Here is a 51,873-nt window from a genome sequence, read left to right on the forward strand (position 1 = left end):
ACTCAGCACTCTTTCCCCCCATCCCCCCATCCCCCCACCCTCCTAAGTGTCGTACCAAATCTGACGATAAATCAACTCCAACTCGCCTCCTACTTCGGAAAAATAGTCCATTTGGCGGGCTTGGAGGGTAACTAGGGTGCGGTAGATTAATAGGGCCATAATGGCGACGACCATTCCGGCGGCGGTGGTTAAGAGGGCTTCGCCGATCCCGGCGGCGGCTCTAGTGGCTTCGGCGCTGGTTCCGCCTTCGCCGATGTTAAGGTTGGCAAAGGTATTAATTAACCCGGTGACAGTTCCCAATAGACCGAGTAGGGGGGCGACTGCGATCGCAGTTTCTAAGAACTTATCGCCTTTTCGCATTTGCACGAATTCGCGATCGCCTGCGGTTTCCATTGCTAGCCGGAAGGTTTCGGGGGTGGGCTTTTTCAACAGCAGCGGGGCCAACAGAAAGCGACCGATGGGTAAATCTGCGACTTGTTGGGCGATCGCGCCAGCTTCGGGTAAGCTATGGCGGGCTGCTTCTAGCACATCATGGACGATGCGGTCTTCCTTGCTTAACAGTTGAAACCAAAACCACGCCCTTTCTAGGGCGCAGGCGATGGTCGCCACCGATAAGCCTAAAATCGGCCACATCACTGGCCCGCCACTGATAAACAAATCGTACATACGAGTCATCGATGGAGTCCCTTGAGTTTTTAGCGGAATAGTTTGAGGGTCAAGACATCAGAGGGAAGATAACCGTAAAATCGGCCACTAGGACGCTGTAAAAACCCAGCCTCTTGAAATCATCCAGCGTCAAAGTTAAATTGACATTAAAATCGGTACGCGAGTTTCTGCCTTACACGCAACAAAGGCGAACTCAGCGTTCGCCTCTACTCAAGTCTTGGAAGCTGCCGTTAGTAGTCGGTTTCTTCTTCGTATTCTGGTTTTCTCGCCTTCTGAGGGAAGTTTACTGGGGGGGCTTTATAGTCGGGTTCCTCATCTGCCCAAGCATCCCGTTCGAGGTCTTCGTACTCCTCCTCGTACTCCTCCTCATAGTCTTGGTAGGGTTCCGGTTGAGCGTATGCTTTCCCTCGGTATTGTTCGCGGGGGGCGGGTTCGCTCCAGTTATCTTCCTCATATTCGTCCCGATATTCGGGTTCGGCGCGGAGTTGGCGCATCGGTTCGGGTTGGGAGGGTTGCCAACTGTCTTCTTCCCAGGGGGTTTCTTCTACCACAGGGGGGGCGCTGCGGGTCACTTGAGGCGTTCTCAGGGGCGTCCCGGAAGGGAGTTGGTTTTCTGCCTTGACTGGGGGTGTATAGTATTCGTCTTCCATCTCCCGTTCCCACGGGGGCTTACCAATGCCCAGACTTTCTAAGACGCCGCGCGTCAGTTGGGTCATTTGTTCTTCTGCCCCTTCAAACACGATCAGGCGATCCGGGCCGCTGCTGACAATTTGTTCGATGGGGAGTTCGTAGGTGCTGAGAACTTGGTCGGGAATTTGTGGCAACCCGATTGAGGCGATAATTAAGGATGTCACCTTGTAGGAATGCGTATCCATGCGGAAGCTCTCACCCGACCGAGCATATCCCCGGTTTCGGTGATCACTTCGCTATTAATCAGGCTGCTGTAAGCTTCAACGTTAACGTCTTCGATGACGGTATCATCATCCACCAAAATTACATCGCCAATTTGACGGATACTGCTGAGATACATATATCGAGGAATTCCTGATAACAGCCCGGTAATCAGGTTTTCTCGCAAACTGAAGGCGACGACCTCTCGCCGATCGATATCGACCCACAGTTGACTCACAACACCGAGCCGCTTACCCGTGTCGCGGGTAATTACTTGGGTGCCCAAAAGGTCAGATCGTTGGCTGATTTGTTCAGATGTCATTAGGGGGCGAGTCCTGCTCTCGAATCGATGTTAACTATTAATACTAAATTATTAGACTTTTTTCCCGTCTTCCTAAAACGAGTCTAAAATCCTCATATTGTTTTCGATCATAAAACCTCCAGGCTAAACTGAAGTGGGCAAGCAAGGGGCAATATCCCACCCAGTAGAGTGCGGGTTTCTAACAAGCTAGGCACTTTGGGAGGGCAGTTTAATTCCCAAGACTTGGGTGTAAGCTCCCCGCGCCTGGGTGACGCCGATCGTGCGCTGAGAAGATTCAATCATCGGTCGTCTGAGACTGACGACGATAAATTGAGCTTGTTGGGCTTGTTGTTTGATCATTTTAGCTAATCGCTCTACGTTTGCTCCATCTAAGAACATATCTACCTATCGAAGGCGTAGAAGGGGGAGGGGCGATAGCGTTGCAGGGAGAAGATGAAGCTGAGGGCGGTGAGGGATTTTTCGCCCCCCGACATGGAGGCGAGGCGCTGTACGGGTTTACCTTTGGGGTGGGCGACGAGGTTTAAGCCGCCGCTAAAGGGATCTTCGGGATCGTCGAGTTGCAGGTAGCCGTCGCCGTCGGAGAGTTCGGCGAAGATGGTTTGGAAGTTGTGGTTAACGGCGTCGAAGGCTTCGCGGAAGGCTTTTTGACGGAGGGTGGTGAAGTTTTCGACGCGCAGTAGGAGTTCGGTGCGTTCGTTTTCGAGGATGCTGAGTTTTTCGCTGAGTTCTTGCAGGCGTTCGGAGGTGCGATCGTATTCTTCGATGGCGAGCATATTCACGGGTTCGAGGGCTTGCAGGCGTTTTTGCAAGCTGCGAATGTCTTTGTTGAGTTGTTCGAGATCGAGGGTTTCGGGAATTTCGGGGAGGGGTTCGGGAATTTCGACTTGGGCGGCTTGTACGTCGGTTTGCAGAGTTTCGAGTTCTTGGCGGCGGGTTTGTTGGGTTTCGCTGAGTTTTTGCCGTTCAAAGTCGAGTTGTTGCAGGTTGAGGTGGAGTTGGCGCAGGTGTTGTTCGGCGCGATCGCGAATTTGTTTTTCTTCTCCGAGTTTGGCTTCGAGTTGCACCAGTTGGGCTTGGGTTTCGGTAATTTCGGTGCTGAGGGTGGAGTGCTGAGTGCTGAGGGTGAAGTGCTGAGTGCTGAGGGCTGAGTGTTGAGTGCTGGTTTCTTCGAGGCGTTGTTGGAGTTGGGCGAGTTTTTCAATGGCGCGATCGCGTTTGTTCGCCAAGTCTTGTAAGTTTTGCTGGGCGGTTCTTAGGGCTTGTTCGCGTAGTTTTAGTTGTTCTTCTTGGCTGCGAATGCTGGCTTGTATTTGCTGCCATTCGCTGGAGGTTTGCGACTGTTCTAACTCTGCTAGGCTTTGGCGATATTGTGCTAACTGGCGTTCGAGTTGCGGGATCTCTTGGTTGAGGAGATGCAGGCGATCGAGGGTGACAATAGATTCTTGTTGCTGTTTGGTGAGGAGCGATCGCGCTTGTTCCTGACGCTCTAAGGTACTTTTAATCTCTTTTTGCAATTGCTCGCATAACAGTTGCTTTTCCCGATGGCTGCCGCGTCGTTCCATCAACTCGCTAGAGCGCTGTTTAACCGTCTCTGAGAGGCGATTAATTTCAACCTCGCAACGCGCCAAAATGCTCTCAATCTCGTCTAGGCGACCTTTGAGGGCAGTTTGCTGGGCGGTTTCGCTGCTGTCTCCTGTGCCGAAGTGCAGGCTAGCGCGTTGGTTGGTGCTTCCCCCTGTCATTGCGCCTGTGGCTTCGAGGAGTTCGCCTTCTAGGGTGACGATCCGACCTTTGCCGATATACAATCGGGCGGTATCCATGCTATTGAAAACGGCGGTACTGCCAAACACGTAGGCGAAGATATCCCGATAGCGCGGATCGTAGTCAATTAAATTTACTGCATAGTCAATAAACCCACTCGCCCAACGTAGGGTATCGAGTTCGAGATGTCCGGGTCTAATCTTATTTAAGGGTAAAAAGGTGGCGCGTCCGGCGCGTTTTTGTTTGAGGAGTTCAATTCCGGCGGCGGCGACTCCATCATCTTCGACGACGAGAAAGCCCAGTCTACCACCCGCAGCGGTTTCTAGGGCGAGTTGATAGCGGGGTTCGACTCTTCCCAGTTGGGCGACTAAGCCGCAAACGCCCGGTAAGGTTGATTGTAGGATAATTTTACTGGCAAAGGTGCCTTGGGCTTCCTGTTGGGCTTGGTTTTGGGCTTCGAGTTTGTCGAGTTGGCGTTGTTTTTCCCGTTGTTCTGTCAAAAGGCGGGTTTTGGTTTCCTGCTGGACTTGCAATTGCGATTCCAGGGAAGATAGAGTTTGTGCGATCGCGCTTATTTCTTCGGCTAAACTGCGAACTTCGCTTTCGAGTTCCACCGCTTGGGTCTGTTTTGCGGTAATCTCTGGATCGAGGGTGTGAATCGTTTCGTGCTGTTCTTGAATCAGGCGAGTGAGTTGGTTTTGACGTTCTTGGAGTTGCGCCTGTTCGGTACGTTGCGGTTCTAGGGTTTGCAGCAGGGTTTCAATGTTATGATTCAGTTCGGTTTGCTGTTGTACCCAGGCTTGAGATGCATCGGCGATCGCGCTAGCCGCTTCTCGTTTTTCTTCTAATTCTGCTTGGGCTTGAGTATAGCTGATTTCTAGGGTTGCACTATTTTGGGCTTCGTCGGCGTGTTGCTGCTGAAGTTCGGCTAAGGTTTGTTGGGTGGTTTGAATATTGCGTTCGGTTTGGGTTCTGGCGTTGCTAAGATCCTGTTGGCTGGTAACGATATCGCGCTGGCGTTGTTCGAGTTGGCGCAACTCGGCTTGCTGCGTCGCCAGGTGAGACTGTACCGCTAGGAGTTCTTCTTCCCCCAAGGCTTTGACGCGACGGTTGAGGGTTTCGAGTTCTGCGGTTTTTTCGGTAATTTGGGTTGAAAGTTGGGTATGCTGTTCGTTAAGGTCGGCAAGAGTGCGATCGCCGGCTTCAATGCGATCGCGCAGGTTCCAAAGTTGCTGTTGTAAACTCCGCCATTTTAAAACAACTTCCCACTGTTCCTTATCTTGCAGTTCGGCTCGCAGCTTCTTATATTTTTCCGCTTTTGTGCGGTCTTGGGCAAGGCGATCGCGCTGAGTTACCAGTTCTTTTTCAATAATGCGCGAACTTTCCTCTTTCTCCTTCACCGCATCCAGCTTTTCTTTAGCTAATTCTATTTTGCGGTCAAATTGCGCCACGCCTGCAAGTTCATCAATAATTTCCCGTCGCTGGCGCGGGTTCATAGAAATAATGCTGGTAACATCCCCCTGCAATACCACGTTATAGCCTTCGGGATAAATTCGCAGGCGGTTGAGGGCTTCGTGCAATTCCGTCAGCGTCGCCGGAACGCCGTTAATGTAGTAAGTTGAGGTATAAGTCCCCGAAGGCGTTACCCGCAGTCGGCGCGTTACGCTCCATTCTTGAGCATTGGCGAGGGAAAATGGATCGTCAGTCTCTTCGTCTTCTTCCTCGACATCGGGAATGCGATTCCGCCCTAGCGGATCGCTTTGCGAATCGCTTAAATCTAGAGTAACCGTTACGCTGGCCTCTTGGGTTGCTTTGCGATTCTCCGCTTTATTATGATTGACTAGATCGGGAAGTCGTTCTGCTCGCATTCCCTTAGAACTCGATAGCCCCAAACAAAATAGCAGGGCATCTAATATATTAGACTTCCCCGAACCGTTGGGCCCAGAAACGACTGTAAACCCTGGAAGTAGCGGGATAGAAGTCGTTCCCCCAAAAGACTTAAAGTTTGTGAGTTCCAGGCGCTTCACATGCACCATAGGCGCTTCGCTTGCTAAAAAGGATAAGTTAGAGGTGTTGGGTGCAACTGTTGTTGCAATCCTCAACAGATTAACACGATCTGTTATGGCTGTAGCCAGAAAAGATTATCCTGACGGGGTTTTCCTTGAACCCTTGGCTATATTGATTTTAAAGGTTGTTGCTAGGATTCGGGCTTATGGTCAGTTATCTCGATCGAAATCAAGCGTCTTCCTTCACTTTACCGCCTCTGGAAAATGGCGATCGCCTAACCCGCGCCGAGTTTGAAAAGCGCTACCACGCCATGACTCATACTAAAAAGGCGGAACTTATCGAAGGAGTGGTTTATATGCCTTCACCTTTACGTCATCAACGTCACGGAAGACCCCATAGTGCAATTATTACCTGGTTAGGGGTATATCGAGCCGCTACTCCTGGTGTAGATTTATCAGATAATGCTACAGTTCGCTTAGATTTTGATAATGAACCTCAACCCGATGCGCTGCTGAGAATTGATAGAGGCGGACAATCAATGATTAGCGAAGATGATTATATTGAAGGTGCGCCAGAATTGATTGCTGAAATTGCTGCGAGTACCGTTTCTTACGATTTGCATGAGAAACTTCGGGTCTATCGTCGCAATCAAGTTCAAGAATACCTGGTTTGGCGAACTTATGACCAACAGTTAGATTGGTTTCGCTTAAGTAATGAAGAGTATGTCCGCCTAGAACCCAATGCAGAGGGTGTAATTGGTTCTCAGGTGTTTCCGGGTTTATGGTTGGCTGTCTCTGCTTTGTTAGAAGATAACTTGGCGGAAGTTCTAGCTACTTTACAACGCGGCTTACAAACAACAGAACATCAAGCTTTTTTGGAACAGTTAAAAAGCCGACGCTTAGGTTAAGGTAATTCAATATTATAGGAATAAAACAACGATGATTGCTCAGACTGAAAATAAAATCTATACTCTTGAAGAATATCTAGAATTAGAGATTGCATCTGAACTTCGCAATGAGTATCGCAATGGAGAAATTATTCCGATGACTGGTGGAACGCCTAACCATAATGATATTTCGGGTAACTTGTATATTTTACTAAAAACTGCTCTAAAAGGGAAAAACTACCGGACGTTCCATGTGGATCAACGGCTTTGGATTCCTGCGACTAGCATCTATACTTATCCTGATGTTATGGTATCTGCCAAGCCGTTAGAATTTCAACCTGGGCGCAAAGATACGATTGTGAACCCTTGTTTTATTGCTGAAGTTTTATCGAAGTCTACTCAAAATTACGACCGCAGTGAAAAATTTGCTGCGTATCGGACTATTTCCACGTTTCAAGAATATCTTTTAATCGACCAATATCGGATTCATGTTGAACATTATGTAAAAACGGGAGCCAATCAATGGATTTTTTCAGAATACGACGACTCTAATATTACTTTATCTTTGAATGCGTTTGAATCTCAAGTAACTATTGCTGATATTTATGAAAATATTGATTTCACAAACTCATAATTAGAGAAAATTAGGCAAATAATCTTCGCTTAAAGCTTCTTCAGGAGTAAAGGGAGAATTGACCGAAAAAGTATCCAAAGATAAATCCGTTTCATCCGCAGCCAGTTCTCTTGCATCTTGATAGCTTTCCGCAAATATATCCAGATAGTAAGGTTTTAAACTTGGACTATCTTTAAGTAAGTCTATAATACGCTTTCTATGTTCGCGAATCGTGAAGCGCCAGCTATTTGTTTGTTTCTCTGCTTGATATTGCCATTTCAGTAAATGCATTAAAAGAATTCTTAAATTACTTTTCAAGGCTTGTTTTTCTTTCCTTGCCATTCCTTCAATTTCTTCGATTAAGCTATCTATATCAATTGCGGTAAAATCTCCCTGGTGTAAAAGCTGTGCTGTCACTGATAACCACAGGTAAAAATCTGTTTCATACAGGATTTTATGAGAATTAACAGATAATTGAGGATGCATAGTTAGGGAGGCAAATTTATAACTTTTTGAGTTCTGGCTAGCGGCGATTCGCGCTATGGGGAGGTTACACTACATTTAGGCGATCGCATTATGCCAACTCATTCTATCCAACGGGTATCTGTTATGACTCCCCAAACGGTAACTCAACTCCCTATCCCCCCTCATTTTCAACCCCAGAAGGTTCGTGAGGTTTGGCGGGTTCCATATCAAGAAAGGGCGAAAGAGGCGAAAATTTGGGCGCAACAACACCATATTTCACCCGCCAGCGAAGATACCACGCGAATCTGCTTATTGTTAATTGATGTTCAGAATACCTTTTGCATCCCAGAATTTGAGTTATTTGTAGGGGGACGTTCCGGGATTGGGGCTGTTGAAGACAATGCCCGATTATGCAAATTTATATACCACAATTTAGGCAAAATTACAAGTATTTGCCCAACAATGGACACCCATACAGCGATGCAAATCTTTCATCCGGTGTTCTGGGTGAATGAGGCTGGCGAACATCCCCAACCGCTAACGGTGATTACAGAAGCGGACGTGCAACAAGGGATATGGAAAGTGAATAGCGCGATCGCCTTTAGCATAGCAGGCGAGAAGAGATCCGAGCTAGAACAGCACGCCCACCATTATGTCCGCCGACTCAGCAACGGTGGGAAGTATCCCCTAATTATCTGGCCGTATCACTCCATGTTAGGCGGCATCGGTCACGCCCTGGTGCCTGCGGTGGAAGAAGCGCTATTTTTCCATAATATTGCACGCCATAGCCAAACCCGCTTTGAAGTTAAAGGTTCAAACCCGCTAACGGAAAACTATTCTGTTCTCAGTCCTGAAGTATTGGATAATGCTCAAGGAGATGCGATCGCCCACAAGAATACCAGCCTGATTGCAAAACTCCTAGAATACGATGCCGTAATTATTGCCGGACAAGCCAAAAGCCACTGCGTCGCCTGGACAATTGAAGACTTACTGACCGAAATTCAGGCTAAAGATCCGCAACTGGCTAACAAAGTCTACCTCTTAGAAGATTGTACCTCCCCGGTCGTTGTCCCCGATGTTGTAGACTTTACCGAACAGGCCGATACAGCCTTTCAACGCTTTGCAGACGCTGGAATGCAAATCGTACAATCCACCCAGCCCTTAGAGACTTGGCCCGGTCTGTTTGCCCGTTAAAATAAAATCAATACTCTTGAGATAGCCGCGATTATCCCTTGCTACGCCTTGGCTATCTCACCCCAGTTAACGAGATACAAGCCAGTTTAACGTCTACTTTCCCCTAATTGACTGACAATCAAGATAGGCGTGTAGGTTGGGTTGAGGTACGAAACCCAACAAAACCCTGGCTTCCAGCAGTTTCGTCAGTCATCTTGAAAGACTTCCAACGTCAGCCTTCCTCAACCCAGAATAGCCGCCGCATACCCCAGTCAAAATAGTCCAAAACTTCTCTACCATTCAGCATAGAGCGCTTTTGGCTGGCTTATGTATGATTAGATACTAATTTTTCTCAGTCTCAGAGTGTTACGTTTGAATGATAACTCAGTTATCTTAGTATTACAGAGATTATCGGAGGTTGCGTATCCCTTCGCAATCAAGACAGGTCGTTCCTCCGCAGTCGCCGCCTAAAAACCTCTATACGAGTACAAATCTATGTTAGAGCCTGGAACCATTATTCACCAACACTATAAGATTATTCAACGTCTTGGGGAGTCAAAGGGAAAAGGGGTGGAAACTTACCTTGCTAAAAATCTTAAACTATCTCCGCCCGATCGATGTGTAATTAAGCGATTGATTTTGCTCCACGGATATGAGCAACGAAAAACGGTACGACGCTTATTTTTAAAAGAAGTTGAGGTGCTTAAAAATTTAGGACAGCATCCCCAAATTCCTAAACTTATTGATTTTTTTGAAGAAAATCAGGATTCATTTTTAGTTCTTGAATATATTAAAGGACATGAATTAGTCCAAGAGCTATCACCCCAAAAAATCTGGCCAGAAGTTCAAGTCATGAAACTGCTTGATGAGGTTCTTCAGGTCTTGAGTTTTGTTCACGATAGTCAAATTATACATCGCGATATTAAACCTGAAAACTTAATTAGACAAAACCCTGAAAATTTGCTTTGTTTAATTGATTTTGGCTCTGTTAAAGAAGTGACAACGAGTATTACTAATGAACAAGGAGAGATTATTTCAACAGTACGTATCGGTACCTGGGGTTATATGCCAAAAGAGCAAGCCAGCGGTACCCCCTACTTTAGTAGCGATTTATATGCGGTGGGGATGATTGCAGTTCAAGCTTTAACGGGTTTGCATCCCCTAGATTTACATCCTCATCCCCAAAGTCTAGAAATAATGTGGCGAGAACGTGCTAAAGTTAGCGAAAAATTTGCTAATTTTATTGATAAAATGATTCGTTTCGATTTTCGTCATCGCTATCGATCTGCGCGGGAAGCATTGCAAGATTTATCGGCTTTGAACTAATTACAATCATAGTATCATAATGAAACGAAAAATACTTCAAGGGCGCTATCTATATCATATTTTTGAAGAAATCGGTTCGGGCGGAGCAAGTATTGTTTACAAAGCAAGTTATGAGGATAGAGATTCAAATACACAAATTTGTGCTGTCAAAAAGCTAAAAAATAATCCGGCTTGTAATCATAGCGAACCCTTGCCTCCCGAAGAAATAGAAAAACGCTTCAGGCTAGAGGTTAAAGCACTTAAAAAGCTAACTAAAAATCCACAAATACCTAATATAATCGACTATTTCAAAAAGCGCAATAATTTTTATATTGTTTTAGAATTTATTGAGGGAATTATTCTGAATGAAGACTTAATGCCAGAACAACCTTGGGATGAAATCAAGGCAATTCTTTTTCTAGAAGATACTTTAAAGACATTAAGCTGTATTCATCAATTTAACTTTATTCATCGAGACATTAATCCTAAGAATATTATTAAACGAAAAAAAGATAACAAAATGGTAGTTATTGATTTTGGGTATGTTTATGCAGTCGATAAACCTGACCAATGTTCGCTTCCAATACCCAGAGATACAGTAAGAATTCAAGCTTTTGGCTATACTCCTAGTGAAGTTGCTTTTGGTCAACCTCAAGTCAGTAGCGATATCTATTCTATTGGAACAATTGCTATTCAGGCTTTGACGGGCATGAAGATAGAACAGTTAATACAAGAACGAAAACAAAATAAAGATAAAAACGAATTAGTTTTACGTCGCTTATTGCCTAATCTTAATCTAGAAATTCTCCATATTTTAGATAAAATGGTTCGTTATGATTGTCGCTATCGCTATCAATCAGTAACAGAAGTTTTAGAAGAGATTTATGATACTGAAATTTATAGAAATTATGAAAATTCTCGGTATTTAGGTAAATACTTAATTCTTCAGCCTTTAAGCAGTACCGACAGTGCCGCTTATTGTACTACGTTACTTTGTACTCTTAAATCTAATCCAGATGGAGAAAGGTTTGTTGTTAAAGAAGTGACACCTGTTCTAGATAGCCTAGAACAAAGGCAACTGGCAAAAAATTTATTGAATCCTATTATTAATAAATTGCACGAGCTTAAAGATCGGGATATGTATCCTAAGTTTGTTGAATGCTTTGAATTTAATAAGAAGTTTTATTTTGTTCAAAAATTTGTATCAGGAACAACAGTTGGCGAGGAGCTTATACCGGGTACGCCTTGGAAAACAGAAAAAGTGTATAACTTGGTTAGAGAAACTTTGAAGATTCTGGAAAAACTTCATCAAGAAAATATAAAACATTTAGGAATCAACCCTTATAATTTAATTCGCAGAGTTAATGATAACAAACTGGTTTTAGTTGATTTTCCAGAAATTAATGCGATTAAACAAAAGTTGTCTGCCTCTCAAAACCCGTTAATTAGTGCTTCTGGTTCTATGGACTACATAGCACCCGAACAACGAATGGGCAATCCGTCTTTGAGTAGCGATGTTTATGCTGTGGGATTAATCGGCTTACAAGCTTTAACCGGCTTGAAGGCACGAGTTATCATTGGCTTAGAGAACGATGATAAAAAAGTGAATTCCGATCTGAGACATGAACTCGATCGAATGATTTGTTCCAGTTCAGACAACGAATATTGTTCTGCTAGCAAAGCTTTGGAACAAATTAATAATTTAGAGAAAACTTGGACGAAAGAGGCGTTTAGATATCTCTGTAAAAATGAGTTTGCAAAAGCCGTGGAAGCTTACGATAAAATTTTGGCTGAAATGCCTGATTTTTATCGGATTTGGTATAAGCGAGGTCATGCTTTTGAAAAATGGGGCGATCGCACTCGCGACGCAGCCGAAAAACAGGCGTATTACGAAGAGGCGATCGCATCTTTTCAAAAGACATTAGAAATTCAACCCAGTTACTTCAAAGCATTGCAAGGTTTAGCAAGGGTTTATTTTAAAATGAATGATTATCAGCAAGCGTTTCAATACTACGAAGCATCTGCAAAAATGAATCCAGATCCTTATAAAGATTGGTCTCGACAAGCTGAAGTTCTATTAAGTGCCAAGCGATATCCAGAAGCAGTTGAACTTTATGAAAAAACCTTGTCATTTTTAACCCATTCTTCGCCCCTTCTCAGGGAGTCCTCCATTTTGGGTTATGTTTATAGGTCTTGGTATGGGAAAGCAGAAGGCCTCTATGCATTAGGGCGCTATGAAGAGGCTAAGGAGTCTTACCATCAGGCGTGTTTGTTAAGACCGGGTTATCCAAAATACGAATGTGGCTATGCTAACGCGTTGTTTAAGCTGGGTGAATATTCTGAAGCAGAAAAGGCTTATTGTAATGCCTTAAAACGCGATCCTCGATATCCAGAAGCCTTTTATGGCTTAGGTCGAGTTATGGAAGAGTTTGGTGAATACCGAAAAGCGATTGATTATTCTAAAAAAGCTTGTGCCATTAAAGATCGAGAAAATGTCCCCTATTTAGAGGCTTGGCATCGACAAGGGGTAGTTTTAGAAAAAATGCGCTGTTCTACCCAAGCATTTGCAATTTATCGACAAATTCTAAAACTTCATCCCGACTACCAACCCGCCCTAGAAAGTTGTCAAAAAATGAGACAAAGACAACGCTTTAATGCTTTACCCAGGTGGGTGAGAGCAATTGTTAATCTGTTCCGAGGAGTCTTGAGACGCCAACCTCAGTAACAACTTTCTTTAACCCCAAATTTTGCAATATGGGGGAAGAAACCTCAAGCTATGGTAAAACCCAAATCTCACGACTTGGGTTTCTTTTTTATGTTTGTCCTCAGCCAGGGGTTGTGTTGGGTTTCGTACCTCAACCCAACCTACCAGAGGGGTTAATTTTATAGCATGGCGGGAAGTTTGCGGCGTTTTTTCCGAGTCGTCCAAGTTAAACCAGCTAAAACACCGAAACCGACTAGGGTAGAGGGTTCTGGGGTTTCTTTGGAGGCTACAAGGTCGCCAGTTAGCGCGATCGCATCATTGTTACACTCTAAAAATAAGGTGCTGTAAAAGTTACCTGCTGGTAGTAGCGATTTCTCAAACCAGAACCCAAAGGTTTCGCTTCCCGTAGCGGGTAAGTAGCCTAAGTCAAAACCCGCAGCCGCAAGTTCCGTAGAATTGACTAGGGTAATATCGCCAATTCTGTTCCCCGTTGCAATCACATTAGGAACGAGGGTATGGGGTTGCTCATGGCTTCCGGGGGTTGTATAAGGTGCATAATAAGGATCGTTCCAGGCTAAATCACCCATTGCAGCCTGTTGACCCGTGAGTGGTAAAACGCCGCCTAGGTTATGATTGCCGAGATTAGACCAGCCTCCATTGAGATGCACTACACTGGTTGCTTGGACATTTTCATAAACGCCAATGGAAGGTGCATGAGAATCATTTGTACCTGCAAAACGAATCCCAAATAAACTTGCACTATCATTCGCGGCTTTGAAATTTCCTAAACCAGAGAAGTCAAAAAATAAATCTCCCCAGCCAATATTGCCATTACTGATGGAATACCGGCCCACCGTGTTACCTACATTATTACCGCCGATAGGGAGATTTGCATTAATACCCACCCAAATACGGTTATTATTCACATCATCTTTGATGGCCATGCCGTAGATTTCGTAGATGGTACCCCCTGCATTGACACCGCCATTCCCGTTACTCGCCAGACTATCGTAGCTTGGATCGATGGCGTAGTTCCAACCGTTATGGAGGGTTCCAGCTAAAGCGGCTTGAGAAAAGACGAGGCTAAATAGGAGGGTAGCGGAGGTTAAGGTCGCTTGTAGAAGAGGGGATTGCGGAATTCTCATCATTTGTCGTGAAGTTTAGGTTTGTAGGGGAAAGTCGTGAGGTTCTATGCCTTACAACGCTTAGGGAAGAGTGCCACCGTCGGGATGGCGATCGCAATTCCTCAACAATCTTGCCGAGGTTAAAAAGATTGCTCAGTAGTTTATCGTGTCTTTTGGGACAAAAGCTCTGATTAACTCCGTACTTTACACAATCTTTAAAGGAACCCTCGGAAAAGAGAAGGAATCAGTAGACTAAAGAAACATCCGTACCAAGGACAATCGGTTGCCCATGTTGTCGCGCGAATTTTTATTGCAGATTGCCCGAACTCAAGAACTCTCTCGCAAGCAAGAAGAAGTATTGCTCGCAAGGTTCGCCGAGGAATTGGATTACGAACAGATGGGCGAGCAACTCGAAACCTCTGCGGGAGCTTGCCTCAAACGCATGGGCGAAATCTATAAAAAATTTGGGATTACCGGAGAGCGGCGCGGAAAGGAAAATCGCCTCAGAATTTGCCTGCTCAATTACTGGGATGAGCGTCGGCGCAGCGAGCCAGAGCCGCCAGCAGAACTAGAGTTAGAACCCCTCGACTTTGTTCAACCAGAAATCGCCATTTTTCATCCCTACCAAAACCTACCCGCCCCCAGCCATACCGTTTTTGTGGGTCGAGAGGCCGAAATTAGCCGCTTGCTCGAACTGCTCTCCCCCAACCATAGCGCCCACCTGATTAGTATTGATGGTTTGGGGGGCGTGGGTAAAAGCACCCTCGCCCTAGAAGCGGCTTATCGCTGTCTGCAAGCCAGCCGCATCCCCGAAGCCTTGCCAAACGTACCGCGTTTTGAAGCAATTATCTTTACCTCTGCCAAACAAACACACCTCACCCCTGGGGGATTATTACACCGCTTAAGACGAGAACACACCCTCCAGGCGATTTGCCAGGAAATTGCCCGCACTCTAGAGTTCCGTGAAATTACCCATAGCGAACCGGGCGAACAACTCGAACGCACCCGCGATTGTCTGGCTCGCTTGTCTACTTTACTAATTGTGGACAATCTAGAAACCTTGGAAGACCGCCAGGACGTTTTATCGTTTTTATATGACTTGCCTGCCAATGTCAAAGTTATCGTCACCACGCGAGAGCAAGCGATGTTCGTCCCGATTCGCTTAACCGCCTTCGCCTCATCCGACGCCGAACAGTTTATCCAGTACCAAAGCCAGGAACGCGGGGTAGAACTGGATTCTTCAGAAATTCGAGCTTTGGCTCAGAAAACCTCTGGAATTCCCGCCGCAATGGTTTATGCCATTGGGCAGTTAGCGTCGGGTTATTTGCTCCCCGATGTTTTGCAACGCATTGACAACGCTCAGGGCGATATTGCTCAGTTTTGTTTTGCGGGTTCGGTGGAGTCTTTGCGCGATCGACCGGCACATCGCTTACTCATGGCGCTGGCGATGTTTGGCGCGCCTGCCTTACGAGAGGCGATCGCCACCGTTGCCTTTCCCCTCCCCGATGCGATCGCCACGGCTGATGGTTTAGCTCAACTGCAACAATTATCTCTAGTCCAACCCGTTCGGGGTCGATATCAGTTGCTAGCGCTGACTCGCGAGTACGTGTTAGGAGAATTAGCCGCCTATGCTCCGGGTGATTTTCCCGCTCAAGCTCGCCAGCGGTGGCTAAAGTTTTACCAAGACTTTGCCAAGCGCTATGCTGAAAAAGACTGGCAAGAATGGCATCCCCCCTCAGAACTCCTCGATCGCGAGTGGGAAAACCTGAAAGCCGCGATCGATTGGTGTATCGCTCAAGACCAATACGAGCCAGTCTGGGAATTTTGGCAGAAAGTGAAGGGATACGCGCTCGTTCAAGGCTATTGGGATGACCGATTAATTTGGACAAGCTGGCTGATGCAGCACACTGAGCAACGGGGAGATTGGTCTAATTTAAGCGAGCTTTTGCTAGAACGGGCAAAAACCCTAACTTTAATGGGACGGACGGCGCAACTAGGGGAAGCCACCACGTTGTTAGAGAAGGCTTGGCGGTTGCGGGACTATCAAAATTCAATCTTTCAATGTCGCTTAATGAGCGCGATCGCAGTTTTGCAGATTCGCTTAAACCGTTTTGACATTGCCCAAGACTGGCTCAACCGCCAGCGGCAGGTTTTGCAGGAGACAACGCTCGATCCGGTTCAGATGCAGCGCTTGTGGATTCACCTGCATTACTATGAGGCGGAAGTTTGCTATCAACTCGGTGAATATCAACCTGCTAAACGGCTGTATCAACAGGCGCTCAAATCTGCTCAACAAATCGGCTGGCGGCGCTGCGAAATTTATATCCAGCATTGGCTGGCGGAGGTGGCGATCGCGCTTCTCGAACTCCCCAAGGCCACAGCATTGCTCGAAGAGGGTTTGCCCATTGCTGAAGCTCAGGGCGATCGCCGATGCATGGCTTACTACTACCGCGCTTTGGCGATGTTGGCACATCTGCGAGAGCAGGAAGAGCGATCGCACCATTGGGCGAATTTAGCGCTTTCAACCTTCGATCGCTTGGGGATGTTACCCGAAGCCGAAGAAATGCAAGCCAGACTACACAAATACACAAAAAAAGAGGCGTAAATTACACGCCTCTGGGGTGGATCGAGAGAGGGCAGGTTATCCCATCTCAAATCGGGGTAGAATCTCCTGCGGGTCGAAGTCAACGCGCGGGCGGGCTTGCGGGTTAGCGTCAATTAAAATACAAGCACCTGCCTGAGTTAGATCGCTCTCATTGGCTCCGAGTAACAAGCAACTGGCTGGCGCGGGCGGGGAATCTTCAGATTGAGCCGGGGAAATAGCTAGCACAGAAGAGACTTGGTGAAACAGCGCTTGCGTTTCTCCAAATGCCAGGTGGAGTTGTTGGCGATCGCCTTCATCGCGGGTGCCAAAATAGGGAAAGTGATGCAGAAAGCGACCAAACAGCATTTCACAATCTTGAGCATATTTGTGAGTATCCAAGATATGGTGGTGCCAAACGGTATCGATTTCTTGACTAGGGACGAGAGGATGGTTGGGGTAGAGGTAGACTAAGCACAGGAACATCAGATATTGTGCGATCGCCTTCAGGGTTTTTTTGCGACTCCATCCTTGCCCGGACTGGCGATCCATAAGCTGAAAGGCAATTGGGCCAAGGTCTAGCGATTTCAGCTTGTGGATAAAGGTTTTCACATCTTGCCAATTCAGTTGTCCGGTCATCTGTAACTCCTTGTGATTTTTGTGTATTTCCTGTATTTGAAATCTACATTGACTACACAAAATTCGTCAAGCACTTCACGTATTCTTCACAAAAGAGTCAGCAGCACCTCCCGATCTGGTGGACTGTGTAGTTTATTGGCAGTAAAATCAAAGTAATTCCCCTAGATATACACAAATCCATGAATTCTAGTGAATTCACAGAGCGATTTCAAGGTCTGACCCCAAAGCCCAGAAATGTTTTAGAACTCTTGCTGAACGGCAAAAGCGATGACGAAATCGCGCAGTTAATCGGTGCATCGGCCTCTACAGTCCGCAAACACATTCAGAATTTATGCGATCGCTTTGAGATTCCCCGCGAAGCCGAAGGACTCAAACGCAACCGTCGCGAAGACTTGATCGCCTTAGCCCGTCAATATAAACCGCAATTGCGGCAAGCTTCCCCACCCTCGGTGCAAACTGCGATCGCCACCTCTTCTCAAGACTGGGGGGATGCACCCGACGACTCGGTTTTTTATGGGAGAACCCCAGAACTCGCGACGCTAGAACAATGGATTATCCGCGATCGCTGTCGCCTAGTGGCCATTTCCGGTATCGGGGGAATCGGTAAAACCCTATTCTGCGTCAAACTCAGCAAGCAAATTCAAAATCATTTTGCAGTTGCGATCTGGCACAGCTTCCGCCAAGGCTTAGTTCTCGATGATTTTTTAGACCGTTTCTTAAATCTATTTCCCCAGAAATCGCGCCTCCCCTCCGATAAAAATGAAAAAATCAAACAGTGCCTTCAACACTTACAAGACCACCGCTGCTTGCTCATTTTTGACCAACTAGACGCAATCTTTGGTGAAAAAGAATTTGCCGGGTCTTATCTAGAGGGATATCAAGACTATGCAGAACTTATCAAGAAAGTTGCCGAAGTCAACCACCAAAGCTGCTTATTAATTAATAGTGTTGAAATCCCTTCCCAGATAGCCTTACTCGAAAATCAAGATGGATTTGTCCGCCAGTATAAATTGAAAGGTCTAGCTGTTGAAGATGCCCAAAACATCTTAATCGAGAAGAACCTCACCGGCAAAGAAAGATGGGCAGATATCATTAACTTCTTTGAAGGCAATCCCCTCGTGATTAAAATGATTGCTGCCACTATCAAAGAACTTTATAACGGTGATGTTATCCCCTTTCTTCGTCATAGCTATACCCAATTAGGGCGAGATTTAGAAATCTTCTTAAAAGATGTCCTCGATCGATTGCAACCCTTAGAATCTGACCTGATCTATCAGATGGCGATCGCCGTTGACCCCTTGAGTTTCGACACCTTACAAACCCTGATTTTTCCGCCCCCTTCCCTGTCCGAACTGCAACGCGCCATTGAATCCTTGAGTCGGCGATCGCTGATTGAAATTCGCGGCGGCAAATTCATTCTACCCCAGGCAATTGTTGCCTATGGCAATATGCAACTGGTTGAAGAGGTCTTTCAAGAAATTCAAGCCTTACTCGCCAACAAGAATATTAATAGCCTCAAGCGCTTAAGAGTGCATAATCTGATACAACCTGAGAAAGCCAGCCCCAAACCGCAATCGCTCAACCGAGTTTCTCTCAAAGAATCCATTAGAAAGCGATTGGATTTAACATTTTTTAATCAATCCTGGGTTAAGGCATTGCAGTCTCTTTTACCCCTATTCCAAGACCAACCTCAACTCACAGTTGGCTATAGCGAAAGAAATTTGCAATATCTTATTTCCGAATTCGATCGGCGAATGATAAATTAAGGGCAACCTAACCGATCGAATGCCGATCGCCGTACTTTTGCATGGGATCGCCAAAACTGCAATTTAAGGGGAAGTGAGGAGCAAGCATCATGAGTTATCGAATGGATCGGCGGGCCTATGCGGAAACCTACGGCCCCACAGTAGGCGATCGCATCCGCCTAGCAGACACCGAATTAATCATCGAAGTCGAACGCGACTTAACCACCTACGGCGATGAAGTCAAATTTGGCGGCGGGAAAGTCATCCGCGATGGTATGGGTCAATCTCCGATTACCAACGCCGATGGGGCCGTCGATACAGTGATTACCAACGCCTTAATCCTCGACTGGTGGGGCATCATCAAAGCCGATATTGGGATTAAAGACGGCAAAATATACAAAATTGGCAAAGCCGGAAATCCCTACATTCAAGATAACGTCGATATTATTATTGGTCCCGGCACCGAAGCGATCGCCGCAGAAGGAATGATCCTCACCGCCGGGGGGATCGACAGCCACATTCACTTTATCTGCCCGCAACAGATCGAAGTGGCGATCGCCTCCGGAGTCACCACCCTGATTGGCGGCGGAACGGGCCCGGCGACGGGAACCAACGCCACCACCTGCACCCCTGGCCCCTGGCACATCTACCGGATGTTGCAAGCCGCCGACGCCTTCCCCATCAACATCGGCTATTCAGGCAAAGGCAATAGCGCCCAACCCGAAGGACTAATCGAACAGATTCAAGCCGGAGTCATTGGACTCAAACTCCACGAAGACTGGGGAACCACCCCCGCCACCATCGACACCTGCTTAAGCGTCGCCGACGAATATGACGTGCAAGTCGCCATCCACACCGATACCCTGAATGAAGCCGGATTTGTGGAAGACACCATTCAAGCTTTTAAAAACCGCGCCATCCACACCTACCACACCGAAGGCGCAGGCGGCGGACACGCCCCCGATATTATCAAAGTCTGCGGTCAAGCCAACGTTCTCCCCTCATCCACCAACCCCACAAGACCTTACACCCTCAACACCCTGGAAGAACACCTCGATATGTTGATGGTATGTCACCACCTGGATCGCAGCATTCCCGAAGATGTCGCCTTTGCTGAGTCGCGCATCCGCAGAGAAACGATCGCCGCCGAAGATATTTTGCACGACTTAGGCGCATTTAGCATGATCGCCTCCGACTCCCAAGCAATGGGAAGAGTCGGGGAAGTGATTATCCGCACCTGGCAAACCGCCCACAAAATGAAAGTCCAGCGGGGGCCTTTAGAACCCGATTCCTCACAAAACGATAACTTTCGGGCCAAGCGGTACATCGCAAAATATACAATTAACCCTGCCATTACCCACGGAATTGCTGACTCTGTGGGATCGGTAGAAGAAGGCAAACTCGCGGATTTATGCCTATGGAAACCCGCCTTTTTTGGCGTCAAACCCGAAATCGTTATTAAAGGCGGCGCGATCGCCTACGCCCAAATGGGAGACGCGAATGCCAGCATCCCCACCCCGCAACCGATCCATATGCGGCCCATGTTTGCCAGCTTTGGCGGGGCGATCGCCACCACCTGTTTAACCTTTATTTCTCAAGCCGCCCTAGAAGCAGATATCCCAACTCAGTTAAAATTACAGAAACCCGGAGTTGCCGTTTCAGGAACTCGCCAACTCACAAAGCGAGACCTTAAACTGAATGAAGCCCTACCGCACATTGAAGTCGATCCGGAAACCTACGAAGTCAGGGCGGATGGTCAGCTTTTAACGTGCGAACCTGCAACGGTTCTTCCGATGGCTCAACGTTACTTTCTGTTTTAAGAGTGCAATTTGTTGTCTTCTCTCTCAAGCAGTTCCCCCTCTTTCGATTTCCAGCGAAAAAAATATTCTCTGGAAATCGATTTCTTGCAAGAAATAGAATTGATTTACTCTAAAAAATGGAGAATCAATCAAAAGAGTGAGGTAAATTTTGCAGTAACGCGCCAAAATTTTGACGAGTCTCTGAAGCATTCAGACCTCTCAATAACTGATGTTTTAATTCCTTATTTAGAGAACACTTTTTACAGATGAGCCATTCGTCTTTTGCTAACTTCAGTCAAAAAGATCGCATCCTCGTCGTTGATGACTCTCCAGACAACTGTTTCTTGATTCAATCCATTTTAGAGGAAGAAGGCTACGAAATTACCATTGCCGAAAGTGGTAAAGCCGCCCTTGCTGAAGTGGAAGCCTCTCCCCCGGATCTCGTCCTGCTGGATATCATGATGCCAGATATGGATGGTTACGAAGTCACGCAGCGCCTCCGGGATAATAAATCGCTGCCTTTTATGCCGATCCTATTGATTACCGCCCACGATCAACCCAGTGTCGTCAAAGGTTTGGATTTAGGGGCAGATGACTTTATCCGCAAACCCGTGGAGTTTGATGAGTTATTAGCGCGAGTGCGATCGCTCCTCCGCCTCAAGCATAGCGTTGACGAACGCGATCACATCGCCCGCCAGCGCGAAGACTTCGTATCTCGCCTCACCCCACGATCTCCGCACCCCCCTAGTGGCTGCCGATCGAATGTTGAACCTCTTTCAACAAGGGGCGTTTGGCGAACTCAACCCCGGCGTTGTCGAAGTGGTGACTACCATGATTAGCAGCAATCAAAACCTGCTCAAAATGGTGAACCAACTCCTAGAAGTCTATCGCTATGAAGCAGGGCGCAAAAACTTAGCCTTTTCTCCGCTCGATTTGCCCGAACTTTTGCAAGAGATTTGTCAAGAATTAAAACCTTTAGCCTTAGAAAAGGAGCTTGAACTTAAACTTCAAATTAATTCTGATGTAGAAAACATGAAGGGCAAAGTTTTAGGCGATCGCATCGAACTCCGCCGAGTTTTAACCAACTTAATCGGCAATGCCATTAAGTTTACCGATACCGGATTTGTTGCTATTAACCTCAAACGAATTGAAAGCCCTTCATCGTCAGATCGCGTAGCCATTGAAATTCAAGATACGGGTTCGGGGATTTCTCCCCAAGAACAAGCAACCTTATTTGAACGCTTCCGCACCGGCAGCCACAAAAGAGCAGGTAGCGGTTTAGGATTATACCTATCGCGCCAAATTACAGAAGCCCACAATGGCACCCTTAACTTATCTTCGCAGGTGGGAAAAGGAAGCGTCTTTACGGTGAAATTGCCGATCCATAGCTAAAGCCTCACCCTCTCGCCAATCAACAATTATGATGAAGAGATTGATAGGTTTAGCGATCGATCGTCGCGTGCAAAGCAAGCCTCGCTCGTTTTTTGTTTCAGGGTTTAGGTTGAATTTCAATCCGTTAACAGGGCTTTAAACTCATGCACTCCATTCCGCAAATTCTGCAACAGCAACGAGAGTTTTTTCAAACAGGTCAAACCCGCCCCCTTGAGTTTAGAATCGCTCAACTCAAGCGACTAAAACAAGCAATTTTAGACGCCAAAGACGACATCATTGCCGCAGTCAACGCCGATTTAGGGAAACCCGAACTTGAAGCTTACCTCTCTGAAATTGGCGTCGTCAGAGAAATTGAAGATATCCTCAAAAAGCTGAAATCTTGGGTAAAGCCGCAAAACGTTAAAGTCCCCATCGACCAATTTCCAGCCCGTGCCCAAATTTACTCAGAACCATTAGGGGTTGTTCTAATTATTAGCCCTTGGAACTATCCCTTTTACTTAGTCATCTCTCCCCTCATTGCCGCGATCGCCGCTGGCAACTGTATTATTGTTAAACCCTCAGAAATTGCCGCCCGTACCTCCCAAGTTATTGCTAACTTAATTACTAAAACCTTCGATCCCCACTACATTGCAGCCCTTGAAGGCGGCGTTGAAACCAGCCAAGAACTCCTCGCCCAACGCTTCGACCATATCTTCTTTACCGGGGGAACCGCCATCGGCAAAATTGTTATGGAAGCCGCCGCCAAACACCTCACCCCCGTTACCCTAGAATTAGGCGGAAAAAGCCCCTGCATCGTCGATACCGATATTGACCTCAACACCGCCGCCAGACGCATCACCTGGGGAAAATTCCTCAACACCGGACAAACTTGCATCGCCCCCGACTATCTACTCGTCGATCGCCAAATCAAGCCCGCTTTACTTGATAAAATTAAAGCGCAAATTATCGAATTTTACGGCGAGAACCCCGCCAAAAGCCCCGACTACGGCAGAATCATTAACCAAAAGCAATTTTCCCGCCTCGCTAGCTTACTCCACGATGGGAACATCATTATCGGCGGAGATACCCTCCCCGAAGAACGCTACATCGCCCCAACCGTCATCGATAACATCAGTTGGGATGCGCCCATCATGCAAGCAGAAATTTTTGGGCCCATCCTCCCGGTTTTAGAGTATAGCGATCTCTCAGACGCGATCGCCCAAATCAACGCCCGACCCAAACCCCTCGCCCTCTACCTCTTTTCCCGAAATACCGCCCATCAGCAACAAGTCCTAGAACAAACCTCTTCAGGTGGCGTTTGTCTCAACGATACGATTATGCACATTGGCGTTGCTGACTTACCCTTCGGCGGCGTCGGTAATAGCGGTATGGGTTCCTATCACGGAAAAGCTGGCTTCGATACCTTCTCTCACCAAAAAAGCGTCCTCAAAAAAGGCTTCCGCCTCGATCTCAACTGGCGCTACGCCCCTTATGCAGGGAAGTTGGATTTGATTAAGAAAATTATCCGCTAATGACTTTAACCGAACAAATTCTTTCACAACTGAACGGCGATGTTTTGGGGGGGCTGCGGAAGGCGGATCGGCTTTGGCAGAATCTTCGAGAACAGACATTACCCGTTCCTGGGGTTGTCACCTCAGAGATAGGCGAATTGCCTAACCTTGACTGGGATGTGGTGGTGAGTGGGGGGACGTTGGGAATTGCGATCGCCACAGCCTTACAATTGCGAGGAAGGCGGGTTTTGCTGTTAGAAAGAGGCAAACTGCGGGGGCGCGATCAAGAATGGAATATCTCTCGCGATGAATTTGCCACCCTGGTTGAACAAGGGTTATTAACCGCTGAAGAACTCCAAAGGGCGATCGCCACTGAGTATAACCCCGCCCGCATCTATTTTCCCGGTAACCCTGAAGTTTTCGTCCGAGATGTCCTTAACATCGGCGTAGACCCCGTTTATTTACTAGAAACCTTAAAAAACAGATTTCTATCAGCAGGCGGTCAACTGCTGGAAAACACGCCCTTTAATAGCGCCACAATTCATCCCAACGGCGTCCAAATCTCTGCCGGAGAACAAATCCTCACCACTCGCCTGCTGATTGATGCAATGGGGCATTTTTCCCCCATCGTTCGCCAAGCCCGAAACGGCAAAACCCCCGATGCGGTGTGTTTAGTGGTGGGAAGTTGCGCTACGGGCTACCCGGAAAACTCTAGCGGCGATCTAATTGCCAGCTTCACGCCTGCAATCCACCAGTGTCAATACTTTTGGGAAGCTTTCCCCGCCAGAGATGGGCGAACCACCTACCTATTTACCTATCTCGATGCCGATCCGCAGCGCTTCAGTTTAGAATTCCTATTTGAAGAATATCTCCGCCTTTTACCGGAATATCAACAGGTTCAACTCGACCAATTGCAGTTTCAACGCGCCCTGTTTGGCTTTTTCCCCTGCTATCAAGATAGCCCCTTAAAAACGCCCTTCAACCGGATTTTACCCGTGGGAGATAGTAGCGGCAGTCAATCTCCGTTAAGCTTTGGCGGGTTTGGGGCAACCATTCGCCACCTGCAACGGCTAACCAAGGGCATAGACAGCGCCTTAGAAGCGGATGTGTTAAGCGCCAATGCCCTTGCCCGGTTGCAACCCTATCAGCCGAATTTATCTGTCACCTGGCTATTTCAGCGGGCGATGAGTATGGGGATGCAGCAAAACCTCGATCCGCAGCAAATTAACCAATTGCTCGCGGTTGTGTTCCCGATTATGGATAAATTAGGAGATGACGTGCTGCGTCCGTTTTTACAGGATGTGGTACAGTTTAGTCCGTTGACGCAAACGTTGATCGAAACAGCCCTCAGTTCTCCAGGTTTGATTGCTAAAGTGGTTCCCCAAGTAGGGTTAGGGATGTTACTGAACTGGATGAGACATTATCTTAACCTGGGCGTTTATACGGGGTTGTATGCTGCGAGTCAAGCGATGGGAATCAGTGATTGGATCGATAATCTCCCGCCAAAACAACGCTATTATGGTCAACGTCTTGTAGAGGCTTGGCAATATGGTTCTGGAAAGGATTACCAGCATTAGCAGATTTGAGACAAACTCTGACCCAGATTTTAATTAAATATCACCTAGAGAAGATTAAAACCCTTGGCGATGCCTATAGGGTAGTAGGAAGATTGCCCCAGCAAGCATCAATCGCCATACCCCGGCTTGACTGACAATCAAGAGAGTCGCGTAGGTTGGGTTGAGATCCGAAACCCAACAGCAGCCAGCATCGGACTTTCAGCAGTGAGTGTCAGTCAATTAGCACCTTACCCTTAAACCAGCCCAGCGCCACGGATAGCGATCGCCCTTTTTACAATAAGACCTATGGATTTTCCCCTAGCTAGACAGCACTTCTACCAAGAAGTTCAACAGCCTGACGCCCAGATTAATTTAGCCAAAGCTGCCCTATCTATCGCCGCCGAAGAATATCCCAACTTAGAGTTTGAATTGTACCTCAATGCGCTGGATACAATGGCTCAGGAAGTGGAGGAACGCTTACCCCCAGAACGCTATCCTTTGCGAGTCGTGCAAACGCTGAATCGTTACTTATATGAAGACTTGCGCTTTTGCGGAAATACTGACAATTACTACGATCCGCGCAATAGTTTCCTCAATGAGGTAATCGATCGGCGGACGGGGATTCCTATTACATTAGCTGTCATTTATTTAGAAGTGGCTAAACGGATTGACTTTCCCATGATTGGGATTGGGATGCCGGGACATTTTTTAGTTCGTCCGAATTTTGCCGACGCCGGAATTTTTATCGATGTGTTTAATCGCGGTGAAATCTTATTTCCCGAAGATTGTCAAGACAAATTAAAACAACTTTACGGGCGGGCGATTGAATTAACACCCGAAGTTATTCCTCCGGTGAATTCTCGGCAAATCTTAGCGCGAATGCTAACCAATCTGAAAATGATTTACCTCACGCGCCAAGAACAACTCAAAGCTTTAGCGGCGATTGAACGGATTTTACTCCTGTTTCCCGATTCGCCCTTAGAATTGCGCGATCGCGGTTTGCTTTACTATCAACTTCAACGTCGAACCTTAGCCATGCAAGACCTAGAAAGCTACCTCGATCGCCTGCCAATGGCTGAAGATGCCCCGGTAATTCTCCAACTCATAAACCAACTCAAAAGAGGATTGTTTTAATCCTCTCCTTTCAGTTGTTTTAACCGATTAATAACGACAGCTAACTCTTCAGGAGAATGAATCAAAAAATTCGGGTGATGTTTGGCAAGAATTTCAGGTGAATTGAATCCCCAACCCACCGCAATGACTTGAATGCCAGTCTGTTGTGCGGCTTCAATATCGCGCGTTTCATCGCCCACATACACCACGGATTGAGGAGACAGATTGGTTCGCTTCAGGAAATGCTTAATCACCCGCGACTTGCCAAACAACTTCATCTCCGAATAAACAAAATCAAGAAGGTTTGTTACTTGTTGTTTTCTAGAAAAAACAAAACATTCTCTTGAGCATTTGACGTGACAATTCCCAACTGATTGCCCTGTGCTTTTAACTCCAACAAAACATCTCGAATTCCCGAAATCGGAGCCAGTAAATGAATCTCCTGATTTAACTCCGATCGCACCTTTCGTAACAAAAAAGGTAGCTTAAAGACCGAAACCCCAGATTGTCGAATCACCTCCCTAGAAGTCAGTTGTTTAAGCCGCACAACATCTTCTGGACTAGCAGGTTTATACCCAAATTCAGAGGATAAACGATTGGTAATTCTTACAATCGCATCCAGCGTATCGGCCAAAGTACCATCAAAATCAAACAGAATGACTTTAATACTCATGGATTGGGATGAGCGGAAGCAACCTCCAGGGATGCCTCAAGATTAGCACGGGCATTGCGCCGCCACATCTGAGGTTTAATGCGGCGTAAAGCCGAAGCCACAAACCGCCGATCCCATTCTTCCTCAGACAAATTGGCTAATTCTGCCAGCGTGGGGGCTAAATTATGGGGATAAGGCGTAAAATCTGCCACATCCGTCGGTTGAGCAAAACGTTGATTCCAAGGACAAACCTCTTGGCAGATATCGCACCCCGCTACCCACCCTTCTAGATGCGGCGCGATCGCCTCCGGGAGATCGGCCTCGCGATTCTCAATCGTATGATAAGCGATGCAGCGATTGGCATCCACCACAAACGGCTGCGCGATCGCCCCCGTCGGACAAGCCTCCAAACAGCGCGTGCAAGTGCCGCAATGTTGCATATGCGGGCGATCCGGCGTTAAGTATCGATCTACCAATACCTCGCCTAAAAAGACCCAAGATCCATATTGACGGGTAATCGCATTCCCATTTTTAGCAATCCAACCGAGTCCGGCAGCTTGCGCCCAAACCTTATCTTGCACCGGCCCCGTATCCGCATAATAGCGGGTTTGCACCCCTTGCGCTTCCAGCCACAGACTGAAGGCCTTCAACTTCTTGTGCATCACCTTATGATAATCGCGTCCCCAACCATAGCGAGAGATTTTGGCATACTTAGCCCCAGGCGGGCGTTGGTAGGGCGTATAGTAATTAAGCGCCACACAAACCACCGACTGCACATTCGGCATCACCTCGCGCACATCTTGGCGGCGGGGGTTCGCCATCCACGCCATATCCGCTTGGTAGCCTAACGCCAGCCAGCTTTGCAGGCGTTCTACCGCCTCCTGAACCAGTTCATTATCCACTGAGGCAATTCCTACCAAGTGAAACCCCAGTTCTAATGCTTTTTGCTTAACCCGATCGGCATTTAAATTCATGATCCTTCCCTAGGCACAGGTGTTTTAAACGGCTGCTGTTCGATCATAGAAAAACCGCCAAAGCTGTTTTGTTAAACGCAACCTTATGCAAACCACCGATCGGACGCAAACAACCCAGACTTTGCCGATCCCAGCGATCGCGCAATACTTCGCCACCATGAACGCCCAAGACTACGCGCAAACAGCCGCCCTGTTTGCCTCAGAGGGCATTCTGCATCCCCCCTTCGAGTCCGATATTATCGGCCCGGAGGCGATCGCGCAATACCTGCAAGCCGAAGCCACGGGAATGCAACTCCAACCCCGCCAGATCGAAGAACAGGGCGATCGCACTTACCACGTTACCGGGAAAGTCAAAACCTCGCTATTTACCGTCAATGTAGCTTGGTTCTTTATCCTCAACCCCGATCGCCAGATCGCCAGCGTCACCGTTAAACTGATCGCCTCTCCTCAAGAACTCCTCAAACTGCGTTCCCGTGCTTAGATCGGGTTTTGAGATTGACTGGCCAGTTGAATGCGATCGCTCAATTGTCGTAACGTCCGCGCCATATCCGGATCGCTTTCCTTAAGTTGCGCCACCTTATCGCAGCTATACATCACCGTCGTATGATCCTTGCCGCCAAACTCCTCGCCAATCTTCGGTAAACTCAGATCCGTATGCTGGCGCATCAGATACATCCCCACCTGACGGGCCTGAGAAATTTCCCGGCGGCGAGAATTGCTTTTGAGGTCTTCCACTGACACATCAAACGCATCGGCCACAGTCGCCATCACCACCTGTGCGGAAACTTCCCCACTCCCCACAGGCGGATTTAAAACGGGGGCGATATTTTCCACCGTCATCGCCATGCCCGAAATTGACATATACGCCACCGCGCGAATTAAGGCCCCTTCTAACTCGCGAATATTGGAGGTATAGTTCGTTGCAATATACTCAATCACATCTCGCGGCAAGCGCATGTGTTCGTCTTCGGCTTTCTTTTGCAAAATTGCCATCCGCGTCTCTAAGTCGGGGGGTTGAATATCAGCAATTAACCCCATTGCAAACCGAGAACTCAACCGTTCTTGCAGGCGCGGGATCTGGTTCGGCGGTCGATCTGCGGCTAAAACCACCTGTTTTCCGGCTTCGTGCAGCGTGTTAAAGGTATAGAAAAACTCTTCTTGGGTGTATTCTTTGCCTTCAATAAATTGAATGTCATCCACCAGCAGCACGTCAGCAGCGCGGTAATGTTCGCGAAACCGTTGCATCCCATCTTGGCGAATGGCAGTAATCAAATCGTTGGTGAATTTTTCAGTAGAAACATAAAAGACTTTGGAGTCGGGGCGAATTTCCAGGCGGTAGTGACCGATAGCCTGCATCAGATGCGTTTTCCCCAAACCCACCCCCCCACACAAGAACAAGGGGTTAAACTCGCGTCCGGGGGACTCTGCAACCGCTAAAGCGGCGGCATGGGCCATGCGGTTATTGGCACCGACGACAAATCGCGAGAAAATATACTTGAGATTGAGATCCGTAGGCCGGGGATGAGTTGCGCTTGATTCAATAGGGGAGGGAGAATTGGGAGACGGCCAAAGGACATCGGTTTGACCGGCGCTAGCGTTTTCGGAGGTACTCGCAACAATAATCGAAATTTCTACGGGCTGACCGAGAATTTCTTGAACAACTTCGGCGATCGCTTTGATGTAATATTTTTGCAGCCAGTTACGAGCAAACGGATTGGGCGTGCTAATCACCAGACAATTATTGTCAAGGCGTTCTGCACTTGCCGTTTTAATCCAAGTCTCAAATGTGGGTCGGCTCAGTTGTAGTTGTAAGCGTTCTAATGTTTGACTCCAAAGACTTTCTAAAGGAATTTCCACGCTCTGATTCTCCACAATAACCCGGAAAGCTCCTCATACTATACGTTTGAGGAGAGTTTAATAATGCTGAATTCAGTCAATGGGTGCAAGCCGGACTCGAAGTTACTCAGTCAGAATAGTAGATAACGACCCGCTTGCCCAAATATGAGGATTAAAGCCACCATGAGTAGGAAACATCATCAGGTCGAAGAGGGAAGTTTTGATGCTCATCAAGCTGACTGGGTTAGCAGGGAGTCGCATCCAGTCACTTCTCCAAGTACCGATCTCAAAACTCATGGAACCGATAAAGGTTGGGGCAATACAGCCGTTTACATCTTACTCTTGGTTGCGGGGGCGGGGGTGGCGTTTGCGGGCGATCGCCTTTTGAACCCATCCGAAATCACCGTGCAACCTCCTTTGGCTCCTGCGTTTCACCCTTTACAGGGGTGGATCGATTCCGATTCTAACTCGATCGCAGCGGCAGTGGAGAAGGTCGGCCCGGCGGTGGTGCGAATTGATGCCACGCGCACGGTGGCTAGCCGAGAACGGGATTTTACCTTTAATCCGTTGTTTGATGAATTTTTTCAACCCCCAGAGCGATCGCAGATCGAACAAGGAGTGGGTTCGGGATTTATTATGGAGTCGCAAGGGATTATTCTCACCAACGCCCATGTGATTGCGGGCGCAGATCGCGTTAGCGTGACGCTCAAAGATGGTCGGGAGTTCGCCGGGGAAGTCCTTGGAGAAGACCCCTTAACGGATGTGGCAGTCGTTAAGATTCCCGCCGCCAATTTACCTACAGTCACGCTAGGCGATTCCATGAGCGTCAAGCCAGGGGAATGGGCGATCGCGATCGGCAATCCCCTAGGGCTAGATAATACGGTAACGGCGGGTATCATCAGCGCCACGGGTCGGTCGAGTTCGGATGTGGGGGTCCCCGATAAGCGGGTGGGGTTTCTTCAAACCGATGCCGCAATTAACCCCGGTAATTCCGGCGGGCCGTTGCTCAATCAATCGGGCGAAGTGATTGGCATGAATACCGCGATCATTGGCGGGGCGCAAGGTTTGGGGTTTGCCATTCCCATTCATACCGCCAGCGCGATCGCCCAACAACTGATTGCAACCGGAAAAGCCGAACACCCCTATCTGGGGATTCGCATGGTGACGCTTTCCCCTGCCATGCGAGCTAAAATTAATCGCGATCGCCCCCAAGGTTTAACCGTCTCCACCGATAAAGGGGTGTTAATTGTCGGCGTCACCCCCAATGCACCCGCCGCTAAAGCCGGTTTGCAAGTCGGAGATATCATCCAAGCCATCGACGAGCAACCCATGACCAGTTTTGATGGCGTCCAACGCGCGATTGAAGCGCAAAGCGTCGGCAGTCAGTTGCGCTTTGAGATTCTGCGGCAAAATCGCACCTTAAGCCTAGTGGTCGAACTCGGTTCCCTACCCAGCCAAAATTAGGCGTCTAAAAAATAGCCGCGATCGCGCAATTCTCGCAGCAGTTGACCAGATGTGCCTGTGACTCCTTCATACGGGCTTACCACCCGCTGGCGCACGCGTTCGAGGATTTCTTCGCGAGTCGTCGATTCTTCTGCTAGGCGTTGTTGCAGCGTTTCTAAGAAATACGCATCCGCAGCGCGATCGCCCTCTCCAAACAAGATTCGCCGTCCTCCGGCACTTTCAGCCATATTACAAAGAATCCGCTCCAACTGTTCGATCGAACGGCGGCGCATATCTTGCAAGACCATATCCCCATAAGCTTGTGGGGTTTCCAAAATCGTTCGGGAAGCGACTGTCCAGTGATGACCCCCATAAAAGTGAGTGCCTTCCGAAGGGTGGCTGCGAACATCATCAAGCGCTTCCACCATCACCGCCGATTGATCGTAAATTGGACGTTCCCGAACCAGGCGCAGCCATTGGCGAAATCCTCCCGTCCGCACTAAACGCACCAGCGGTTCGCGTTGAGCGTGCTGATAGGCATGGGTGGCAGGCAGTAAGGTCGCAACGGCTTGAATGTGCAACGGGAGTAGCGGATCGGGGAGGGTATGAATTTGCTGTAAGATGGCGATCGCGGTCTGACGAGAGCGCTGGACGCGTAATAAGCGTTGCATGTGGCGACGTTCTCGCCCATTGAGCGATCGCATCAGCCGAGAACGATCGCGCGCATTTGCACCCAAAATCTCTTGCTCTTGAGGCGTTAAACGGGCATCTGCCGCTTGTTGAATCGTTATCCCCGCCCGTTGTGCCGCTGAATACAAACGCACCATCATCGTAATTTGTTGGGTCAAAATCCTCACCAAATGTGCCGGGGCTAACCCTGGAATCGCTGGATTGTCTGCCCTCACCTGCTGAAGGGCTTGTCCAATTTGCCCTTGCAAGTCTGCCGGATAGTGACGCACAGCAGAAGCGGCAGTTGCCCGACGCAAGCGAGCCGCCCGCCGCCACAGTTCGCGCTGAATTTGCGCCTGCAACAAGCGATACGCCCGCAGATCCCCCTGACGCTGGCGGGCTTCTGCGGGCGAAATTTGGGCTGCTGGAGCGAGGAGTTGTTCTGTAGCAGCTTCGCCGTAGTTTTGAAGCAATCGGGCTAAAGCTTGGGCATCTTGGGGCGTTAGGCGATGGACGCTCTGCGGACGCAAAGTGGGGTCAAGTCCTTCTCGCGAGCCAAAATACTCAATTAAATAGTGGATAAAAGGGATATAGGGCGCTTTAATGCCAAAATTTTGGAAGGTTCCCCCCCGATTTCGACCGTGATGTAAATCGATGGCTAATCCGAGTGCATGATCGGTTCCGTGCGGATCGATCGAACCAAAGCCGTGATGAATTTCCTCGCCACCGGGAAGCGCTCCTAAAATATCTAGCAGTTGGCGGGCGGCGGCGGCAGAGTCGGGATCGGACGGATCGGGCAACCCTTCAAGGCGCGATCGCTTCGGTAAGAGATAATTTTGCAATCCCGGTTCTATATGCTCGTTGCGACCGTAGCCGGGAATGTCGCGTTGTTCGGCTTGAGCCTGCAACACCGCCAGCATGTGCAGCAGTTGCGATTTCAGCGTATTGAAAATCGCTTGACCCCGCTCAATACCCGTGGTGCGGGGGCGACGGGGACGCCGCCTCCCCCCATCCTCAAACCCCAGTTGTTTAGCCATTGCGTGGATATCGCGCAGCACTCGGTAAAAGCCTGCTGTGGGAATAAAGTGACCTTCCCCAACTGGGGGCTGCGTTCCGCGTTCGTCCATTCCCACTTGGGCGGCGGCGACAAAGTACACAGCGCGGGGATGAACCCCCACCCGCGCCCCAGCAATCCGCACGGTGGGCATATTACGTTCGCTAATAGCCTCTAGGTAGTTCGTCCCTAGGCTCGTTTCTGCCAATCGTTCTAAGTTGCGAACATAGTGCAAGATACTCTGCCAGCGATCGCCAATACCCAAATCATCTAGATGCGTATTCCAGGCCCGAACAATCCGTCCCGCTTGTCCTCGCCGACCTCCGCCACCTCTGAGGGCATTCAACGTTCTCCAAATGCGCTCAAAGCTCAGGGGGCCTTCCCATCCCAGCGCCTCTGTTAAAGCCCCATCCGAGCCAACTTCTGCGGCCTGCAAACCCATTGCGATTAATTGCGATCGCAACTCCTCAACCGTTTGAGGTAAACTTGAACCCCCTCCACCCTCGCGTTGAATCTGGAAGTTCTCGTGCAAAGATAGAGCGATCGCACGAGGTTGTCTTTCAAGGAGGCGTTCGTCCTCTCCTGCGTCCTTTTGCAGCAACGGCTGAGGATCGCTCTGGTTGGGACGAGACATCGGTTTGTGGGAAAGTCCACCCCTCAACGAGGGTTGAATCGTCGCAGAGGTTGAAGCTGAAGGCGGGCAAATCTGAACGTTCGCAAAATTATAGGTTAAAGCTGTTTGGCGATCGCTGGTCTGGAACGCTTCTGAGCGATGAGTTTGGACAAGCAAGGAAGGCGGCGCTGATGGAGTCGCTTTCGGAACCTGCGGAACTTGAGTTGAGCTAATGAAGTGAAACGACATGCTCGCGCCTCCTAATGCAGAGGGAGTTTTGCTGGTCTTCCTCGACCCCTAGCATCTCTAGCATGGCATTCAATTTGTGACCCTGCCAAGCGGGTGAAACTCTACGGTTGAGTACCAGATGCTACTGTGGAGTGAGAGCCTTTTGAGGTCTGCTACCCTCGATCGAGGCTCAAGAATAGACTTTCTCAAGAGTTATGAGCGATCTACCAGCCCTTTGCTTGCTCGATCATCCCATTTTACGCCAAGTGGCTCGCCCGGTTGAGGTTGTGGGCGATCGCAGTCTGCAAACTACGATTGAGCAATTAACGCTGACGATGCAAGCTGCTAATGGAGTAGGGATAGCCGCCCCCCAAATCGGTTTATCCTATCAGTTATTGATCGTGGCGTCGCGCCCCAATCCTCGCTATCCCCACGCGCCGGAAATGTCCCCAACCCCCATGATTAACCCGCGCCTGATTGCGACCTCCTCAGAAGTCGAAAAAGGTTGGGAGGGGTGCTTGAGCATTCCCAAAATTCGAGGTCTAGTCCCGCGCTACTCAGAAGTGGAAGTGGAATATACTACCCCCACCGGGCAGATTCAACAGCAAATCTTAACAGGATTTGTCGCGCGTATTTTTCAACATGAGTTCGATCATCTCAATGGATTGCTCTTTATCGACCGAGTGGAGAATTCTCAAGAGTTGCTCTCAGAACAAGATTATCAATTGCTCCTCCAGTCGCAATCTTAAATTTTCCTAAAAAATCCCTGATTGTTGCTTAAATGGCGATCGCAATCTAGAGGTAGGGTTATCTCACCTGCAAGCGAACTTTGGGGCTATGCCAAAATAGCACTAGCAAATTACCAATCGATAAGAGGTTTTGGGAATGGCAATTAACCTAAGTAAAGGTCAAAGAATTAGCTTAACTAAAGAAGCTCCTGGCATGACAAAAGCTGGCGTAGGTCTAGGCTGGGATGCAAATAAGACCGATACTGGTCAAGAATATGACCTAGATGCTTCCGTGTTTATGTTAGGCGCAAATGGGAAGATCCCTAGCGAGCAATTCTTTGTATTTTACAATAATAAACAGTCTCCAGAAGGCGGTGTCGTTTATCTAGGGGATAATCGCACGGGAGCGGGTGAAGGCGACGACGAAACAGTTAATCTAGACTTAGAAAAAATTGACCCTTCCGTTCAAGAAATTGTGTTTGTTGTCACTGTCCACGAAGCAGAACAGCGGAAGCAAAATTTTGGTCAAGTCAGAAATTCATTTATCCGCATTTATGATTTAGAAACCAATACAGAAGTCACCAAGTACGAGCTAGATGAAGACTTTTCTAGAGAGACGGCGATTGAATTTGGTCGTCTTTATCGTAAAGATGGGGAATGGAGATTCCAAGCCGTAGGACAAGGTTACAATGGCGGCTTGCAAGGCTTTGTTACCCAATTTAGCTAGAAGCTAAAGTCGATTAAGCGTGAAAGCCAATCTATCCAAGTAACGCTAGCGAATCAGTTGCTCAACCAGAGGTCTAATCATGGCAATTAACTTAAGCAAAGGTGAAAGAATTAGCTTAACCAAAGAAGCCCCCGGTATGAAGAAAGCCGGAGTAGGCTTAGGTTGGGGTGCTAATAAAACCGATACAGGTCAAGAATATGACTTGGATGCTTCTGTGTTTATGTTAGGGACAAATGGCAAAATTCCCACAGAAAAGTTTTTTGTATTTTATAACAATAAACAATCTCCCGATGGTGCAGTTGTTCATCAAGGCGATAATCGCACGGGAGCGGGTGAAGGGGACGACGAAACGATTAATCTCGCTTTAGATAAAATTGACCCTTCCGTCCAAGAACTTGTGTTTGTGGTGACGATTCATGAAGCCGGCCAACGCAATCAAAATTTTGGTCAAGTCAAAAATTCGTTTATTCGTATTTATGATTTAGAAACCAATACAGAAGTCACCAAATACGAGCTAGATGAAGACTTCTCCAGAGAGACCGCCATTGAATTTGGTCGCCTGTATCGTAAAGAAGGCGAATGGAGATTTCAAGCCGTTGGTCAAGGGTATAATGAAGGGTTACAAGGCTTTGTCAACCAATACGCTTAGTAACCTTGTTAGTTCATGTCCAATCGACTGACAAAACTGCTGAAAGTCCCATTCTATTGTAGGTTGGGTTAAGCCTCGCGAAACCCAACAGCAGCTAGATTTGTGTTGAGTTTGGTACCTTAACTTAACCTACTAACTTGATTGTCAGTCAAACCGGGTTGAAGTCCGAATCGATTATGACAACACATTGGGGGATGAATTTGAGTCAATTTATCCCCTTTTGAGCGAGATTTATAAGGAGTAAGAAATCATGGCAATTAACCTACAAAAAGGTCAATCTATCAATTTAAACAAAAAAGAACATGACCTTTCTCAAATCATGTTAGGTTTAGGCTGGGATGTAGCCAAATCTAAAGGAATTTTTGGAGGCTTGTTTGGCGGAAACTCCAGCGACTTTGATTTAGATGCCTATGCTATTCTTTTATCAGATAAGGGAAAACTGAGAAGCCCTAGCGAAGATGTTATTTACTACGGACATTTGAGCAATTCTGATAAAACAGTTGTTCATACCGGAGATAATCTCACGGGAGAAGGAGATGGAGACGACGAACAAATTATTGTTAAATTAGATACTCTAGCCGAACGCTATCAAAGAATTATTTTAGGGGTTAATATTTACCAAGGGCAAAGCCGGAATCAGCACTTTGGGTTAGTGGAAAATGCTTTTGTGCGGGTTGTAGATGCTGCCCGTAAAGAGGTTGCTCGCTACAGCTTGTCCAGTAATGCGGCGTATCAAGGCAAAGTGAATATGCTCATGGGAGAACTCTATAAGCAGAACGGAGAGTGGCAGTTCAGAGCTTTAGGAGAACCCTTAAGCGTTGACTTACAAGGTGCAGTCAACTCCTATCGATAGTCTCGCAAGCACTCTACTGAGGCCGCACTCTCCAATTAGCTAGCTGCTAGCCGTGTCATTCCCTTGGAAGGGATTTTCACCAACGCCCAGCATTTTTTTGCTTCGCTTGAGCTGTTTCCACAAGGCTTTAACTTGGACATAAGCTGCCTCTGGTGTGAGTTTACCATTAGTTTCCAAGTTGCTGATATAGGAGACGCGTTGAGCGAATTCTTGCAAGTTAGCATTAAATGCTAAATTTTCGGGTTTGACTGGCCCGCGATAGCGGCTACGAGGATACAGAAAGTCATTCATGGAACCATGACCCCCCTCAAGTTGAGTATATTGACAACCTTTTACGGTCTGATTGTGTTTCAGACCGGAAACCCCTCTCCTACCGAGATTGATAAATCCTGGTAACGAGAAATCAAGAAAAGTCACAAAGACCTAAGCTATCTGTCTCTATTTTATGCATTTCCCTACCCGTCGTCGCTAGAGTGCGATAACTTTACAGACTCTTTAACCCTTCCACAATCTACCCAGGATAGAATGAAGGATACTCAAAAAGTGTCTTTCTTTTGACAGAACTTTTTATAAGCATCCGGGAGTAGCGTCAGTACGTCCTGGAAGTTTACTGTTAGGGTAGGGCAAACCCGCTTCAGGCTTTATCCCTTGGCTCGATTGACTGGGATGCGTTTGTCGGGTTTTTGCTTCCTCACCCACTGCAAAAATTTTGCCATTTGGGGTTCTTGTTGCAGCTTTTCGAGCGTATTCAGCTCTTTTGCCAGGTGTTGGTTATCAAATAGGGAATGGATTTGACGGTGACAAGCCGAACAAATCTCAATAGTGGCGCTAGGTGGCTCGTTTTTCCGCTTGGTCTTTTGTCGAGGAATCAGGTGGTGAAGCGTTAGCCGTTCGAGTTGTCGTTGGCAGAGTTGGCAGTACATCTCTAGGGGTTTGGGATAGAAAAGCCCGATCCGCCTTTGCGGAATCGCCCTCACCTATTATAACAAGGGGTTTCACTGCGGTGCTTGCTGCCAAATCACCACTAGCGTGCCGCTTCCCGGATTGAGAGGGACTAAGTTGAGATAAGAGACTGAAGGCTGAGTTGGAATCGCATACACCTCACCTCCACCATAGCTTCCATACCATTCTGCCTGAAGATTGAGTTGAGGCGCGATCGCACTTTCGTACACTTCTTGAGGAGTCTTCTCTGGGATCAGATAATACGCCACAATCTCCGGTTTAGGTTGCTGAAACTCCAAAAACTGCTCTGCTTGTTCCGGTTGACCAAAAAGTTCGATAATCTCCGCTAACGTCCAAGATTCCCCAAAAAGGTTAACTTCTGTTTCCCATCCTCTCAGAAATTCTTCCAAGAAGAGATCGGGCGTTACAGGTTGGGAAGCAAGAGGAGATGGCACCTGAGTGGGTGAAGGTTGAGGCGTTGCAATGGCTGTCGGTGAAATTGTGGGTTTTGGCGTTGCAATGGGTGTCGGTGAAGTCGTGGGTTTTGGCGTTGCAATGGGTGGTCGGTGAAAATTGTGGATTTTGGCGTTGCAATGGCTGCGGGTGAAGTCGTGGGTTGTGGTGTAGCGAGGCGCGGGGGAGAAGCTAACCGAACCCGTTCAGAACGCTGAGACGCTTCTGGGGGAATAGTTTGAGGGAGAGGCAGCATTAAGATTGCCGCGTGAGCGATCGCAGATACCCCCAACATTAGAGCATAAACCCAATGGGGCGATCGCTTTGCCTAGGCGAAGAATCTTGATTGAGGCATGGATAAATTGACAGACATCCCAATTAACTTCTAAGATGAGCCAGTGGAATAAAATGATAATCATTATCATTCAGGCTCATGCTCAACTCTTTGCGGCGAATTACCCAACTAGCAGCACTTCCCGGCGGTCCTGACCATTCTCAGCTTAATTTAACCCAGGCACAAGCTGTTATACAACCATGATGATTGTTGTTGCCGGGCCGCCGGGAAGTGGTAAAACCACTTGGATTTCCGAGTTTATTGCCCAAGCCCCCCGCGAGGTTCTTTATTTAGCGCCAGGAACAGAAGGCGTCCCCCTGGATGCAGCTTATTTGAGTTGTCAGAGCGATCGCATCCAAGTGGCAATGGATCGAGACCCTCAAGACATTTCCGCCCAACTCGCCCAGGGGACACCCGTTTGTATTGAAGTCGGCGTTCATTTAGAGTTAACCCAGGAACGCTCTAACCTTCAAACGCCGATGCATCGGGTGGCCGTTGTTCCAGAAGGCTTGCAGGATACTGAATGGCACGCTTGGGCGGATCGGGTCGTTGTGGGAAATCCCCAGAGTACCCCCATTGCGAATGTTGAGATTTGGCGGGCGATGCTGACGGGTCAAGTGGTCGATCCGCCCAGTTTGGATGTGTTTTGGTATGAGTTGGTGGAAGGCGCTTACGGCGAGGTGAAACGGGCGAAGGGGATTTTTAATCAGCCGGATGGTAGCGTATTTTATTTTGATTTCCTATTCGGTCGGGGAGAGAGTGAAATTTCCCAGTTGCACGAGGCGCGGAGGTTAGCGGGAAGACCGGAATTTGTCAGCGGGATAGAAGCAATTGGCGTGGGGTTGAATACGACTGCGATCGCCCAAACTCTCCAAGAGTGCTGTTTATCCGATACTGCGATCGCTCATTATCAAGACCAACTCGCCGCAATGGAGGCTTAAACATGAAGATAGCAGTTCTTTCTTGCATTCACGGTAATTTAGCCGCGTTGGAAGCGGTTTTACACGATATCGATCGCCAAAAGGCGGAGAAAATCTTCTGCGTGGGGGATTTAGTGGGTTATGGCCCCTATCCTAATGAAGTGGTAGAAAAAGTGCGATCGCTCTCCATTCCCACCTGTGCGGGTTGTTGGGATGAAGACATCGTTGAAGGCCTCAACGCCTGCGAATGTAGCTATCCCTCCCAACTGGCAGAAAAGCGCGGGTTGATCGCCCACGAATGGACTAATCGCGAGATTACCCCAGAAAATCGGGAATTTCTCGCCCAGTTACCCCACAGCCTCCGACATGAAAATCTCGCCTTTGTTCACGGTAGTCCCCATAGCGCCCACGAATATCTACTCTCGGATGTGGATGCGTTCTTAGCCTTAGAACGGGTACTCTCTGCGGGGGCAGATGTGCTGTTTTGCGGCCATACTCACCGCCCCTATATCCGGCGTTTGCAATCTGGAAGCTTGCAGGCTGCGCTTTTACACCCCCAGGTGCAAACAGCCAGCACTTTGAATTTCACCGTGCCGCTAAAACAGATTATCAATGTAGGTTCTGTGGGGGAACCGCGCCACGGACGACCGAACGCCACTTACGCCCTTTTTGATACCGAGATGCAGCAAGCCAGCCTGCAAGAGGTGGCTTACGACTATCAGCAAACCTGCACGGCGATTGTAGAAAAAGGACTTCCGGCAATTTTCGCTTGGCGGCTGGCGCGGGGGCTAGAATTTGCGGAAATGGCGGAAGATGCCACCCATGTCTGTCAGCGTTAAGGATAAGTTTGAAGTTGACATCCTCACCGCCCTAAAAGTGCGGTGATTCCCAAACCTCACGATTTGGATTTCTGTTTCATAGCAACTGCCTCTACCCGCAAGGGGTTTTACGGTCTTATGTTTGCTCCACAGACTTTCGGCTTAAGCCCTCCCGCAAGCCCTGCGGTACTCAATTTTTTGAGTTTAACACAAAGCTCTCTTAATAAGACGGGGTTTCAGACCCAGGAGTTTTTGATGAGTCATTGGGCGATTTTAAGTGGAATTGCAGGTCATTTAGCAGCGTATGAGGCGGTTCTGGCCGATCTCAAGCGGGTGAAAGGGGGCGTTGAGGCCCTGTATATTCTGGGGGATTTGGTGGGGCCCCAGGCCGATTGTGAGGCGTTGGTGCGGCGGGTACAATCGCCCCGACGCGGAGAACCCGAACCCCAGGTATGCGTAGGATGGTGGGAAGAACAATGCTTTCGCCTGCACGCAGTTGGGGCGAGTTCGGAAACGCCGGAGTTAATCGCCCGTTATGGCCCGGAGACGGTGGAAAAGCTCTGGAACTCGGTTTCGCGGGAGACGGTGCAGTGGTTGCGATCGCTCCATTTTGGCTTTTTTGAATTAGACTGTCTGCTCATTCATGGCAGTACCCTGGGTGTTGACGACGAGTTGACGCCTGAAACGCCGCCGTTGCAAATGCTGGATCGGCTGATTCGGGGCGAGGCGAACCGCCTATTTTGCGGGCGTTCGGGTCAGGCGTTTCAGTATCAATTACAATCGGGTTCGGTGACAAGCAGCCTCACCTCTTTGGAGGGGGAATCCGCCAGTCAGGTGCAAACGCTCTCCCCCAAACAGATTATTGGGGTGGGTAGCGTGGGGAAAATACCCGGACAGGCCACATACACTCTTTATCATCCGAAGAGCGATCTCATTTCCTTTCGCACGGTGCGTTATGGCGATCGCCTAGGCTTTTCCCCAACTTCGGCGCGACAGTCTGCACCTTAATTATCTAGCACTGCGAGCCTGTTCGATGCTGACGACTTCACCTAGGGCGGTTGTTGCTCTTAAGGCGCGATCTCCTACAAAGCTATGCGCGGTGGTGGTTGGGTGCAGATCGTCCCAGAATAGATACTGGCTAGGATTATTGCTGGGCTGTACTAACAGCGGATCTCGCACATTGGTAAAGCCAAAGTCTGCGGGATTTGTAACCGCCTGGTTAATTAAGCCTTCCACATCCACTGGGATAATATTAACGGCTGGATTGCGATCCAGGGTTTCGATCAGGGTGGCTAAACCCGCATTATGAGCCGCACTCAGTTGAGTCAATCCTTGAGCGGCTTCTGGGCCTAAGCTGGTCGCTAAGGGTGTAATTCCCAAGTTGGGTAAATTAGGAACCATAATATTCCGCGCGCCAATATTGGTCAGCTTGGTAATCGCCAGAGCAATATTATTGAGAACGCCTTGAACATCGGTAGAACGGGCCCCTAAGTAATCATTAGAACCCGCCCAAACCACGTAGAGCGATCGCGGATCGGCAACATTCGCCGCGCTAATATAACCATCAATCTGCGTTTGAACGCCCGGAAGTGGAGGGAAACCCGCCGGGAGGAGTTGGGTATTCACATTAAACGTCCCCGAAGTCGCGCCCCCAAATGCTACATTGGTTTGCGGGGTCAGATTCAACCCCAAACGCGGGATTAATTGCTCAACCCAAACCGGCCCATTAGAAAAGCGCCCTTGGAAATACGGAGGACTGGGGGGAAGTTGACCGCCTGTCGGGATAAATCCGTTACCATCATCAGAAAGGCTATCGCCAAACACATAAACCTGATTGAATAGAACGCTAGGAACGCGCCCTTCAAATTGCCCAAATCGGACAAAGTGTTCTACCCCCGTCAGCAAGTCGCGTCCAACCGCCTGAGCCACATCTGGGTTACTGGCCAAGTAAAATGGAGTATCAAAAACGGCCCTAGGGTTACGACCTTCAAATTGCCCAAAAGTAACAAAGTGCTGAGAGGGAACAATTTGCGACTGGAAAAAAGCCTGAGCCACATCAGGATATTGCTGGAGATAATAGGGAGTATCTAATAGCGCGCTGGGATTGCGTCCCTCAAACTGACCGTGAATCTGAAAATGCTGATATCCGTTGGTAAAGTTTCGCGCAGTGACAGCCGAGGCGACATCTGCATAGGTACTGAGATAAAAGATTCATCAAAAAGTTCGCGATCGGTAAGCATAAGAGATATTACTGAAGCTGGATGTATCTTCTACCATACTCACACTTTTCTTCATTCAGCAAGAGACCACCAGAAGGCGATCGCACTCCGTAATCCAAACATCAGTTTCCTCAGTCAAAGCCATCTTTCTCGCGCAAAAAAAATGCTTATGGATGTTTGGCTTGCCAATCTTTAGATTGGCAGATTAGGATATGATACTTAGCACAATTTCAGTTTGTATCGATGCTCACCCTGACCGTAGAAACGCTATGTTCTGAAGCCGCAATCTTTTCAGCAGTCGAGTCTCAGCACCTAGAACCCTTACTTTATGGCGTCACAGATGGTAAAGCAGTTGGGACTTACTTAGAACACAAGTTTAAGCTTTACCTTAAGGAAAATTATGAGTTCCTAGAAGGTAATGCTGCGAGTGGCATAGATTTTCCGGGGCTATTCGTTGATATTAAAGTTACGAGCATTAAACAGCCTCAGTCTTCCTGTCCCTTTAAGTCGGCTAGGCAAAAAATTTTTGGGTTGGGTTACTCGCTGCTTATTTTTGTTTATCGAAAAATGGATAATAGTAACCAGAGAACAGCCACTTTAGAGATTTTGCACGCTATTTATGTGAGTGCTGAAAGAACAGCCGACTTTCAGATGACTCGTGGAATTCTCAATATTTTAGAAAACGAAGGCAACAAAGACGATCTCATAGCGTTTATGCTAGATCGACATCTACCCGTTGATGAAATTGAAGTCGAAAATATTGCAGAGGAAATTCTGAGAAATCCACCTCTTCAAGGATTTTTAACTATTTCTAATGCTTTACAATGGAGATTGCAATACAGTAGGGTAATTGAGAGAGCCGGACAAGAAGAAGGTATTTTTGCTGTTTATAGGTCAAGATTGTGACTCGGCTTTTGAAAGAAAAAATAGAATACGGAGATTTTCAAACTCCTATTGAATTAGCTGAAAAAATTTGCTGCAAGCTAGTTGATCTTGGCATAGAACCCGATATAATTATTGAGCCAACTTGCGGAATTGGAAACTTTATTAAAGCTGCCGCAAATACATTTCAATCCGCGAACCAAGTTATTGGTATCGATATTAATTATGATTATATTAACAAAATTAAGCAAGAGCGATTCTTTTTACAAGACACAAGAATTACAATCCATCAAGCCGACTTTTTTCAATTCAATTGGTCTTCTTTGGTTCAAGAAGCCCAAGGACATATTTTGATTATTGGTAACTTACCTTGGGTAACTAACTCAAAGCAAGGAAAAATCCAGGGTGACAACTTACCCTTAAAAACAAACTTTAAAAAGTATAGTGCTTTGGAAGCAATTACAGGAAAGAGTAATTTTGACATTTCAGAATGGATGTTAATTCAAATTATTAATCATCTTCAACAATATCAAGCATCAATAGCAGTTTTGTGTAAAACTTCTGTTGCGAGGAAATTACTCAGTTATATTCACTCTCAAAAACTTTATCTAGACTATTGTGCAAGCTATAAAATAGATGCAAAAAGATACTTCGCTGCAAATGTAGATGCTTGTTTATTATTCTGTAAAGTTAAGCCTAATTCACAAAATTATTTTTGTGATGTATTTAACAGCCTTGACGAAGGTAAATTTTATCAAATTGGCTATCACGCTTCTCTATTGGTCAAAGATATTGATAAATTTAATAGCGTCAAAGACTTGTACAATCCTAAACCCAGTAAAAAATGGCGTTCAGGCATTAAACATGATTGTTCAGATATAATGGAATTCCATAAAGTTCAAGATGGTTATATCAACGGACTAGGAGAGATTATTGACCTAGAAGAAACTTATATCTTTCCTTTAATCAAAGGATCTGATGTCGCTCAAGGTAGAATAGAAAATTCTAATCGCTATGTTTTAGTAACCCAAAGACTAATTGGTGAGCCAACAGACAAACTCAAAGACTTAGCGCCCAAAACCTGGAAATACTTAGAGCATCATGCACCCTATTTAGATAATAGGAAAAGCAAAATATATAAGACAACACCTCGCTTTTCTATATTTGGAGTTGGGGAATATACCTTTTCTCCGTGGAAAATAGCGATTTGTGGATTGTATAAAAAATTGAGCTTTAGGCTAATTGGGACAATTGAAAATAAACCCACTATTTTTGATGATACGGTTTATTTTCTTTTCTTTGACAATGAAGAAGCTGCTAATCAAGCATTTACACATCTAACCTCACCCTTAGCAACTGACTTTTATTCCTCTCTCATTTTTTGGGATGAAAAACGACCCATTAAAACTAGCATATTGAATTGTTTAAACTTATCTGCCCTGGCAAAAAGATTATCTGTCAATTGTTAAAGACTTGAATTTAGGTGTTGATACGCTTCTCAACAATCGCAAGAAAAGCGCTTACAACCCATAGGATAGTGCGCGATACGGTCTAAGGTAAAACTGAGTTATAAGTCGCCAGCAGCTAACATTTGAATGACTTTTGGCGTACCAGGGTCAAAGCCTGCGAAGTCCCAGGATAGGGGATCGTGCGGATCGACTAAGGTAATGGCAGAAGGAGCCAAAGTGACGTAAATTGCCTTAACTTCGGGATTCACTTTTTTGCGATAGGCTGCCAGCGCTTGGCTAGGATGACCATAGCCTGACCAGCTTTCATTATCTGTCCAGAAACAAATGACATCGGCTTTGAACTTATGTTTAGTTGCCCATTCATAGGCAACCGCCGCATCGGTTCCGCCAAAGTTTTGATCGCTAGCTTTCTTTAAAGCAGAGCTAAACGAATCGCTAGCTGAAATTTTGAGATTGCGAAACTCCGTTGCAAACCCGCGAATGGTGTAATGGGTTTCAGCTTTTGCTGTCACCAACGCCATCGTAGTCGCAATTTCGCAACAAGTTAACCCGATAGAGTTCACAGTTGAATAGGACATCGAACCCGACACATCAACGGCGTGTAAAAATACTTTACCCGTGGGTTCAACAGTTTCAAAGGAAAGTTCAACTGCCCTTTCTAAGATGCCAATAATCCGAGAAACGGGTTTCCAGGTTTTCTGGCTGCGTCCCAAACGTCCCTTCGACTTGTAAGTCTTGAGCGCTTTGAGGACATCAATGGGGTGAATGCGTCCTTTCCGTAGGCGTTCGGGGTTATTAAGAACCGATGCAACGCGCTCTAAATTGCGAGTATTGTCAGCTTCTAAAACGCCAATTTGGGTTAAAGATGCCAGGTTTCGCAGCATTGCGCCGATGGGCATTTGATCGAACAGTAGCTGCCATGCACCTCGATCCATTTTACCAACGGGGGCGGCCATTTCGTGGGTTAAACGCCCTTGCGCGATCGCCCTTTCGGTTTCTTCCGGGTGACGCTTCAGCCACTCAAACCACCAAATTTGCGCCATCACTTCCGAAGGAATTTCGCTCGGTAGCTCATCCCAACCCTTCACCACCCACTGAAACAGCAAGTTATGATCTTCCGTCGGTGGCTTAACGTGAAACAAGCGCAACGCATCCCGATGAGCAAAGCCTTGACGTTGCTGATACTTCAGCAATTGATACGCCAACCCCTTCACATCCTCGCGAGAGAGCCATTGTTGACCCGCCTCGCGAATCACTTTACCCATACCGCGCATTGCTTTGGTATAGCTTAACCACTCGTAAAAATGGCTGCCCGTCCGCACGACTTGGGGAAAGATTTCCATAAAGGCTCGCTTGGCTTCTGGGGTTTCCCCCATCGACAGCAACACCAAGGCGAGGATCGGCGCGCTGTTGTTGATGGCGCGTCCATCGCTAGCATAGAGGATTTCTTGGGCAACCCGATCGGGTTCTTGGGCGATCGCCTTCTTCAGAACCTTAACAAAATCCCCCGTCAACTCGCGCTTATCCGCGTAGTAAGTGCTTTGAGCCGTTCCAATCAGCAAGCAACGACGCACAGAGCGCCATAAACCGGCCTTAAACATCCATCCCCCAGAGCGACCTTGGATCATCTGGGTTTCGCGTCCGGGAATGGGCTGATTTTGAGGAGTTCCAGTTTGTTTTTGGGTATAAAAATTGTAGTTCAACGGTCATCCTCCAGCCCCTGCGGGCAAAAAGAAATGGACGGAGCGGGACTCGAACCCGCGACCTCCCGGATAATAAGCCGATAACCCTAATTCATCGGCCCGGTGGGCAAGTGGCGAATAGGGAAGGTACTCTAACCCCTGAGCTATCCGTCCGCGAGCGTAACCAAAATCAAGCGCTTGTAGTATACCAGCACCCGATCTTTCAGAACTCCCATCAGAGAGTTACGAGAATCTATTCTTGTTGTATTACATCGTAATACATCTGTCAAGTCAAAGATCGAGAACGCCCTCCCTTCCTGATTTACTGAGCATTGAGCGACCAATCATAATCGAGATAAGCAAGCTGAGGCTCGTCCGCGCTTGCCATTTCCGCCTGGAGATAACCTTGGATATACTCTGCAACTGAAGGAGAAACCCGAAGAAAATCCTTGCCATACCACTTCAAAATCTTGCTGCAATAGAGCGTATGCGTTACCGAATCGTAGCGAACCTTTTGGGGATTCTGAATAAACCGCAGCGCATCTGCTTCTAATTGCTCGAATACCGTATCGGGATAATAAGCTTGATTGCGTAATAACGGACACCCCCTAGCCGCACAAACTAGAGCAAAATGTATCCGAGGTTCCTGAAACTGCTGGCGCAAAATCTGATGTTCGATCTGATTGAGCGAATAACGACCTTGGGAGAGAATGCGGCGACTAAAAAAACGCCAAAAACTCAACCCATTGGGAATATTAAAAAAACGCGGAAAAATAGAGGGAATCGGATAGCGCTCTAAAACTTGGAAAATCACCCCAGCATTATACAAGTTAATCCAATAAGCAAGCTGTACTCCGCTCGGACAAGAGGTTGGAAGATCGAATGATTCCACCTTAAATAACCAAGACTTTAATTGTTCTAAAGACTCTTGTTGCCAAGCCGAATAATTAACACTACCAACATCATTGACATATCGCTGAAGTAACGCATCCCAAGGGGTAAAATCAAGCATTTAATCCCTCATTATCCTTAAGATTCATAAATGACTCTAGCTCAAACCGCTTTGTCTCTGGCTCTCTAACTTGCACATCCCTACCGTTAGCCTAGTTTTACAAGTTTCTAAAAAATTTATAAATAATTTTACTTTAGCTTCCCTTTCAACGTATGGTGAAAGCACTAAACTGATTTTGATAGAGAAACTGAGGTCAACTCAGTCAACCCTTTTTTAAAAGCTCAAATGGATCTCATTGATTATTCTGATTTTGAAAAAGTTCAAATTTGCGTCGGGAAAATCATTAAAGCCGAAGATTTTCCTAAAGCTCGCAAACCCGCTTACAAACTTTGGATTGACTTTGGTGATGAACTGGGCATTAAAAAATCTAGCGCTCAAATTACTCACTTCTATAATCCTGTTGACCTGATCGATCGACAAATTCTTGCCGTTGTTAATTTTCCGCCCCGACAAATTGCAGATTTCTTATCAGAAGTGCTAGTTCTTGGCGTCGTATTGCCAAGCCAGGAAGTCGCGTTAATCCAACCGGATCGCGACATTCCTTTGGGGTTGCGCGTTTTGTGATTTTAGGCTAATCAATCACCCTGACCAAGCCCCGTTTAATCCCATCAAAAACTTGATTAATTAACGATTGCTCAGTGGCATTCAGGGATTGTTTAGATAATAACGCATCCATTAACATCTGCTGGTCGGCACGAGTGAGTTTGTAGGATGAGATGATTTGGTCAACAAGGGACTCAATTGCAGAATGCGAGTTGCTGTGAATGGACATGAGCGCAAACCAAAGCGAGTTGTGCAGTGAAGTTGTCAAGTCTAGTAGGACACAAAGCGGGGATGAGAACAGTAAAGTTCGCAACCACTCTTATCGTGTGAAGAATTGTTAAAACGAGGCTTCGATTAGTGTAAAGCCTGCGGAAGGCTCAAGCATCTAACTTTTGTTAGAGCTTAAAACCGATGAGAAATTGATGGGGATCGATTTTCTCGCGCCGAGTTTCCCGCAAGCCGGATCGCCCAGAAAACGCCAGAAAGTAATACTACTACCCCTGAAGGACAGTCAAAGGCTTCCAGCAGGCTGAACCCTAATTCTTGCGAATCATCTGCATTACTCATGCCTGCTCTATTTGAAATTTATTAAAGACCCCCTACAAAAATTAACAAACATCTGCATAATTCTAATATGCTCCTTGATGCCTCAGTATACTTACTGAACTTTTGATGCAAGACTCATTACAAAAAGTTTTTCAATCCTCTATTAACGTTCGCAGTCTCGCTGGGAGCAACATCTTAGAGCGTGCAAGCCCGTCGCCAACCCGATTTAGCCATTTTGACGACTCCTTGCGGATCGCCTTACCTTTGGGCGAAGTTCTCCCCGTTTTTCTTTATTTTGTCCGGCAAAATCCGGAGCGGCTGTGGAACTGGAGTTTTTACCGTTTGGAATTTTTATGCTTTTTTGGAGTTTGAGTAATTTCATTATGATTTGGATACCGCGATTAACATCAAACTGGTTAGGTCATCCGGCAAAAAGCGTGGCTCAAGCGAGTGCAATGGGGGCTTTACCGAGCTTTACGCCCTTCACTCCAACGCCGACTGCGGTCGATCCCTTGAGTTTAGAACGGATTGTTAAACATCGGGTGGATGCTCAAACCACAGAATTATTCCAAGAAAACCAAAAACTGAAGCAAGAATTAACAACTCTGCATCGTCTGATTGCCAATGCTCCGGTTATTGTGTATGCAGTCGATCGCAAAGGACGATTTACTCATATTGAAGGCAAAGGTATCGAACACATCGGCTTATCTGAGGCTGTTGTGGGTCAATCGGCACTGGAGCTTTATCAAGATCAGCCCTATATTTTAGAAAATTTGCGTCAAGCCCTCAGCGGTAGCGAACATTCTTGGATTGCAGACTATGAGGGATGGGTATACGAACACCGCACCTCTCCCTTATTACAGCCAACGGGAGAAGTAGCGGGTTTTGTAGGGATTGCAACCGATATTACCGAGCGAGTGCGGGCAGAAGATACGCTGAAGCTCACTCAGTTTTCAGTTGAACGCTGTGCGGATGCTATTTTTTGGATTGCTCCTGATGGTAAGTTACTCTATGTCAATCGCGAAGCCTGTCGTTCCTTGGGGTATTCGCGCCAGCAACTTTTAACAAAAACGATTCACGATATTAATCCAGATTTGACAGAGGGCGCTTGGGCTTATCATTGGAATGTTTTAAGCCGTTGCGGTTCGTTGACGATTGAAGCGCACCATCGCACCCAAACTGGGCGTTTATTTCCGGTGGAGATGACGATTAACCACTTGCGGTTTAATGGTAAAGAGTACCATTGTGCCTTTGTCCGCGATGTGAGCGATCGCAAACAAGTCCTAGACGCCCTCCGCCAATCCAAAGAAAAACAAACCCGCCTAATCTCCTCGCTTCGCAAACAAACCAGCAAACTGAAAAATACCCTCCAAGAACTCCAGCAAACCCAAATTCAACTGATCCAGACTGAAAAAATGTCCTCTCTCGGTCAGTTAGTCGCCGGAGTTGCCCACGAAATTAATAACCCCGTTAACTTCATTACAGGCAATCTTCACTACGCCAACGCCTATATCGCTGATGTTCTGGCCATCGTCCACCTGTATCAACAGCACTATCCTCAGCCCGTTCCAGAAATTGTAGAACTCTCAGAAAACATTGAAATTGAATATATTCTAGAAGACTTACCCAAACTTCTAGGCTCCATGCAGTTAGGGGCGGATCGCATTCGGCAAATTGTCCTCTCTTTACGCAACTTCTCGCGCTTAGATGAGGCCCAAAAGAAGCCCGTTGATATCCATGAAGGGCTAGACAACACCCTATTGTTGCTGCAACATCGCCTCAAAGAGAAATCGGGAGCCTTGGGAATTCAGTTAGTCAAAGATTACGGCAAACTTCCCCAAATCGAGTGCTACGCCGGACAGTTGAATCAAGTCTTTATGAATTTATTGAGCAATGCTATTGACGCCCTAGAAGAAGCCGTCGAACGGGGACAATTTTCCGCCAAGCCAGGGGGCCCGCAAATCTGGATTCGCACTGAACGCTCCCACCCCGATCGCATTACCATTCGGATTGGAGATAATGGCCCTGGCATCCCCCCAGAAGTCTTGCAGCGCTTATTCGATCCCTTCTTTACCACTAAACCTGTCGGTAAAGGAACGGGGCTAGGTCTATCCATTAGCTATCAAATCGTGGTAGAACGCCATCGGGGTCAGTTACGTTGCGTTTCTGAGCCGGGACAAGGGGCAGAATTTGTGATTGAGATTCCCGTATAAGTTACAAAACGCCGAGAAGGTGTCTTGCTGCCCAAAAATACCCAAGATTTCCGGCAACATATTTTGTTAAAGTATGGCATTTCTCCCCTAGCAGCTACTACCCTAGTGATGTCAGGTTGAGGAATACTGCCGTGGATGCTGGGAAGCAACAGATTTTAGGTTATTTCATTGAGGAAGCCAAAGAGCATCTCGATACCCTGGAACAAGGTTTGTTAGATTTACAATCCACGATGAAGGACACCGAACGGGTGAACGAAATGTTCCGGGCGGCTCACTCTGTTAAAGGGGGAGCAGCCATGCTGGGGTTTAGCAGCATTCAAAAGATTGCTCACCGCCTAGAAGATGGGTTTAAGATCCTCAAGGAATATCCCATTACACCCGACCAAAAGCTAGAGTCCTTATTTATTCGGGGATTCGATCCCCTCCGCGATTTGCTGGGTCGTTTGCAAGGGCCGTTTGGCTTGCGCGATGAAGAAGCGGATCAACTGGTACAAGAGGCTGAACCCATTTTCAATCAACTTCAGGCTCACCTGAATGAGTTGTTAGGTGAAGCGGGCATTAGTGTAGAAGATGAAGATATGCCCGTATCTGGGGTTCAGAGAGTCGCGCCCCCCGATATTGTCGCTCAGGTAACAGCAGTCTTGCGACAAATGTTACAGCAGTTTCGTCAATCTCCCAACCCGGCCAATCGTCAGGAGTTGGAACAGTTGTGCGGGAGTTTGCTCAATGTTGGCGAAACCAGCCAGACTTGGCAGAATTTGATTCAAACGGCTCAAAGCGCGATCGCCAATCCTCAATTTTCCTATGTTACGCTTGCGCCATTGGTCATCAAAGAAATCCGCCAAGCCAGCGAACTCGTACAAGCCGGACGAGTTGATGAGGTGTCCCCGTCTTCCCAACTGCAACAACTAGCCGCACAATCTGAAAAACGGCGTATCGCCCTGACAGTGGAACCCAACGCCGCCGCTGAAGCCATCATCGCAGCCTTCAATCAACAGCAATTATCCCAGTTGATTGAGCGGTTACAAACAGCCGTTAAGTAAGGAAGAGGATGGGGGAAAAGAGTGCTTCTCTAAGTGCTGAGTGTAAAGTGCTGAGTGCTGAGTTAATAGTTATTAAGTCTTCTTATCTCTTCCCCCAACCCCTAACTCCTAACTCCCATTCCCCCATCTCCCCATCCCC

The 51,873-nt window shown here is 47.5% G+C and carries 43 protein-coding genes, 1 tRNA gene and 4 pseudogenes; 29 read left to right on the forward strand and 19 right to left on the reverse strand.

Going from position 1 to position 51,873, the window contains the following annotated elements; genetic code table 11:
- Nucleotides 1-42 precede the first annotated feature (42 nt).
- The 3 genes and pseudogenes from QQ055_RS06960 to smc form a co-directional block, all read right to left on the reverse strand.
- Entirely contained in the window at nt 43-675 is a 633-nt protein-coding gene (locus QQ055_RS06960) for a MotA/TolQ/ExbB proton channel family protein (RefSeq protein WP_286004416.1), read from the reverse strand.
- A 221-nt stretch (nt 676-896) separates the two neighbouring features.
- Nucleotides 897-1,879, reverse strand: a pseudogene (locus QQ055_RS06965) (PRC-barrel domain-containing protein).
- Nucleotides 1,880-2,065: 186 nt separating this feature from the next.
- Nucleotides 2,066-5,676: pseudogene (gene smc / locus QQ055_RS06970) on the reverse strand (chromosome segregation protein SMC).
- A 176-nt stretch (nt 5,677-5,852) separates the two neighbouring features.
- Here smc and QQ055_RS06975 point away from each other — a divergent pair.
- Together QQ055_RS06975 and QQ055_RS06980 are read left to right on the forward strand one after the other, a co-directional pair.
- Entirely contained in the window at nt 5,853-6,554 is a 702-nt protein-coding gene (locus QQ055_RS06975) for a Uma2 family endonuclease (RefSeq protein WP_286004417.1), read from the forward strand.
- A gap of 31 nt (nt 6,555-6,585) precedes the next feature.
- Entirely contained in the window at nt 6,586-7,167 is a 582-nt protein-coding gene (locus QQ055_RS06980) for a Uma2 family endonuclease (protein WP_286004418.1), read from the forward strand.
- Here QQ055_RS06980 and QQ055_RS06985 read toward each other — a convergent pair whose 3' ends face one another.
- Nucleotides 7,168-7,632, reverse strand: coding sequence for a DUF29 domain-containing protein (locus QQ055_RS06985; protein WP_286004419.1), 465 nt, complete (start codon nt 7,630-7,632; stop codon nt 7,168-7,170).
- 123 nt (nt 7,633-7,755) lie between these two features.
- Here QQ055_RS06985 and QQ055_RS06990 point away from each other — a divergent pair, with 123 nt between their 5' ends.
- From QQ055_RS06990 to QQ055_RS07000, 3 genes are all read left to right on the forward strand, one after another.
- Nucleotides 7,756-8,805, forward strand: a complete 1,050-nt coding sequence (locus QQ055_RS06990; protein ID WP_286004453.1) for a cysteine hydrolase family protein — start codon at nt 7,756-7,758, stop codon at nt 8,803-8,805.
- Between the two features lie 474 nt (nt 8,806-9,279).
- Complete coding sequence (locus QQ055_RS06995) at nt 9,280-10,110, forward strand: serine/threonine-protein kinase (protein ID WP_286004420.1); 831 nt, start codon at nt 9,280-9,282, stop codon at nt 10,108-10,110.
- A gap of 19 nt (nt 10,111-10,129) precedes the next feature.
- On the forward strand, nt 10,130-12,814 hold the full coding sequence (locus tag QQ055_RS07000; protein ID WP_286004421.1) for a protein kinase domain-containing protein: 2,685 nt from the start codon (nt 10,130-10,132) through the stop codon (nt 12,812-12,814).
- Nucleotides 12,815-12,972: 158 nt separating this feature from the next.
- On the opposite strand, the gene QQ055_RS07005 is transcribed toward QQ055_RS07000, so the two are convergent.
- Nucleotides 12,973-13,941 (reverse strand): PEP-CTERM sorting domain-containing protein, encoded by a 969-nt coding sequence (locus QQ055_RS07005; protein WP_286004422.1) that lies wholly within the window; start codon nt 13,939-13,941, stop codon nt 12,973-12,975.
- Between the two features lie 265 nt (nt 13,942-14,206).
- Between QQ055_RS07005 and QQ055_RS07010 the strand changes: the two genes are divergently transcribed.
- Nucleotides 14,207-16,522: an AAA family ATPase gene (locus QQ055_RS07010; protein WP_286004454.1), complete on the forward strand. Its 2,316-nt coding sequence runs from the start codon at nt 14,207-14,209 to the stop codon at nt 16,520-16,522.
- A gap of 36 nt (nt 16,523-16,558) precedes the next feature.
- Here the strand turns inward: QQ055_RS07010 and QQ055_RS07015 are convergent, their stop codons facing one another.
- Complete coding sequence (locus QQ055_RS07015; protein ID WP_286004423.1) at nt 16,559-17,137, reverse strand: glycine-rich domain-containing protein; 579 nt, start codon at nt 17,135-17,137, stop codon at nt 16,559-16,561.
- A 179-nt stretch (nt 17,138-17,316) separates the two neighbouring features.
- Here QQ055_RS07015 and QQ055_RS07020 point away from each other — a divergent pair, with 179 nt between their 5' ends.
- From QQ055_RS07020 to QQ055_RS07045, 7 genes and pseudogenes are all read left to right on the forward strand, one after another.
- Nucleotides 17,317-18,903 (forward strand): NB-ARC domain-containing protein, encoded by a 1,587-nt coding sequence (locus tag QQ055_RS07020; RefSeq protein WP_286004424.1) that lies wholly within the window; start codon nt 17,317-17,319, stop codon nt 18,901-18,903.
- 89 nt (nt 18,904-18,992) lie between these two features.
- A complete protein-coding gene (ureC, locus tag QQ055_RS07025) occupies nt 18,993-20,702 on the forward strand; it encodes an urease subunit alpha (RefSeq protein WP_286004425.1) in 1,710 nt (569 codons plus the stop codon).
- Between the two features lie 245 nt (nt 20,703-20,947).
- Nucleotides 20,948-22,073: pseudogene (locus QQ055_RS07030) on the forward strand (sensor histidine kinase).
- Between the two features lie 143 nt (nt 22,074-22,216).
- Nucleotides 22,217-23,584: an aldehyde dehydrogenase family protein gene (locus QQ055_RS07035; RefSeq protein WP_286004426.1), complete on the forward strand. Its 1,368-nt coding sequence runs from the start codon at nt 22,217-22,219 to the stop codon at nt 23,582-23,584.
- Entirely contained in the window at nt 23,584-25,140 is a 1,557-nt protein-coding gene (locus QQ055_RS07040; protein WP_286004427.1) for an NAD(P)/FAD-dependent oxidoreductase, read from the forward strand. The genes QQ055_RS07035 and QQ055_RS07040 overlap by 1 nt, the downstream gene beginning before the upstream one ends.
- Nucleotides 25,141-25,145: 5 nt before the next feature.
- Nucleotides 25,146-25,274, forward strand: coding sequence for an adenylate/guanylate cyclase domain-containing protein (locus tag QQ055_RS10910; protein WP_432806006.1), 129 nt, complete (start codon nt 25,146-25,148; stop codon nt 25,272-25,274).
- Between the two features lie 151 nt (nt 25,275-25,425).
- Nucleotides 25,426-26,253, forward strand: a complete 828-nt coding sequence (locus QQ055_RS07045) for a SirB1 family protein (RefSeq protein ID WP_286004428.1) — start codon at nt 25,426-25,428, stop codon at nt 26,251-26,253.
- Here the strand turns inward: QQ055_RS07045 and QQ055_RS07050 are convergent.
- Nucleotides 26,250-26,905: pseudogene (locus tag QQ055_RS07050) on the reverse strand (HAD hydrolase-like protein). The gene QQ055_RS07045 and the pseudogene QQ055_RS07050 sit on opposite strands and share 4 nt — an antisense overlap.
- Nucleotides 26,902-27,858 (reverse strand): tRNA epoxyqueuosine(34) reductase QueG, encoded by a 957-nt coding sequence (gene queG / locus QQ055_RS07055; protein ID WP_286004429.1) that lies wholly within the window; start codon nt 27,856-27,858, stop codon nt 26,902-26,904. The pseudogene QQ055_RS07050 and the gene queG overlap by 4 nt, the downstream one beginning before the upstream one ends.
- 85 nt (nt 27,859-27,943) lie before the next feature.
- Here queG and QQ055_RS07060 point away from each other — a divergent pair, with 85 nt between their 5' ends.
- A complete protein-coding gene (locus QQ055_RS07060; RefSeq protein ID WP_286004430.1) occupies nt 27,944-28,339 on the forward strand; it encodes a nuclear transport factor 2 family protein in 396 nt (131 codons plus the stop codon).
- Here QQ055_RS07060 and dnaA read toward each other — a convergent pair.
- Complete coding sequence (gene dnaA, locus QQ055_RS07065; protein WP_069965654.1) at nt 28,336-29,715, reverse strand: chromosomal replication initiator protein DnaA; 1,380 nt, start codon at nt 29,713-29,715, stop codon at nt 28,336-28,338. The two genes, QQ055_RS07060 and dnaA, sit on opposite strands and share 4 nt — an antisense overlap.
- Nucleotides 29,716-29,877: 162 nt before the next feature.
- Here dnaA and QQ055_RS07070 point away from each other — a divergent pair, with 162 nt between their 5' ends.
- Nucleotides 29,878-31,158, forward strand: coding sequence for an HhoA/HhoB/HtrA family serine endopeptidase (locus QQ055_RS07070; protein WP_286004431.1), 1,281 nt, complete (start codon nt 29,878-29,880; stop codon nt 31,156-31,158).
- On the opposite strand, the gene QQ055_RS07075 is transcribed toward QQ055_RS07070, so the two are convergent.
- Nucleotides 31,155-33,722: a hypothetical protein gene (locus QQ055_RS07075; RefSeq protein WP_286004432.1), complete on the reverse strand. Its 2,568-nt coding sequence runs from the start codon at nt 33,720-33,722 to the stop codon at nt 31,155-31,157. The genes QQ055_RS07070 and QQ055_RS07075 overlap by 4 nt on opposite strands.
- A gap of 194 nt (nt 33,723-33,916) precedes the next feature.
- On the opposite strand from QQ055_RS07075, the gene def reads away from it, so the two are divergent.
- From def to QQ055_RS07095, 4 genes are all read left to right on the forward strand, one after another.
- Nucleotides 33,917-34,450: a peptide deformylase gene (def, locus tag QQ055_RS07080; protein ID WP_286004433.1), complete on the forward strand. Its 534-nt coding sequence runs from the start codon at nt 33,917-33,919 to the stop codon at nt 34,448-34,450.
- Nucleotides 34,451-34,586: 136 nt separating this feature from the next.
- Nucleotides 34,587-35,156, forward strand: coding sequence for a TerD family protein (locus QQ055_RS07085; RefSeq protein ID WP_286004434.1), 570 nt, complete (start codon nt 34,587-34,589; stop codon nt 35,154-35,156).
- A 79-nt stretch (nt 35,157-35,235) separates the two neighbouring features.
- Entirely contained in the window at nt 35,236-35,805 is a 570-nt protein-coding gene (locus QQ055_RS07090; protein ID WP_286004435.1) for a TerD family protein, read from the forward strand.
- A 250-nt stretch (nt 35,806-36,055) separates the two neighbouring features.
- Nucleotides 36,056-36,658, forward strand: a complete 603-nt coding sequence (locus tag QQ055_RS07095) for a TerD family protein (protein WP_286004436.1) — start codon at nt 36,056-36,058, stop codon at nt 36,656-36,658.
- A 39-nt stretch (nt 36,659-36,697) separates the two neighbouring features.
- Here QQ055_RS07095 and QQ055_RS07100 read toward each other — a convergent pair whose 3' ends face one another.
- The 3 genes from QQ055_RS07100 to QQ055_RS07110 all read right to left on the reverse strand — a co-directional run bounded on the left by QQ055_RS07100 (nt 36,698) and on the right by QQ055_RS07110 (nt 38,055).
- A complete protein-coding gene (locus QQ055_RS07100) occupies nt 36,698-36,949 on the reverse strand; it encodes a DUF7219 family protein (RefSeq protein ID WP_069965659.1) in 252 nt (83 codons plus the stop codon).
- Between the two features lie 350 nt (nt 36,950-37,299).
- Nucleotides 37,300-37,581 (reverse strand): HNH endonuclease, encoded by a 282-nt coding sequence (locus QQ055_RS07105; protein WP_286004455.1) that lies wholly within the window; start codon nt 37,579-37,581, stop codon nt 37,300-37,302.
- 72 nt (nt 37,582-37,653) lie between these two features.
- Entirely contained in the window at nt 37,654-38,055 is a 402-nt protein-coding gene (locus tag QQ055_RS07110; RefSeq protein WP_286004437.1) for a hypothetical protein, read from the reverse strand.
- On the opposite strand from QQ055_RS07110, the gene QQ055_RS07115 reads away from it, so the two are divergent.
- The gene (locus QQ055_RS07115) at nt 38,049-38,207 is read left to right on the forward strand and encodes a hypothetical protein (protein ID WP_286004438.1); all 159 of its coding nucleotides are present in this window, start codon (nt 38,049-38,051) and stop codon (nt 38,205-38,207) included. The genes QQ055_RS07110 and QQ055_RS07115 overlap by 7 nt on opposite strands.
- A gap of 52 nt (nt 38,208-38,259) precedes the next feature.
- On the opposite strand, the gene QQ055_RS07120 is transcribed toward QQ055_RS07115, so the two are convergent.
- Complete coding sequence (locus QQ055_RS07120) at nt 38,260-38,472, reverse strand: hypothetical protein (protein WP_286004439.1); 213 nt, start codon at nt 38,470-38,472, stop codon at nt 38,260-38,262.
- A gap of 115 nt (nt 38,473-38,587) precedes the next feature.
- Between QQ055_RS07120 and QQ055_RS07125 the strand changes: the two genes are divergently transcribed.
- The 3 genes from QQ055_RS07125 to QQ055_RS07135 all read left to right on the forward strand — a co-directional run bounded on the left by QQ055_RS07125 (nt 38,588) and on the right by QQ055_RS07135 (nt 41,133).
- Nucleotides 38,588-39,328: a P-loop NTPase family protein gene (locus QQ055_RS07125; RefSeq protein WP_286004440.1), complete on the forward strand. Its 741-nt coding sequence runs from the start codon at nt 38,588-38,590 to the stop codon at nt 39,326-39,328.
- A gap of 2 nt (nt 39,329-39,330) precedes the next feature.
- Complete coding sequence (locus tag QQ055_RS07130; protein WP_286004441.1) at nt 39,331-40,146, forward strand: metallophosphoesterase family protein; 816 nt, start codon at nt 39,331-39,333, stop codon at nt 40,144-40,146.
- 234 nt (nt 40,147-40,380) lie between these two features.
- Nucleotides 40,381-41,133: a metallophosphatase gene (locus QQ055_RS07135; RefSeq protein ID WP_286004442.1), complete on the forward strand. Its 753-nt coding sequence runs from the start codon at nt 40,381-40,383 to the stop codon at nt 41,131-41,133.
- On the opposite strand, the gene QQ055_RS07140 is transcribed toward QQ055_RS07135, so the two are convergent.
- Nucleotides 41,134-42,180 (reverse strand): SGNH/GDSL hydrolase family protein, encoded by a 1,047-nt coding sequence (locus QQ055_RS07140; protein ID WP_286004443.1) that lies wholly within the window; start codon nt 42,178-42,180, stop codon nt 41,134-41,136.
- A 407-nt stretch (nt 42,181-42,587) separates the two neighbouring features.
- Here QQ055_RS07140 and QQ055_RS07145 point away from each other — a divergent pair, with 407 nt between their 5' ends.
- Together QQ055_RS07145 and QQ055_RS07150 are read left to right on the forward strand one after the other, a co-directional pair.
- Nucleotides 42,588-43,250 carry a type II restriction-modification system restriction endonuclease gene (locus QQ055_RS07145; RefSeq protein ID WP_286004444.1) on the forward strand — a complete coding sequence of 221 codons (663 nt, stop codon included), beginning with the start codon at nt 42,588-42,590 and terminating at the stop codon, nt 43,248-43,250.
- On the forward strand, nt 43,244-44,695 hold the full coding sequence (locus QQ055_RS07150) for a class I SAM-dependent methyltransferase (protein WP_349775327.1): 1,452 nt from the start codon (nt 43,244-43,246) through the stop codon (nt 44,693-44,695). The genes QQ055_RS07145 and QQ055_RS07150 overlap by 7 nt, the downstream gene beginning before the upstream one ends.
- Before the next feature lie 98 nt (nt 44,696-44,793).
- Here QQ055_RS07150 and QQ055_RS07155 read toward each other — a convergent pair whose 3' ends face one another.
- The 3 genes from QQ055_RS07155 to QQ055_RS07165 form a co-directional block, all read right to left on the reverse strand.
- Complete coding sequence (locus QQ055_RS07155; RefSeq protein ID WP_286004446.1) at nt 44,794-46,398, reverse strand: TROVE domain-containing protein; 1,605 nt, start codon at nt 46,396-46,398, stop codon at nt 44,794-44,796.
- A 34-nt stretch (nt 46,399-46,432) separates the two neighbouring features.
- Nucleotides 46,433-46,551, reverse strand: a tRNA-OTHER gene (locus tag QQ055_RS07160).
- A gap of 148 nt (nt 46,552-46,699) precedes the next feature.
- Complete coding sequence (locus tag QQ055_RS07165; RefSeq protein ID WP_286004447.1) at nt 46,700-47,389, reverse strand: DUF547 domain-containing protein; 690 nt, start codon at nt 47,387-47,389, stop codon at nt 46,700-46,702.
- 225 nt (nt 47,390-47,614) lie between these two features.
- On the opposite strand from QQ055_RS07165, the gene QQ055_RS07170 reads away from it, so the two are divergent.
- The gene (locus QQ055_RS07170; RefSeq protein ID WP_286004448.1) at nt 47,615-47,953 is read left to right on the forward strand and encodes a tRNA-binding protein; all 339 of its coding nucleotides are present in this window, start codon (nt 47,615-47,617) and stop codon (nt 47,951-47,953) included.
- Between the two features lie 381 nt (nt 47,954-48,334).
- On the opposite strand, the gene QQ055_RS07175 is transcribed toward QQ055_RS07170, so the two are convergent.
- On the reverse strand, nt 48,335-48,499 hold the full coding sequence (locus tag QQ055_RS07175; RefSeq protein WP_286004449.1) for a hypothetical protein: 165 nt from the start codon (nt 48,497-48,499) through the stop codon (nt 48,335-48,337).
- Between the two features lie 181 nt (nt 48,500-48,680).
- Here QQ055_RS07175 and QQ055_RS07180 point away from each other — a divergent pair, with 181 nt between their 5' ends.
- From QQ055_RS07180 to QQ055_RS07190, 3 genes are all read left to right on the forward strand, one after another.
- Nucleotides 48,681-48,854 carry a hypothetical protein gene (locus QQ055_RS07180; RefSeq protein WP_286004450.1) on the forward strand — a complete coding sequence of 58 codons (174 nt, stop codon included), beginning with the start codon at nt 48,681-48,683 and terminating at the stop codon, nt 48,852-48,854.
- Nucleotides 48,855-48,861: 7 nt separating this feature from the next.
- The gene (locus QQ055_RS07185; protein WP_286004451.1) at nt 48,862-50,691 is read left to right on the forward strand and encodes a PAS domain-containing sensor histidine kinase; all 1,830 of its coding nucleotides are present in this window, start codon (nt 48,862-48,864) and stop codon (nt 50,689-50,691) included.
- 131 nt (nt 50,692-50,822) lie between these two features.
- Entirely contained in the window at nt 50,823-51,734 is a 912-nt protein-coding gene (locus tag QQ055_RS07190) for an Hpt domain-containing protein (protein ID WP_286004452.1), read from the forward strand.
- Nucleotides 51,735-51,873 lie beyond the last annotated feature (139 nt).

This window comes from Geitlerinema calcuttense NRMC-F 0142 (assembly GCF_030285425.1).

Coding starts and splice junctions, on each gene's coding strand:
- queG (WP_286004429.1), bottom strand. CDS start 27,858: ATGAATTTAAATGCCGATCGGGTTAAGCAAAAAGCATTAGAACTGGGG.
- QQ055_RS07105 (WP_286004455.1), bottom strand. CDS start 37,581: ATGTACTGCCAACTCTGCCAACGACAACTCGAACGGCTAACGCTTCAC.
- QQ055_RS07115 (WP_286004438.1), top strand. CDS start 38,049: ATGGCACCTGAGTGGGTGAAGGTTGAGGCGTTGCAATGGCTGTCGGTG.
- QQ055_RS07075 (WP_286004432.1), bottom strand. CDS start 33,722: ATGTCGTTTCACTTCATTAGCTCAACTCAAGTTCCGCAGGTTCCGAAA.
- QQ055_RS06980 (WP_286004418.1), top strand. CDS start 6,586: ATGATTGCTCAGACTGAAAATAAAATCTATACTCTTGAAGAATATCTA.
- def (WP_286004433.1), top strand. CDS start 33,917: ATGAGCGATCTACCAGCCCTTTGCTTGCTCGATCATCCCATTTTACGC.
- QQ055_RS06990 (WP_286004453.1), top strand. CDS start 7,756: ATGACTCCCCAAACGGTAACTCAACTCCCTATCCCCCCTCATTTTCAA.
- QQ055_RS07175 (WP_286004449.1), bottom strand. CDS start 48,499: ATGAGTAATGCAGATGATTCGCAAGAATTAGGGTTCAGCCTGCTGGAA.
- QQ055_RS07035 (WP_286004426.1), top strand. CDS start 22,217: ATGCACTCCATTCCGCAAATTCTGCAACAGCAACGAGAGTTTTTTCAA.
- QQ055_RS07165 (WP_286004447.1), bottom strand. CDS start 47,389: ATGCTTGATTTTACCCCTTGGGATGCGTTACTTCAGCGATATGTCAAT.
- QQ055_RS07010 (WP_286004454.1), top strand. CDS start 14,207: ATGTTGTCGCGCGAATTTTTATTGCAGATTGCCCGAACTCAAGAACTC.
- QQ055_RS07060 (WP_286004430.1), top strand. CDS start 27,944: ATGCAAACCACCGATCGGACGCAAACAACCCAGACTTTGCCGATCCCA.
- QQ055_RS07095 (WP_286004436.1), top strand. CDS start 36,056: ATGGCAATTAACCTACAAAAAGGTCAATCTATCAATTTAAACAAAAAA.
- QQ055_RS07005 (WP_286004422.1), bottom strand. CDS start 13,941: ATGATGAGAATTCCGCAATCCCCTCTTCTACAAGCGACCTTAACCTCC.
- QQ055_RS07090 (WP_286004435.1), top strand. CDS start 35,236: ATGGCAATTAACTTAAGCAAAGGTGAAAGAATTAGCTTAACCAAAGAA.
- QQ055_RS07145 (WP_286004444.1), top strand. CDS start 42,588: ATGCTCACCCTGACCGTAGAAACGCTATGTTCTGAAGCCGCAATCTTT.
- QQ055_RS06985 (WP_286004419.1), bottom strand. CDS start 7,632: ATGCATCCTCAATTATCTGTTAATTCTCATAAAATCCTGTATGAAACA.
- QQ055_RS07085 (WP_286004434.1), top strand. CDS start 34,587: ATGGCAATTAACCTAAGTAAAGGTCAAAGAATTAGCTTAACTAAAGAA.
- QQ055_RS07135 (WP_286004442.1), top strand. CDS start 40,381: ATGAGTCATTGGGCGATTTTAAGTGGAATTGCAGGTCATTTAGCAGCG.
- QQ055_RS06995 (WP_286004420.1), top strand. CDS start 9,280: ATGTTAGAGCCTGGAACCATTATTCACCAACACTATAAGATTATTCAA.
- QQ055_RS07170 (WP_286004448.1), top strand. CDS start 47,615: ATGGATCTCATTGATTATTCTGATTTTGAAAAAGTTCAAATTTGCGTC.
- QQ055_RS07045 (WP_286004428.1), top strand. CDS start 25,426: ATGGATTTTCCCCTAGCTAGACAGCACTTCTACCAAGAAGTTCAACAG.
- QQ055_RS06975 (WP_286004417.1), top strand. CDS start 5,853: ATGGTCAGTTATCTCGATCGAAATCAAGCGTCTTCCTTCACTTTACCG.
- QQ055_RS07000 (WP_286004421.1), top strand. CDS start 10,130: ATGAAACGAAAAATACTTCAAGGGCGCTATCTATATCATATTTTTGAA.
- QQ055_RS07040 (WP_286004427.1), top strand. CDS start 23,584: ATGACTTTAACCGAACAAATTCTTTCACAACTGAACGGCGATGTTTTG.
- ureC (WP_286004425.1), top strand. CDS start 18,993: ATGAGTTATCGAATGGATCGGCGGGCCTATGCGGAAACCTACGGCCCC.
- QQ055_RS07070 (WP_286004431.1), top strand. CDS start 29,878: ATGAGTAGGAAACATCATCAGGTCGAAGAGGGAAGTTTTGATGCTCAT.
- QQ055_RS07015 (WP_286004423.1), bottom strand. CDS start 17,137: ATGACCGGACAACTGAATTGGCAAGATGTGAAAACCTTTATCCACAAG.
- QQ055_RS07130 (WP_286004441.1), top strand. CDS start 39,331: ATGAAGATAGCAGTTCTTTCTTGCATTCACGGTAATTTAGCCGCGTTG.
- QQ055_RS07185 (WP_286004451.1), top strand. CDS start 48,862: ATGATTTGGATACCGCGATTAACATCAAACTGGTTAGGTCATCCGGCA.
- QQ055_RS06960 (WP_286004416.1), bottom strand. CDS start 675: ATGACTCGTATGTACGATTTGTTTATCAGTGGCGGGCCAGTGATGTGG.
- QQ055_RS07125 (WP_286004440.1), top strand. CDS start 38,588: ATGATGATTGTTGTTGCCGGGCCGCCGGGAAGTGGTAAAACCACTTGG.
- QQ055_RS07100 (WP_069965659.1), bottom strand. CDS start 36,949: ATGAATGACTTTCTGTATCCTCGTAGCCGCTATCGCGGGCCAGTCAAA.
- QQ055_RS07020 (WP_286004424.1), top strand. CDS start 17,317: ATGAATTCTAGTGAATTCACAGAGCGATTTCAAGGTCTGACCCCAAAG.
- QQ055_RS07120 (WP_286004439.1), bottom strand. CDS start 38,472: ATGATTATCATTTTATTCCACTGGCTCATCTTAGAAGTTAATTGGGAT.